Genomic DNA, 56,769 nt, shown 5'->3' on the forward strand with positions numbered 1-56,769 from the left:
GGGCGTGACGCGAGCTACTCGTGGGCGCACGGTGACAGCCAGGACGGCACCCCGCCACTACCGATTCTTTCTGGAGCCCCCGAGTGAGCAAGCGCACCTTCCAGCCGAACAACCGTCGTCGCGCGAAGACCCACGGCTTCCGCCTGCGGATGCGTACCCGTGCCGGCCGCGCGATTCTCGCGAACCGCCGTAGCAAGGGTCGCGCGAGCCTGTCCGCCTGATCCTGATCAGGTCATGACGTCGTGCTGCCTACCGAGCATCGGCTGAGGCGGCGCGAGGACTTCGCGACCGCGGTACGACGGGGGCGTCGGGCAGGCCGCCCGACCCTCGTCGTCCACCTTCGTAGCGGTGCCACGGACCCGCACGCGCCTGGGGAGAGCGCTCCCCCGACGCGTGCGGGTTTCGTCGTGAGCAAGGCTGTGGGTGGAGCGGTCGTGCGCAACACAGTGAAGCGCAGACTGCGTCATCTGATGCGTGACCGAGTCGCCCTGTTTCCTCCCGGTAGCCTGGTAGTCGTACGAGCGCTGCCCGGAGCGGGCGACGCAGACCACGCACAGCTGGCCCGAGACCTGGATGCCGCCCTGGAGCGGCTACTGGGAGGGGGCGCGCGATGAAGTACCCGCTGCTGGCTCTGATCAAGCTGTACCAGTGGACGATCAGTCCGTTGCTGGGGCCGGTGTGCAAGTACTACCCGTCGTGCTCCCACTACGGCTACACGGCCATCGACCGGCACGGTGCGATCAAGGGCACGGCACTCACCGCCTGGCGCATCCTCCGGTGCAATCCGTGGTCGCTCGGCGGTGTGGACCATGTTCCGCCGCGCAAGCGCCCGCGGTGGCACGAAATGCTGCGCAACGCTTGGCGCGCACGCAAGGGCGGGCCCTCCGCCGCCGAACCGGCCACCGAGGAGAGGACTCGTCACGAGCTTCCTTCGAGCCCGGCCGCAGAGACTTCGTCCCATGCCCAAGGAGCATGATTAGTGGACACGATTGCCAGCCTGTTCAGCTTCATCACGACACCTGTCTCCTGGGTCATCGTCCAGTTCCACACGGTGTACGGCGCCATCTTCGGCCCCGACACCGGGTGGGCCTGGGGCCTGTCGATCGTGTCCCTCGTGATTCTGATCCGCATCTGCCTGATCCCGCTCTTCGTGAAGCAGATCAAGGCGACCCGGGCCATGCAGACGCTCCAGCCCGAGATGAAGAAGATCCAGGAGCGCTACAAGAACGACAAGCAGCGTCAGTCCGAAGAGATGATGAAGCTGTACAAGGAGTCGGGCACCAACCCGCTCTCCTCGTGCCTTCCCATCCTGGCGCAGTCCCCGTTCTTCTTCGCCCTGTACCACGTGCTCAACGGCATCGCGTCGGGCCAGACCATCGGCGTCATCAACGCGTCGCTGCTGGAGAGCGCCCGTAAGGCGCACATCTTCGGGGCCCCGCTCGCCGCGAAGTTCAAGGACAGCGCCAGCACCATCGATGCGCTGGGCGCCTCGGTCACCGACGTGCGGGTCGTGACCGTGGTCATGATCGTCATGATGTCGGCGTCGCAGTTCTACACGCAGCGTCAGCTGATGACGAAGAACGTCGACACCACGGTGAAGACGCCGTTCATGCAGCAGCAGAAGATGCTGATGTACGTCTTCCCCATCATGTTCGCCGTCTTCGGTATCAACTTCCCGGTCGGTGTCCTCATCTACTGGCTGACCACCAACGTGTGGACCATGGGCCAGCAGATGTACGTCATCCACAACAACCCGACCCCGGGTTCCAAGGCTCAGGCCGCCTACCTGGAGCGTCTCACCAAGCACGTCACGCACCACGGCAAGGTCCGTCGCCGGAGCGAGAAGACCATCGTCAAGGCGATCGTCGCCAAGGGCCGTGACCGCAACGAGTTCGAGCGCAAGTTCATCAACGGACTGAACAAGGCGGGCCTCGTGGCCCAGGCCGACGGCACCGTGGTGACGGGCGAGAGCCAGGCCGTGTCGCAGACCGAGGACGGTACGACGACGTCCACGGCGGCCGCGGCCCGGCGCCAGCAGCCCAAGCGCCAGAGCAAGGCCCAGCGCCAGTCCGGCGGGACCAAGCAGGCGGGCGAGGACACGCCGGCGGCCACCTCGCTGGAGAAGTCCGACGAGCCGCAGGACGACAAGCCCGCCGCTGCCAAGCAGCCCCAGAAGCCCGGCTCCGGCACCCGCAGCAAGGCCCAGTCAGGCCAGCGCAAGGGTGGCCCGCAGCGGCCCAAGTCCCCGTCCAAGAAGTAAGAAGGAGCCCATCCCGTGACGGAAGGCACCACCTCCGCCGCTGCCGAGGGTGCAGACACCCTGACTCGCCTTGAGCAGGAGGGCGAGATCGCGGCGGACTACCTGGAGGGTCTGCTCGACATCGCCGACCTGGACGGCGACATCGACATGGACGTCGAGGCCGACCGAGCCTCTGTGTCGATCATCAGCGACAGCGGCACCCGCGACCTCCAGAAGCTGGTCGGCCGGGACGGCGAGGTGCTGGAGGCGCTTCAGGAGCTGACCCGCCTGGCCGTGCACCGGGAGACCGGCGATCGCAGCCGGCTGATGCTGGACATCGCTGACTACCGGGCCAAGAAGCGGACGGAGCTGTCCGAGCTGGGGGCCAAGGCCGCCGCCGAGGTCAAGAGCAGCGGTGAGGCCGTGAAGCTCAAGCCGATGACCCCCTTCGAGCGCAAGGTCGTGCACGACGCGGTCAAGGCCGCAGGACTGCGCAGCGAGTCCGAGGGCGAGGAGCCGCAGCGGTTCGTCGTTGTGCTTCCCGCCTGATCGGCACCTGCGTTTCACCGGCCCCGTCTGCCTGCAGACGGGGCCGAACTTTGTCAGCCTGGTAGTTCTGGTGGCCGGTGCGCGAAGCGCCGGCACCCTACGGAAGGACGGTCCCCGTGACGGAGGCAGCGGAACTTCCCCCCGCGCCCGAGCAGGCGCGGGAAGTGTTTGGTGATCGCTTCGCCGATGCGGTCCGGTATGCGGAGCTGCTTGCCGAGGCGGGCGTGCAGCGTGGCCTGATCGGTCCCCGCGAGGTGCCTCGCCTGTGGGAGCGGCACCTGCTGAACTGTGCGGTGCTCTCGGAGGCGGTCCCCGAGGGGGTGACGGTGTGCGATGTCGGCTCGGGCGCCGGCCTGCCGGGTATTCCGCTGGCCCTGGTCCGGCCGGACCTGAACATCACTCTGCTGGAGCCGCTGCTGCGGCGCACCACGTTCCTGACCGAGGTCGTCGAGCTGCTGGGCCTGGACCACGTGACGGTGGTGCGGGGCCGGGCCGAGGAGGTCATGGGCAAGCTGCCACCCGTCCATGTGGTGACGGCCCGTGCCGTGGCTCCACTGGATCGTCTGGCCACCTGGGGGATTCCCCTGCTGCGCCCGTACGGTGAGATGCTCGCTCTGAAGGGCGACACAGCCGAGGAGGAGCTGAAGGCGGCGGCCACCGCGCTCACCAAGCTCGGGGCGGTGTCGACGTCCGTCCTGCATGTGGGAGAGGGCGTGGTGGATCCTCTGTCCACGGTCGTGCGGGTCGAGGTGGGTGAGAGCCCGGGTGGTGTGCGGTTCGCCGCCAAGCGGGCCAAGGCGGCGCGAACGGGTCGGGTACGCCGCCGTCGCTGAGGAAGGACGGGGGCGTCTCTGATCCGTCCCGGCGAAGAGACGTACTCCACACAAGCTGCCAAACCTATGCGAGTCGGAGTGTCGCGAGGACCCGGTCGCCGCGGCTGTGCATCGTGTTTCACGTGAAACGTCGCTCACTGCTGCACGGCATCATCAGTCGCGGCCGCGCTGCGGCCGAACCCCGGGACCGGAAGCCTCTTGGTTCACTCGGAGAGGTACCGGAGTTGTCCACAGAGGTGGATTTCTCCACAGAACACCAGGCCTCACTGGTTCACGACCCCGAAGGCATGGGAGGCTCTGTTCATTGCGAGCCTGAAGTCGAGGAGAGTGAATCCTTGCGGTCCGACGCCAACATCGCGGGACCGATGACCGATCCGGTCCCCGGTCCCCGTACCGAGTCAATGGGGGCGGATGTTTCACGTGAAACACCACCCCCGATGGACGACACTCCCATCGGTCGTGCTGCCCAACTGGCGGTAGAGGCTCTGGGGCGCGCCGGCGAAGGCCTGCCGCGTCCGGAGCAGACCCGAGTCATCGTGGTCGCCAACCAGAAGGGCGGTGTGGGCAAGACGACGACGACCGTCAATCTTGCCGCTTCGCTGGCTCTGCACGGTGGTCGTGTCCTGGTGATCGATCTGGATCCGCAGGGCAATGCCTCCACGGCTCTGGGGATCGATCACCACGCCGAGGTTCCCTCCATCTACGACGTCCTGGTCGAGAGCAAGCCTCTGGCGGAGGTCGTCCAGCCGGTCCCGGATGTCGAGGGGCTCTTCTGCGCTCCTGCCACGATCGATCTCGCCGGTGCAGAGATCGAGCTGGTCTCCCTGGTGGCCCGTGAGAGTCGGCTGGAGCGGGCGATCCAGGCGTACGAGCAGCCGCTGGACTACGTCCTCATCGACTGCCCGCCGTCGCTGGGCCTCTTGACGGTCAATGCGCTCGTCGCGGGCCAGGAGGTCCTCATTCCGATCCAGTGCGAGTACTACGCGCTGGAGGGCCTGGGCCAACTGCTCCGCAATGTCGACCTGGTGCGGGGGCACCTCAATCCCACCCTGCATGTGTCGACCATCCTGCTCACCATGTACGACGGCCGGACCCGCTTGGCGTCCCAGGTCGCGGACGAGGTGCGCACTCACTTCGGCGACGAGGTGCTGCGGACGAGCATTCCCCGCTCGGTCCGTATCTCCGAGGCGCCGAGCTATGGGCAGACGGTGCTGACCTACGATCCTGGATCGAGCGGTGCCCTCTCCTACCTTGAGGCCGCACGAGAAATTGCCTTGAGGGGCGTCGGTATCAGCTATGACCCGACTCAGCCCCACATCGGCGCACAGAGCAACCCGAGCATGGTGGAGGGGATCCAGTGAGCGAGCGACGGAGAGTAGGACTGGGCCGTGGTCTCGGCGCACTGATCCCTGCTGCCCCGACGGAGAAGAACCCGGCTTCGGCCGCGGTGGGGAGCGCGACGTCCACGTCCCCCGCAGCGGTGCCGGTTCTGGTGTCCGACCGAGGTGTGGCCGCCGCGAAGGTGACCAGCCTGCCGCCTGCTGCCCAGGACGTCGAGGAGGCGTCGGCGAGCGGGGTTGGGGAGGTGCCCGCGCCTCCGATGGGCGCCCACTTCGCCGAGATCCCCCTCGACTCCATCACGCCGAACCCCCGCCAGCCGCGTGAGGTCTTCGACGAGGACGCGCTGCAGGAACTGGTCACCTCCATCAAGGAGGTCGGTCTCCTCCAGCCGGTCGTCGTCCGACAGCTGGGTCCGGCCCGGTACGAGCTGATCATGGGCGAGCGCCGCTGGCGTGCCTGCCGTGAGGCCGGCCTCGAAGCCATTCCGGCGATCGTCCGGGCCACGGACGACGAGAAGCTTCTCCTCGATGCGCTGCTGGAGAACCTGCACCGCGCGCAGCTGAACCCGCTGGAAGAGGCAGCCGCCTACGACCAGCTGCTCAAGGACTTCAACTGCACGCACGACCAGCTGGCCGACCGGATCGGGCGATCCCGCCCTCAGGTCTCCAACACCCTGCGTCTGTTGAGGCTCTCGCCGGCTGTCCAGAAGCGGGTCGCCGCCGGTGTCCTGTCTGCCGGTCACGCCCGGGCCCTGCTGTCCATCGACGACTCGGAGGAGCAGGACCGGCTGGCTCACCGCATCGTGGCCGAGGGGCTCTCGGTCCGGGCCGTCGAGGAGATCGTGACCCTGATGGGTTCGCGGCCCCAGACTCCTCAGCGCTCCAAGGGCCCGCGGGCCGGCGCCCTGGTCTCCCCGGCGCTGACCGATCTGGCGAGCCGTCTGTCGGATCGTTTCGAGACCCGTGTGAAGGTCGACCTGGGACAGAAGAAGGGCAAGATCACCGTCGAGTTCGCCTCTGTGGAGGATCTTGAGCGGATCCTCGGCACGCTCGCTCCGGGTGAGGGGCCGATTCTGCAGAAGAGTGTGCAGGACGGCGAGCCCGAGCAGGACGACGTCTGATCCTCGCGTGGTTCCGCCCTGCGGGCGTCAGGGAGCGGATCGTGTCCGGTGTGTACCGGATCGCGGTCCGCTCTTTGCTTTGAGGCAGTATCAACGGAATCGCATCGTGGATACGATGCCCACGGGTATGGCGCATCCACCTGGCGGATCTCTGAGTGGGGAGACGGGGCCATGCGATCGATGAGCCGGACCGGACTGGTGAGCGCGGGCCTGGGCCTCGGAGCGGTCGGCGGTTTCGTCGGCAGTCTTCTCAGGGAACGGAGCGCTCTGGCAGCCGCTCGCGGAGCCGCGGGCGAAGGAAGCGAGGAACAGCCTTCATGGGGCGCCGGCTCGTACCGCTCACGCTGGACAACCTTCAGGACCTTCCCCAGCGCTGTCGCTCGTGTGTCTTCTGGGAGCTCGACCCCGTCAGCGGCGAGGCAGCGGTAAGGGCGGGCACGTCCTCGGTCGAGAAGGAGTCGTGGATCTCGGCCGTCCTGCTCGACTGGGGATCGTGCGGCCGGGTGGTCTACGTCGATGATGTGCCGGTGGGCTTTGTGCTCTACGCGCCGCCTGCCTATGTCCCCCGCTCGACGGCATTTCCCACGAGCCCGGTCTCGCCGGATGCCGTCCAGCTCATGACGTCGTTCATCATGCCCGGCTATCAGGGGCAGGGGTTGGGACGAGCGATGGTTCAGACCGTCGCCAAGGATCTGCTGCGCCGAGGCTTCAAGGCGATCGAGGCGTTCGGTGACGCCCGCTGGAAGGAGCCGGCCTGTCTGCTGCCGGCCGACCATCTCCTGGCTGTGGGCTTCAAGACGGTCCGGCAGCACCCCACACATCCCCGTCTGCGTCTGGAACTGCGCTCGACGCTGTCCTGGAAGGAAGACGTGGAGCTGGCCCTCGACAGGCTCCTGGGAGCCGTTCAGAAGGAGCCGGCGCTACGGCCGCTCTAGCGGCCCCGAGTCAAGCCGTGAGCCCTCATGCAAATGGGCCAACCCGGAGGGGTTGGCCCATTCGTGTTTCACGTGAAACGTCACTCGGCGATGAAGTCCGCGAGGTCGCGCTCGATGGCAGCCTTCGGCTTGGCGCCGACGATGGTCTTGGCGACCTCGCCGTTCTGGTAGACGTTCAGGGTCGGGATGGACATGACGCCGTACTTGGCCGCCGTACCCGGGTTCTCGTCGATGTTGAGCTTGACGACCTCGATCTTGTCGCCGTGCTCCTTGGCGATGGCCTCGAGCGAGGGAGCGATCTGGCGGCACGGGCCGCACCAGGCAGCCCAGAAGTCCACCAGGACGGGCTTGTCGCTCTTGAGGACCTCTTCCTCGAAGGAGGCGTCGGTCACGGTCTTCAGGTCGGCCACGGCGGGGCTCCTAACTAGGTATGCGGTGGGGGCGGAGAAGGGAATGTCGGACAGCGGCGGCCTGTGCGGCCTAGGCCTTGTCCTCGTCCGCGAGGGCGGCGAGGAAGCGCTCCGCGTCCAGAGCCGCGGAGCAACCGGTGCCGGCCGCGGTGATCGCCTGCCGGTAGGTGTGGTCGACCACATCGCCGGCCGCGAAGACACCAGTCAGGTTGGTGCGGGTGGAGGGGGAGGCGACCTTCAGGTAGCCCTCCTCGTCCAGGTCCAGCTGGCCCTTGAACAGCTCGGTGCGCGGGTCGTGGCCGATCGCGATGAACAGGCCCGTCACCGGCAGGTCCGAGAGCTCGCCGGTCTTGACGTTGCGCAGCTTCAGGCCGGAGAGCTTCTGGTCGCCCTGGACCTCGGCGACCTCACTGTCCCAGACGAACTTGATCTTCGGGTCGTTGAAGGCCCGCTCCTGCATCGCCTTGGAGGCGCGCAGGCTGTCACGGCGGTGGACGATGGCCACGGACTTGGCGAACCGGGAGAGGAAGGTGGCTTCCTCCATCGCGGTGTCGCCGCCGCCGATCACGGCGATGTCCTGGTCCTTGAAGAAGAAACCGTCACAGGTGGCACACCAGGAGACACCGCGGCCGGAAAGGGCGTCCTCGTTCGGGAGGCCGAGCTTGCGGTGCTGGGAGCCGGTGGTGACGATGACGGCCTTCGCCTGGTGTACGGTGCCCGCGGTGTCCGTGACGGTCTTGATCTCACCGGTCAGGTCGACGGAGACGATGTCGTCCGGGATCAGCTCGGCGCCGAAGCGCTCGGCCTGCGCCCGCATGTTGTCCATCAGGTCGGGGCCCATGATGCCGTCGCGGAAGCCCGGGAAGTTCTCCACCTCGGTGGTGTTCATCAGCGCGCCACCGGCGGTGACGGCACCCTCGAACACCAGGGGCTTCAGCGATGCGCGGGCGGTGTACAGCGCCGCCGTGTAGCCCGCGGGCCCCGAGCCGATGATGATCACGTTACGGACGTCGCTCACGGCTTGATTCCTCGTCTCTGGTCTGTCTCAGTCGACCGGGGGGAGCCCCTTTCGGGACTCTCACCCCACCCAACGGATCCTACGGGGCGTGCATTCCCGGTGTGTCTGGGCACACGGGGATAGCCCACGGTTCGGATGGCCGAACGGACCGAGGCGACGACCGTCCCGTCTCAGGGACGCGTGAGGGACTGCTTCAGCAGCACCTTGCCCGGCGAGGAGGGGTCCCGACCGAGGCAGGCCGCGTCGACGACATAGGCCGTGACCCGCGTGCTGTCGTCGGCGTCGCGCAGTACGACGAGATAGGCGATCTTCCCGGCGTACGTTCCCGTCTTGGCGCCGAGAACATCACCGCTGGGGGAGATCGCGTTCCGGACGCACTCGGGGACGGCGGGCTGGGTCTGGATGAACGTGTGGGCGCTCTGGCTCGACCCCGGGGTGTTCTGCTCCGAATCGACACCCGACCGCGGCCGCCCGCTGTCGGAGCCCGTGCTCCTGCCGGTGGAGAGTAGACCCTTCACCTGATTCTGGACGCTGTCCCCGGAGAAGGCGGCGACGGACGGGCTCGGTTTGCCCTGAGCCGTCGTATCGGGGCCACCGCTGCCGAGCGACTGCAGGACCAGAGATCCGGCCCCCAGTACGGCGGCGGTGAGAACGGCTCCGAGGACGACCGTCCTGCGGCGTCGGCCGCGCCCGCGCCCCTTGCGCCCCGGGCCCGTCGCCCCGTGGGGGCGTCCGACGGGACGATCCGCGGAGGGCGATGTTTCACGTGAAACACCACCGGCGGCGACCTGATCATCCGAGTCCGCGGCCCCGGAGACCGGGACTGCCGTTTCCTGGGCCATGGGCGGGGCGGCGCTCAGCAGTGCCTCGGCCGCGAGGGCGGCATCAATACGCCCGACGACGTCCGCCGGCATGCGCAGCGGGGCCGGCACGGTGCCCAGCAGCGCCTGGATCTCCTCCAGTGAGGCATGGACGTCCGCGCACAGCTCGCAGCCGTCCAGATGCCGCTGTACCTCCGTGGTCCGGTCCGGTGGGAGAAGGCCTTCGGTGAGGTCGGAGATCTCCGTGACGTCCGGGTGCCCGGCCGTGTCGGTCGTGGAAGTCACGCTCGCCCACCTCCGCCCTTCACTGCGGTTGAATCGCTCGGACCCGTGCCTCCGGGACCTCGGTGGTGCGGCCCCGTCGCTGGTGGGACGGATGTCCCGTGCACCCGGTTCCGTCCCGGCGCGGGTTCTTTTTCGACATCCGGGTTTCCTGGCCGCAGATGGGTGAGCAGGGGCAGGAGTCGCGCTCTGCCCCGGGCGCACCGGCTCTTCACCGTTCCCGTGGGCACATCGAGGATCCGAGCGGCCTCGGCCACGGGGTAGCCCTGCATGTCCACGAGCACCAGAGCGGCACGCTGCTCGTGCGGAAGCGTGCCGAGTGCTTCGATGAGCTGCCGGTGCAGATCATTGCGCTCGGCGGGAGCGGAAGCCGACTCGTGCGGCTCCAGCAGCTGCTCCAGCCGCTCGGTGTCGTCGACAGGAGAGGTCTTGCGGGTGTCGGCCTTGCGAGCCCGGTCCAGACAGGCGTTCACCGTGATCCGGTGCAGCCAGGTCGTGACGGCCGACTGTCCCCGGAAGGTATGCGCAGCCCGATAGGCCGACACCAACGCGTCCTGGACCGCGTCAGCGGCCTCCTCGCGGTCCCCGAGCGTCCGCAGAGCCACCGCCCACAGCCGGTCCCGATGCCGCCGCACAATCTCGCCGAAGGCATCGGGGTCGCCCTCTACATGGCGGGCGAGCAGATCGCGGTCGCTCACCCCGTCATGTACGGCGCCCTCTGCCATATGCCCCTCCACGGGGGGAACTTAGCTGGTCACCTTGATGTCTGCCACCCTGCCTCGCCAGTGGCCCGGATTGTCGGGGTCCGGAGGCAGCTGGGTCAGCCACACCAGCAGGTACCGCGTCTTGACCGACTTGCCGGGCTGGAGCGTCACCGTCGTGCCCGAACCTGCGGCGACCTTGCTGAAGTCGGTGAACGATGCCGGCTCCGACGCTGCGTTCTCGTCGGCGGCGCGGAGTTCGACCGAGGTCTCCCCCACGAAGGTGATTCTTGCCTTGCTGACCTGCTGGACCTTGCCGAGGTCGAGGATGACACCGACGCCTGGCTTCAGGTTGCCGAACCGCGCACCGAGGTAGAAGTCCGTCTGCCAGTAGCTGGACGGGTCGTTGTCGTAGGCCTTGCTTATGTCGGCGGGCTTCTCGGACTGGTCGCCGAACGGGTCGAAGTCCCGGGCGCTCTCAATGGGGATGGGTTTGCCCGCCGTCGGCGCCTTCGGGCCCTTGCCGCCGCCGTCCTGCGTCTGCGTGTTGTTGGTGTCGTTCGACTTGTCGCTCTGGCCCATCAGTGCGTCCGCCAGCTGCCAGCTGCCCAGGCCGAGGGCGGCGATGAGGAGGGCCGACACCGTCCACTTCAGCACCTTGCCGGTCCGGCTCTGGAGCGGGGGCGGCGGGGTGGCGACGGGCTGCGTGGCACCGGGACGCGGCGCGGTGCGGCCGTAGGTGCCCTGCTGGTACGTCGTGCGCTGGTACTCCGGCGGAGCCGTGAAAGTCGGCTCCGGCGGGCGGATGCGGGGCATCTCGCCGATCGCCTTCACCAGCTCCTCGGGCGTGGTGCACGGAGCCTCATGACGGGACGCCGTGGCCCCGTCGTTGACGAGGGCTCGCATGGCGAGTTCGGACAGGCCACGGTGGACACCGGCGCGCACCTGGTCCGGTGCGATCAGGCCGATGGTCTTGGGCAGGCCGGACAGACCGTAGGCGTCGTTCTCGTACGGCCAGCGCTGGGTCAGCGCCGCGTACAGCAGCGCACCGATCGACTCGGTGTCCGTGCGCTGGGGGGTGTCGGAGCTGATGCCGCGCAGCGCCGCGTTCACGGCCAGGCCGCGGATGCGCCACTGGCCGGTGGAGGCCCGCAGTACGGCGTTCGGGTTCAGCCGCAGATGGGCGAGGCCCTCGCGGTGTGCGGCGGCCATGGCCGAGGCGACCTGACTGACCATCTGGTAGGCGTCGTGCGGCTCCAGCGGGCCCGTCGCGAGCAGCGTGGTCAGCTCGGTGGCATCGGGCAGCCACTCGTGTACGACGTAGACGAGGTCGTTCTCCTCGACGGCGTCGAGGACCTGGACGAAGCGCGGATCGCCGAGCAGCGCCGAGGAACGGGAGGCTGCCAGCACGGAACGGGCCCGCGCATGGTCCGCGGGGAGGATGTGGACACCGACGGCGCGCCGCAGTTTCTCGTCGACCGCACGCCAGCTGCTGAATCCGTCCAGACGGGTGACGCACTCCTCCAGACGGTAACGTCTGGCGAGTTTGTGTCCGCTGTGCAGTTCGGGAGGCGAGGTCTTCATTCCGGGACCCTCCATCCCACCGCTCCCCTGGGCCTCGCTGTCCGTGTCCCGTTCCGAGTTGTTGGCCACCCCGTCGGCCGTGGCCTGGTCCGCCTTGGCGGTCAGCGGCTGCTCGCCGCTGTTGTCTGCCACGTCGACGGCAGCCGTGCTCCGTTCCGCCACCGTCGTCCCTGCCTCCCCATCCGTTGCACGCTGTCCGACGCCGAAACCAATTGTGCCCACAGTCCGCCGCTATGCACGACACGCGGCGGCGGACGATGGTTGTGCGCCTACCCCCGCCTCAGCGCCCCAGACGCCCGCGGACCATTCCCACGAGCGAGTTGAGCTCGTCGATCCGCATCCGGCGCGCGGCGACGAAGAAGACGCCGAGCAGCACCGCACCGCCGACGACGAGCGCGGCGAAGGAACCGACGACGCCCTGGCCGAGAGTGTGCCCGATTCCGTAGCAGGCCGCGCCGCTGAGCAGGGCGGCAGGCACCGAGGCGATGCCGAGCCGGGCATAGGTCCGCAGCACCCGGGTGCCGTCCAGATCGCCGCCCAGCCGCTTGGACAGCCGCTGCCAGGCGACGCCCACCCCGATCGCGTACGCGAGCCCGTACGCGGCGGCCATGCCGGCCACCGCCCAGCGGGTCGGCAGCAGGAAGTAACAGAGAGCGGAGGCCCCCGCGTTGACCGCCGCCACGATGACGGTGTTGTAGAAGGGCGTACGGGTGTCCTCGTAGGCGTAGAAGGCGCGCAGGACGACGTACTGCACCGAGTACGGGATCAGGCCGAGGCCGAAGGCCATCAGCATGTAGCCCATGTTGGTCGCCTCGCTGGTGCCCGAGGAGCCGAAGATCAGCGTGCACATCGGGATGCCCAGTGCCACGAAGCCGAAGGCGATGGGGACGATGGCGACGGCCGTCGTCCGCAGACCCTGGGAGATGTCGTCCCGCACGGCACCGCTGTCGCCCTCGGCGGCCGAGCGCGAGATGCGCGGCAGCAGCGCTGCCATCAGCGACACCGTGATGATGGCCTGCGGCAGGCCCCAGATCAGCTGGGCGTTGGCGTAGGCGGCGAAGCCGGTGCCGTCGACGTGGGAATGCTTGCCGGCGGCGGTGGACAGCTGGGTGACGACGATGGCGCCGGCCTGGTTGGCGAGCACGAAGAGGATGGTCCACTTGGCGAGCGTCGCCGCCTTGCCGAGGCCGTGGCCCTTCCAGTCGAAGCGCAGCCGCAGCCGGAATCCGGTCTCGCGCAGGTAGGGGATCATCGCCAGAGCCTGGACGACAAGACCGAGGAGGATGCCGACGCCGAGGAGGCGCTGGGCCTCCGGCGGGATGTTCGTGACCTTCATCCCGGAGTCGGCCGCGGTGCCGTACACGTAGATGAACATGCCGAGCGTCACGATGATGACGATGTTGTTCAGGACCGGGGTCCACATCATCGCGCCGAATTTCCCGCGCGCGTTGAGCACCTGCCCCATCACCACGTGGATGCCCATGAAGAAGATCGAGGGCAGGAAGTAGCGGACGAAGGTGATGCCGACCTGGTTGGCCGCCGGATCGGCCGCCACCGACGGGGACAGTGCGTGGATCAGGAGCGGCGCGGTCAGGACACCGAGCACGGTGAGCAGGCCGAGCGCCACCATCACGAGGGTCAGAAGACGGTTGGCGTAGGCCTCGCCCCCGTCCTCGTCCTCCTTCATGGAGCGCACCAGCTGCGGCACGAAGACCGAGTTGAGGCCGCCGCCGACGGTGAGGATGTAGATCATCGTCGGCAGTTGGTAGGCGACCTGGAAGGTGTCGCCGAGCACACCGACGCCCAGTGCCGAGACGATCAGCGCGGAACGGACGAAGCCGGTGAGCCGGGAGACCATCGTGCCCGCCGCCATGACGGCGCTGGACTTGAGCAGCCCGGAGGCGCGTCCGCCCTTCTTCGCGGCCGGAGCCGCGGGCGCGGCGGCCTGCGAGGGGCCGACGGGCCCGGGAGCCGCGGCCGGGACCGGCACGGGAGCCTGGGCCGCGTTTCCGGCTGCGGGGGCACCGGCCTGGTAGGGGGACTGCGCGTACTGGTTCGCGTACGGAGGGTTCGGGGCCTGGGGCGACGCCGGGTACGGGGCCGTGGGGCCCTGTCCGGCGCCCGGTGCGGCAGCGGGCCCGGGGACGGCTGGGGGACCCATCGGCGCGGGCCCACCGCCCTGCTGCTGGTCCCGGAAGAGGTGCGCGAAGGCGTCCGGCTGGTGGTACTCCTCGCCGGAGTGCGTGACCAGGTCGTCCACGCCCACGAACTGGGTCGTACGGGGGTTGTCGCCGTACGGCAGGTGGTGGCTCGATCCGTCCGGCTCAGGCGCTGGGGTCTGCGCCCACACGTGCGGATCGGGCGCGTACGGCGACTGGGCGGGCGGGGCGTAGAGCGGCTGCTGATGCTCGTACGTGCCCGGGGGCGGCGGAGGGTGCGCGGCACGGTCGTAGAGCGCCTCGGCGACCGGGTCCTGGGCGGTCAGGTCGTGCGCCCGGTAGGGGTCCTGGTCGTAGGCGTCCTGGAGGTACATGTCCGCCGGGGGCTGCGGCGGCGCCTGGCCGGGCTCGGGCGGCGGCTCGGGGTAGCCCGAGTCGGCCGCGCCCTGGCCGCGTTCACCGTCGTACGGCGCGTTCATGGTTACCCCACCTCATCGTCCCGGGCCACACCGGCCACGACATCGCTCAACGGTCCACTCTCTCACCCGTCCCGGACGGGTCGGCGCTTTCCGGTGCGGTGTCCGGTGAAGGGTCACTCTGCTGCTCCGGGGCGTCTGCCCCGGAGGAGGCATCGGACTCCTCGGGGAGACGGCCCCCGGGGCTGCCGGGGTTACCGGGCTCCTCGGGGGTGTCCTCCCCTGCCGTGTCGGGGCCGTCGTCCTCGGCCTGGCGGGCGGCCGCCCGCTTGCGCTGGGTGTACATCCGGAACCCGGCGAGGACCAGCAGGAGTACGCCGCCGCCGATGACCAGCATGACCGTGGGCGTGACCTCGGTGACCTTCACGTCGAAGGTGACGGCGTCGCCGTATTCCTGGCCGTCCTCGGTGTAGAGCTGGGCGATCACCGTGACCCGGCCGTTGGCGTTGGCCGCGGTGGTGAACTTCACGGACTGGCTGTGTCCGCCGGAGATCTCGACGGGCTGCTCTTCGTAGGCCTTGCCGCCGATCTTCAGACGGGTCGGCATGGTCGAGGTGAGCCGCAGGACCAGATGGCCGACGGGCTGGACCAGGTTGTTCTGGACGGTCACCGGGATGGTGGCGCTGCGCCCGGAGAGCTTCGTCTCGGACTTGTCGATCAGCTTGACCTGGTGGGCGAGCTCGTCGAGCCAGTCCTCGACACCGGTGCGGAAGTTGTCCGCCTCCATGCTCCGGCCCCGCCACGACGTGGACATCTCGCGGTTTATGGCTCGCCCGAACGGGGTGACCACGCGGGACTGGTCGCTGAGGACCACCTTGAAGTTGTCGAGCTTGTCCTCGGTGCGCGCGATCTGCTCGAAGGCCGTCCCCGGCAGCTCCTGCTTGCGCAGCGAGGAGGGGTACACGGACGTCGACGGGATGCGCGTGGTGGCGTCCGGGTCGGGCTTGGCCTTGGTGGCCGCGGTCAGATCCTGTGGCTGGGACCAGGTCCCGCCCTGGAGCGCCTTCAGCGCGGCTGCCATCGCCTGGGCCTGGCTGGCCGACGGCGTGCGCTGCGGGGCGACGACGATGCTGCGCTGCCCGTCCGTCTGCGCGGTCACCTCGAGGCTCTGGGCCAGGAACTGCTGCACGGCGAGCGTGGCCGAGTCCGCCTTGGTCAGATCCCCCTCGAAGGACGTGGACAGCCGGGCGTCGGCGACCACCGCGGTGGTACCGCCACCGATGGGCCGGGCGGCGGAAGGCGTGTAGGACAGCCCGCCGGTCTCCTGGAGGCTGTCGCTGCGGGCGATCACCCGGTCGGCGCCGGCGGAGGTGGCGACCTTGATGATCGACGGATCGACCGCGCCGTCCACGGGCCAGGCGAAGTCGGTGCTCGGTGTGACGTGGAGCACGGTCTTCACGGTGGTGGCGGCGACGTCGGTGGCGTCCTTGAGGTGGCTGAGCGAGCCGGTGACACGGGTGCCGTTGTGCGCCAGGGAGGCCAGGTCCGGGTCGGCGTAGGGCAGCGCGACGACCTCCTTGCCCGCCACGGCCTTCTGTAGGCTCGCCAGCCACTGCTTGGCCACCGCCTGATGGGTGCCGGCCGAGGTGGTGTCGTCGTCGTTCTGAACGCGGTAGTTGCCCGCCATCGCGTCCACCGAGGCCAGCAGGTCCGGGTCGATCACCCAGGTGACATCGAGGTCCTTGCCCAGTTCCAGCATCTGTGCCAGCCGGCCTCCGGGCGCGATCTCCTTGGCCAGGTCGTCGTTGAGGAAGACCGGCGTCTGCAGTTCACCGGCGCCCGTCCTGGCCGTCATGTGGGAAGCGGAGATCAGCGGCCACAGGAAGGTGGTCTTCGTCTTCGTGTCGGCTTCGGACGGCTGCCAGGGCAGGAACGTCCGCTGGATGCCGAGGAGCTGGTCCCAGGGCTGCGCGGACGTCTTGCCGGACAGGGAGACACCGAACTCGTAGACGCCGTCCTCGCCGAGGTCGAGCTTGTCCACGGGCACGGAGATGCTGAAGTGCTCGGCGACGCCGGGAGCCAGCGTGGGGAACTTCTCCACGTACTTGCCGCCGACCTCGGCGCCGGTGCCGCCCTGGAGACCGTCGGAGTGCCGGGCGACGCTGTCGATCGCCGAGCGAGTGGTCAGTGGGGGGCCCACACGCAGACCCACGTGGGCGCCGGTGACGGTCTGCTTGCCGTTGTTGGTCACCGTGCCGGACACCGTCACCGTGTCCCCGTCCGTGGGGGCACTGGGGGTGAGTGAGTCCAGGGCGACGGAGACGGTGTCCGAGCCTGCGGCCTGTGCGGGCCCTGCGGCGGGCAGCTGGAGCAGCCCGGCCAGCAGGGGCGCGCCGGCGAGCAGTGCTCCCGTGCGCCGGACCCACCGGCGGGCAGGTGAGGCACTGGTCCTCTGGAAGTCTGCCGCCTCGGCCACGCGCTCGTCCGTCCCTCGTCGTCAGTGGTCGTCGGAATGTGCGTCCACGCATGGTAACGATGCCCGCGGAGGGGAAGTGCCGCGGTCTGCGTCACAAGATCGGGAAGCGGCGACTGTGTGTCCCCTATATCCAGTATCAAGACGAGAGGGGATGTACGTCACAAGAGCAGCGCTTGTACAGGTATGGCGGGAAGCCTCTGCGCTCGCCTAATCGAGGCGCCTCCGGCGGCCCGGGGCACGTACCCTCTTCTGTTGTGCCGAATCCCAACGAAGACACTCCCTCTGCCCTGAGCCAGGCGCAGCAGCGCGCAGTGAGCGAGCTGCTGCGGGTGGCGCCCGTCGCCGATGACCTCGCCCGCCGATTCCAGGAGGCCGGGTTCTCGCTCGCCCTGGTCGGCGGCTCGGTCCGGGACGCGCTGCTCGGCCGGCTCGGCAACGACCTGGACTTCACCACCGACGCGCGCCCCGAGGACGTACTGAAGATCGTGCGGCCGTGGGCGGACGCCGTCTGGGAGGTCGGGATCGCCTTCGGTACGGTCGGCGCGCACAAGGGCGGCTACCAGATCGAGATCACCACGTACCGGTCGGAGGCCTACGACCGCACCTCGCGCAAGCCCGAGGTGTCCTACGGCGACTCCATCGAGGAGGACCTGGTCCGGCGTGACTTCACGGTCAACGCCATGGCCGTGGCGCTGCCGGAGAAGGAGTTCATCGACCCGCACGGCGGCCTTGAGGACCTCGCGGTCCAGGTACTGCGCACCCCCGGCACACCTGAGGAGTCGTTCTCGGACGACCCGCTGCGGATGATGCGTGCCGCCCGGTTCGCCGCCCAGCTCGACTTCACGGTCGCCCCCGAGGTTGTGGCCGCGATGTCGGACATGGCCGGGCGGATCGAGATCGTCTCGGCAGAGCGGGTCCGGGACGAGCTGAACAAGCTGGTCCTGTCCGCCCACCCGCGCAAGGGACTGACCCTGCTGGTCGACACCGGGCTCGCCGACCATGTGCTGGCCGAGCTGCCGGCCCTGCGCCTGGAACGTGACGAGCACCACCGGCACAAGGACGTCTACGAGCACACGCTGATCGTGTTGGAGCAGGCGATCGCTCTGGAGCAGGACGGCCCCGACCTCACCCTGCGTCTGGCCGCGCTGCTGCACGACATCGGCAAGCCGCGCACGCGCCGCTTCGAGAAGGACGGTCGGGTCTCGTTCCACCACCACGAGGTGGTCGGCGCGAAGATGACCAAGAAGCGTATGACCGCTTTGAAGTACTCCAACGAGCTGGTGAAGGACGTCTCACAGCTGGTGGAACTCCACCTCCGCTTCCATGGATATGGCACCGGGGAGTGGACGGACTCAGCCGTGCGCCGCTACGTGCGCGACGCGGGCCCGCTTCTGGACCGCCTCCACAAGCTGACTCGTTCCGACTGCACCACCCGGAACAAGCGCAGGGCGGCCGCGCTGTCCCGGGCCTACGACGGCCTGGAGGAGCGCATTGCCCAGCTTCAGGAGCAGGAGGAGCTGGATGCCATCCGCCCCGACCTCGACGGCAACCAGATCATGGAGATCCTGGGTGTCGGCCCCGGCCCCGTGATCGGCAAGGCGTACAAGCACCTGCTGGAGCTGCGCCTGGAGAACGGCCCGATGGAGCACGACGCTGCGGTGACGGCCCTCAAGGAGTGGTGGGCCGAACAAGGCTGAGCCCGTCGGCAGGGTCGTGTTTCACGTGAAACATGAGTCGGCAGGACGGTGACGAGGGGCGATGTTTCACGTGAAACATCGCCCCTCGTCCTGTCTCGGCTTCCGCAGGAAGCGCGCCAGTGCCACGGTGATCCCGGCATAGATCAGAGCGACGAGCAGCACGAGCACCGGCGAGCGGCCGTCCGGCGGCAGCATCAGCGCGGCCACACCGGCGGCGCTGACGAAGGCGACGTTGAAGAGGACGTCGTAGACGGAGAAGATCCGGCCGCGGAAGCCGTCCTCGACGGACGCCTGGACGATCGTGTCCGTGGCGATCTTGGCTCCCTGGGTGGTCAGACCCAGTACGAAAGCCGCTACCAGGAGGGGGCCGGTGGCGAAGGGAAGGCCGAGTGCCGGTTCCAGGACGGCGGCCGAGCCGGAGCACACCACGATCCAGTAGCCGGGCCCGAGCCGGCCCACCGCCCAGGGAGTCACCACGGCCGCCGCGAAGAATCCCGCGCCGGATGCGGCGAGCGCCAGCCCCAGCAACCGGAGCCCCTCATTGGGGCTCGTGGAGAGGGTGTACCGGCACAGCATGAGCAGCAGAACGAGGAGCGCGCCGTAGCAGAAGCGCATCAGTGTCATCGCGGCCAGCGCCCAGGCCGCTGTCCGGCGCCGGGGTGCGGCCAGATGCCGGACAGCGGCCAGAAGATCGTGCGCGGTGTCGGTGAGCGCGGTCCGCAGCCGGGGCTGTGACGGCGTCCGGTCGGGTCCGAGCAGGGCGGGCGCCATGCGGAGGGAGGCGAGCCCTGCACACAGATAGAGGAAGGCGCCGAGCAGCACCACCGCAGCATCGGATCCCGACGCCGCGAGCCGCACGGCGAAGGCGAGGCCACCGCCGGCGGTCGCCGCGAGCGTCCCGGCCGTAGGGGACAGTGCATTGGCTAGCACCAGCCGCTCGGTGTCGACCACGCGCGGCAGGGCGGCGGACAGCCCCGCGAGGACGAACCGATTGACGGCCGTGACGCACAGCGCCGAGACGTAGAACAGCCAGTCCGGAACGTGGCTGACCATCAGCGCGGCCGTGGCCGCCGCCAGCAGTGCGCGCAGCAGATTGCCGTACACGAAGACCTGACGGCGACGCCAGCGGTCCAGCAGGACGCCCGCGAAGGGGCCGACCAGCGAGTAGGGGAGCAGCAGGACGGCCATCGCCGAGGCGATTGCCGTGGCCGAGGTCTGTTTCTCCGGGGAGAAGACGACGTACGCGGCGAGCGCGACCTGGTAGACACCGTCGGCCCCCTGGGAGAGAAGCCGGACGGACAGCAGACGTCGGAAGTCCCGCAGGCGCAGCAGGACGCGCAGGTCACGGACGACGGGCATGGGGCACAGCCTCACACATGCAGAGGGTCCCCGGGCCGGAACCCGGGGACCCTCACAGCCCTGGCAGGAGCGTTCTCAGCGGCGCGCTCGGCGCACCGCATCGTGCCGCGCTAGCGCACGGCGCGTGCACCGGGTCGGCGCACGCGTCGTGTCGGCTTAGCGCTCGACGTCGCCGCGGATGAACTTCTCGACGTTCTCGCGGGCCTCGTCGTCGAAGTACTGAACCGGCGGGGACTTCATGAAGTACGAGGACGCCGACAGGATCGGGCCGCCGATGCCGCGGTCCTTGGCGATCTTGGCAGCGCGCAGGGCGTCGATGATGACACCGGCCGAGTTCGGGGAGTCCCACACCTCGAGCTTGTACTCCAGGTTCAGCGGGACGTCACCGAAGGCGCGGCCCTCGAGACGGACGTAGGCCCACTTGCGGTCGTCCAGCCAGGCCACGTAGTCGGACGGGCCGATGTGGACGTTCTTCTCACCGAGGTCCCGGTCCGGGATCTGGGAGGTGACGGCCTGCGTCTTGGAGATCTTCTTGGACTCCAGGCGCTCGCGCTCGAGCATGTTCTTGAAGTCCATGTTGCCGCCGACGTTCAGCTGCATCGTGCGGTCCAGGATGACACCCCGGTCCTCGAACAGCTTCGCCATGACGCGGTGCGTGATGGTGGCGCCGACCTGCGACTTGATGTCGTCACCGACGATCGGCACACCGGCCTCGGTGAACTTGTCCGCCCACTCCTTGGTGCCGGCGATGAAGACCGGGAGGGCGTTGACGAAGCCGACCTTGGCGTCGATGGCGCACTGGGCGTAGAACTTCGCCGCGTCCTCGGAACCGACGGGCAGGTAGCAGACCAGGACGTCGACCTGCTTGTCCTTGAGGACCTGGACGACGTCGACCGGCTCGGCCTCGGACTCCTCGATGGTCTGGCGGTAGTACTTGCCGAGGCCGTCGAGGGTGTGACCGCGCTGGACGGTGACCCCGGTGCTGGGCACGTCGCAGATCTTGATGGTGTTGTTCTCGGAGGCGCCGATGGCGTCCGCGAGGTCCAGGCCGACCTTCTTCGCGTCCACGTCGAACGCGGCGACGAACTCGACGTCACGGACGTGGTAGTCGCCGAACTGCACGTGCATCAGGCCCGGGACCTTGGACGCCGGGTCGGCGTCCTTGTAGTACTCGACGCCCTGCACCAGCGACGCGGCGCAGTTGCCCACGCCGACGATGGCTACGCGAACCGAACCCATGTGGGTTGCTCCCTGTGTGTACGAGTGAGGCCCTGAGACGGGTCTCACGTGGCGGTGTCGCCGGGCGTATCCGTCCGGGGGGTGTCCCCGGGACGGGGCAGGCCGCCCGTCGCTCCAGATGTGGTGTCCTGCTGAGCGGACCCCCCGGATGCGGAACCTCTCAGGTCCCGACCGGCCCGCTCGCTCTCGATGAGCTCGTTCAGCCAGCGCACTTCGCGCTCCACGGACTCCATCCCGTGGCGCTGGAGCTCAAGCGTGTAGTCGTCGAGGCGCTCCCGGGTGCGCGCCAGAGAGGAGCGCATCTTCTCCAGGCGCTCCTCCAGGCGGCTGCGCCGGCCCTCCAGCACGCGCATGCGCACATCGCGCGACGTCTGCCCGAAGAAGGCGAACCGTGCCGCGAAGTGCTCGTCCTCGTACGCATCGGGACCGGTCTGGGAAAGAAGCTCCTCGAAGTGCTCCTTACCTTCTGCCGTCAATCGGTACACGATCTTCGCGCGGCGTCCGGCAAGGGGAGCGGCGAGGGCGTCCTCGTGGGTGCTGCCCGGCTCCTCGATCAACCAGCCGTTGGTGACCAGCGTCTTGAGGCAGGGATACAGGGTTCCGTAGCTGAACGCCCGGAACACACCCAGTGACGTGTTGAGTCGTTTGCGCAGCTCATAGCCGTGCATCGGGGACTCGCGCAGCAGCCCGAGTACGGCGAACTCAAGGATGCCGGAACGTCGGCTCATGCTCGCCTCCTCTCGGTCCGCAGCGTCTTTATCTCGCGCTGATGTATCGACTCGATACATCACGACGATAGAACGGCCTTCCGTACGCGACAAGAGGAAGGACGGTGAACGGGATCACATCACCGATTCGTGGGAGGCGGCTTGCCTGTTTTGGGGTGAACTTCGAGCCTCGGCAGGTTTTGGTGGTGCGTAGTCTGTGCGGCATGCAGTCCACCGGGAACCAAGTGACGTCTGGGGAGCGTCATCGTCCCCGGTGCAGTACGGGTGAATGCGAAACCGACCACATCCGTACTTCGGGGGGACCGGAAACCAGCCGCCGTTCCAGGCGCGCAAGGGTGCGCCTGCCCGAGGAGTAATCGTTCGATGAGCGAGCACCGTCGCAAACCGCCGCCGCCGCAGGGAGGCGGACGTGCCGCGGCCCGACGCGGCCAGTCCGGCTCGTCCTCCGGCCGCCGTGCGGCACCGCGAGGCGCCACCGGGTCTTCAGCCGACTCCTATGGTTCCAGTTCCCATGGGTCGGACTCCTACGGCTCCGGGGGTGAAGGGCGCCCCTACAGCAGCCGTGCCGAGGCCCGCCGGGCGGCGCAGAGAGGCAACGGCCGGCGCCGGGGCCCCGACAGCGCAGGCCCGGGCGGGCCGACCGGACCCGGGCGCGGCAGAGGCCGCGCCACGACAGCACCCGACAAGAAGCGATTCATCGACTACCCCCGGGCGGGCAAGTACGGGTGGCACCGCTGGGTGCCTTCCTGGAAGCTCGTGACGGGCCTGTTCGTAGGGTTCCTCGGCAGCCTGGTCGCCATGGTCGGCATCGGCTTCGCGATGGTCCAGGTCCCCAACGAGAACATCGCCGCCCAGTCGCAGAACAACGTCTACTACTGGGCCGACAAGTCGCAGATGGTGGCCACCGGCACCGGTGTGAACCGCCAGAACGTCACCATCGACAAGATTCCCACGGCCATGCAGGACGCGGTGATCTCGGCCGAGAACAAGAGCTTCTACAAGGACTCGGGCGTCGACCCCATGGGTATCGCACGAGCCCTGGCCAACATGGCGCGAGGCGGTCAGACGCAGGGTGGTTCGACCATCACCCAGCAGTTCGTCAAGAACACGTACCTCAGCCAGGACCAGACGGTCACCCGTAAGTTCAAGGAGATGTTCATCTCCATCAAGGTGGGCACGAAGTTCAGCAAGCCCCAGATCCTGCAGGGCTACCTGAACACTTCGTACTACGGTCGTGGCGCCTACGGCATCCAGGCCGCGGCGCAGACCTACTTCGGCGTCGATGCGGTCAAGCTCCAGCCCAGCCAGTGCGCCTTCCTCGCGGCTCTGCTGAAGGGTCCGACGTACTACGACCCGGCCGGCAACGCCGATCTCGACCCGGCGGCGGACGCCAAGTCCAACCGCAAGCGGTCGGAGGAGCGCTGGCGCTGGATCCTCGGCGAGATGCACAAGGACCAGCACCTCACGGACGCCCAGTACACGGAAGCCGTCAAGAAGTACCCCGACGTCCAGGGCCGCAAGGCGACCAAGGGCATGACCGGCCAGATCAGCTACCTGGTGGACACGGCGAAGAAGTACGTCATCGCCCACTCCGACATCACGGAGGCCGAGTTCGACAAGGGCGGCTACCAGATCTACACGACCTTCGACAAGAACAAGGTCAACGCCCTGAGCACGGCCGTGAAGAAGATCCAGAAGGAGCGCCTCAACCCGAAGCGGGAGCTGGACAAGTACGTCCAGTTCGGCGCAGCGTCCGTGAAGCCGAACGACGGTGCCATCGAAGCCCTCTACGGCGGTGACGGCTACGAGAACGGCCACTTCACCAACAACGCCGACACCTCCGGTGTCCCCGTCGGTTCGACCTGGAAGCCGTTCGTACTGGCCGCGGCCATGGAGTACGGCACCTACAAGCACCCCGGCACGCCGGTCTCGCCGCTGAGCAAGTACAACGGCAACGACCATCTCAAGGTCCTGAACTCCGACGGGACGCCCTATCTCAACAAGGACAACTCGTTCTTCTTCCAGAACAACGAGAGTCCCCACAAATGGGGCTACATCACGCTGCGCAAGGCGATGGAGCAGTCCATCAACACGCCGTTCGTGCAGCTCGGCATGGACGTCGGGATGACGCATGTGCGGGACGTCGCCAAGTCGGCCGGCATACTCCCCGCCAGCATGTCGGTGAACCTCAATCCGTCGTTCGCCATCGGTACGTCCACTCCGAGCGCGATCCGCATGGCCGACGCCTACGCGACCTTCGCGGCGTCGGGCAAGCAGGCGGACCCGTACTCGGTGACCGAGGTGAAGAAGGACGGCACGGACCAGTCCGGTTTCGAGAAGCCCACGGTCAAGCGGGCCATGGACCCGGACATCGCCAACAACGTCACGGACGTCCTGCAGAACGTCATCCAGAACGGTACGGGTACGAACGCCAAGGCCCTGGGCCGTACGGCGGCGGGCAAGACCGGTACCACCGACGCGAACAAGTCGGCCTGGTTCGTCGGCTACACCCAGCAGCTGTCGACCTCGGTGGCGATGTTCCGTGAGAACCCCAAGGACCACGAGCTGCTCTCGATGAACGGCACGGCGGGCAAGGACTCGATCCACGGTGGTGACATCCCGACGCTCGTGTGGACCGAGTACATGAAGGACGCGCTGAAGAACTCGAACGACCTCGGGTTCCCGGAGGCCGCCAAGATCGGTGAGGTCCAGGACGAGGCGGGTGCGCCTTCTCCGACCCCGTCGGTCACCATCACGCCCAGCCAGAAGCCGAGCAACACGCCGAGCCCGACGCCCAGCACCTCGGCCCCGTCCTCCCCGACTCCGACGCCGAGTGACTCCTGCCAGTTCGGCTGGGGGAACAACTGCAACGACATCGGAGGCACGGACAACGGAGGTACGGGCAACGGGGGCACGGACGGTGGGACGACGCCCACGCCGACAGCCACCGACACCACCGGCCCCGGCACCACCAGAGGCAATGGCAACGGAGGCATCTTCGCAGGCCAGAACGGTTAGCAAGTCGATCTGACCGGTTTGCGGTCAGATCGCCCGCCAAGGCTGTTTCACGTGAAACATGGGCCGCCGCACCCGCGAGGTGCGGCGGCCCTCGGCGTATTCCTAGACAGGTACGGCAGGATGTGGCCCATGCCCAGTGCAGAGATGACGCCCGCGAGCAAGCACGAGCCCGAGCCCGTGCGGTCCGCCCCGGCGGAACCGGTGCGGCCGACTCGGGAGGACGAGATCGCCGCGGTCGGCAGTGAGCTGATCGGTGGCCCCATCGGGCGCCAGGCCCTGCTCGGGACGTCCTGGTGGACTCCCGTCCGGGTGATCGCGCTCGTCGCGATCGGCATGTTCGCCCTCGGCCTGATCCAGAAGGCGCCCTGCTACCACAGCGCCTGGTTCTTCGGAGCGAGCTCGCAGTACACCCACGCCTGCTACTCGGACATCCCGCACCTGTACCAGGGGCGAGGCTTCGCCGACGGGCTGGTGCCGTACTTCGACAAGCTGCCGGGCGACATGGACTACCTCGAGTACCCGGTACTGACCGGCGTGTTCATGGAGGTGGCCGCCTGGCTCACGCCCGGCAGCGGCAGCATCCAGCACCAGGAGCAGTGGTACTGGTTCGTCAACGCCGGAATGCTGATGGTGTGCGCGGCCGTCATCGCCGTCTGTGTGACCCGCACCCACCGCCGCCGCCCCTGGGACGGCCTGCTGGTCGCCCTGGCGCCCGCCCTCGCGCTCACCGCCACGATCAACTGGGATCTGCTCGCAGTGGCCCTGACGGCCGCCGCGATGCTCATGTGGTCGCGCGGACGTGCCCTGGCCTTCGGAGTCCTGCTGGGGCTCGCCACGGCCGCCAAGCTTTACCCGGTCTTTCTGCTCGGTCCGCTGCTCGTGCTGTGCTGGAGGGCCGGCAAATGGCGCGAGTTCTTCCAGGCAGCCGGCGGCGCAGTGGTCGCATGGCTGGTCGTGAACCTGCCGGTGATGCTGTTCGCCTTCCAAGGCTGGTCGAAGTTCTACACGTTCAGCCATGACCGGGGCGTCGATTTCGGATCCTTCTGGCTGATCTGGGCACAGAACTCCACCAACCCGCCCACCACCGACTTCGTGAACACCACGGCCACCGCGCTGGTGGTGCTCTGCTTCCTCGGTATCGCGGCACTCACGCTCACCGCCCCGCGCCGGCCGCGCTTCGCCCAGCTCGCCTTCCTGATGGTGGCGGCCTTCATCCTCACCAACAAGGTCTACTCCCCGCAGTACGTGCTGTGGCTGGTGCCGCTCGCGGTCCTCGCCCGGCCCAAGTGGCGGGACTTCCTGATCTGGCAGGCGTGCGAGGTGGCGTACTTCCTGGGCATCTGGATGTACCTCGCCTACACGACCAGCGGAGACGCGCACAAGGGACTGCCGACGCAGGGGTATCACTGGGCGATCGCGATGCATCTGCTCGGCACCCTGTACCTGTGCGCCGTCGTGGTCCGGGACATCCTCATGCCCGAGCGGGACGTGGTGCGCCGGTCGGGGGACGACGATCCGTCCGGCGGGGTGCTCGACGGCGCGGAGGACGCCTTCGTCCTCGGCGCGGCGGGCCATCCCCCCCGGCACGCCGCCCACCTCGACGGGCCTCAGGTGGACTGGGGAAAGCCGGAGCCGTCACCGCACGGGGAGCGTTCGCTCTGAGCGAACAGCCTTTCGGCGGGCCCCTGTCGGCGCATGAAGAAGGCCGTACACGAGCGATGCGTGTACGGCCTTCGCGCTTCAGCAGCCCGGACGGGCCCTAGCGGTCGACGATCCGGTCGAACTGCGTGGTGGTGTGCCGCAGATGGGCGACCAGCTCGTCGCCGACCTTCGGCTCGGGCGCGTCCGAGGGGACGAACAGGATCGACACCTGCATGTGCGGCGGCTCGGCGAACCAGCGCTGCTTGCCGCCCCAGACGAACGGAGAAAGGTTCCGGTTGACGGTGGCGAGGCCGGCCCGTGCGACGCCCTTGGCGCGCGGCATGACCCCGTGCAGGGCCTTCGGGGCCTCCAGGCCCACCCCGTGCGACGTACCGCCCGCCACGACCACCAGGAAGCCGTCGGAGGCCGCCTTCTGCTGCCGGTAGCCGAAACGGTCGCCCTTGGTCACGCGTGTGACGTCCAGGACGGCGCCGTGGTACTCGGTGGCCTCGTGGTCCCCCAGCCACAGCCGCGTGCCGATGCGGGCGCGGAAGCGGGTCTGCGGGAACTGCTGCTGGAGCCGGACGAGTTCCTCGGCCTTGAGGTGGCTGACGAACATGGTGTGCAGCGGCAGCCGGGCCGCGCGCAGCCGGTCCATCCAGCCGATGACCTCCTCGACGGCGTCCGAGCCGTCGGTGCGGTCCAGCGGCAGATGGATGGCGAAGCCCTCCAGCCGGACGTTCTCGATGGCGGCGTGCAGCTGCGGCAGGTCCTGCTCGCTGATGCCGTGCCGCTTCATCGAGGACATCACCTCGATGACGACACGGGCGCCCACGAGGCCGTACACGCCGTCGATCGACGACACCGAGCGGATCACCCGGTCCGGCAGCGGGACGGGTTCCTCACCGCGCCGGTACGGCGTCAGCACCAGCAGGTCCCCGCCGAAGTAGTCCTTGATGCGCGCCGCCTCGTACGTGGTGCCGACGGCGAGGACGTCCGCGCCCAGACGCGTGGCCTCTTCCGCCAGCCGTTCGTGTCCGAAGCCGTAGCCGTTGCCCTTGCAGACCGGGACGAGGCCCGGGAACTGCTCCTGCACGTGCTTGTGATGCGCCCGCCAGCGCGCGGTGTCGACGTAGAGCGTGAGCGCCATGGCCGGACCTGGAACCTTTCTGGTGGCTGCCGTGTGTCAGAGGTGTGAAGGCTGCAAAGCCTATGGAATCAAACGCCCGCGGCTCAGCGGCGCGACATGTAGATGTCGAGCGCCTTGTGGAGCAGCTTGTTCAGCGGGAAGTCCCACTCGCCCAGGTACTCGGCGGCCTGCCCGCCCGTGCCGACCTTGAACTGGATCAGGCCGAACAGGTGATCCGTCTCGTCCAGCGAGTCGGAGATGCCGCGCAGGTCGTAGACGGTGCCGCCGAGCGCATACGCGTCGCGCAGCATCCGCCACTGCATCGCGTTCGAGGGCCGCACCTCGCGGCCGATGTTGTCGGAGGCGCCGTAGGAGTACCAGACGTGGCCGCCGACGATCAGCATGGTGGCGGCCGACAGGTTCACGCCGTTGTGGCGGGCGAAGTACAGCCGCATGCGGTTGGGGTCCTCGGTGTTGAGGGCCGTCCACATGCGCTGGAAGTACGACAGCGGGCGGGGCCGGAAGTGGTCGCGCACGGCCGTGATCTCGTACAGCCGCTGCCACTCGGCGAGGTCCTGGTAGCCGCCCTGGACGACCTCGACACCGGCCTTCTCGGCCTTCTTGATGTTGCGGCGCCACAGCTGGTTGAAGTTCTTGTGGACCTCTTCCAGGGAGCGGTTGGCCAGCGGCACCTGGAAGACATAGCGGGGCTGCACGTCGCCGAAGCCGGCGCCGCCGTCCTCGCCCTGCTGCCAGCCCATGCGGCGCAGCTTGTCGGCGACCTCGAAGGCGCGCGGCTCGATGAAGTCGGCCTCCATGTCGCGCAGGCGCTTCACATCGGGGCTCTGGATGCCCCGCTTGATCGTCTCTGCACTCCAGCGGCGGATGATCACCGGAGGGCCCATCTTCACCGAGAAGGCGCCCTGCTGCTTGAGGTGCGCCAGCATCGGCTGGATCCAGTCGTCCAGGTTCGGCGCGAACCAGTTGATGACCGGGCCCTCGGGCAGGTAGGCGAGGTAGCGCTTGATCTTGGGCAACTGGCGGTAGAGGACCAGGCCCGCGCCGACCATCTCGCCCGTGCGCTCGTCGAACCAGCCGAGGCTCTCGGAGCGCCACTCCGCCTTCACGTCGGCCCAGGCCGGGACCTGCATGTGGCTCGCCGCCGGCAGGCTCTGGATGTAGGCCAGATGCTGCTCGCGGCTGATGGTCCTCAGGGTCAGGCTCATGTCGGGGCGCTCCTCGGGCTGGTGTGTCCCCATGGGTACAGGGGCTCCGGCTCTCGCGCCGAAGCCTACTGCGCCTGGCAAGCGCCCCGACTGGGCGTACGGCACCCACGTCCCGGCCGTGGGCTGCCGGGGCGCTTTCGCGGTGTCCGGGAAAGGTGCCGGACACCGGGCGTCCGGGAGGTGCCGGACCGCCGTACGGGAGGGTCAGCCGATGAGCCCGCCGAAGAGCCCGCCGTGCGCCATGCCGAGCATGAAGCCGACTCCGGAGGCACCGAGACCCAGGATCAGACCGAAGCGCTGGCGCGTGGTCACCGAGATCCACTGTCCGTACATGCCGGTGAGGATCCCGAGCAGCCCGGCCCAGGACGTGAGCAGATGAAGGCCGTGGAAGAAGGATGTGGCGAAGGCCAGCACCCCGAGGACGAGCGTGGCGACCGCCAGGGTGTCCTGGAGGGGATGGGGTTTGCCGTCGGTGGCGAAGAGGGATCCGGCGGTGTTGGGTCGCAATGCCTGCTGTTGTGCCATGAGGCACCTCCTGCGGATCGCGGCGCACTGTAGCGCCTTACACACCCGATGTGTACAGATTGGCGGCCCCCACCGCCGGATTTCAACCGGAAGCCGGTGTGCAGGTAGTCTGTACCGTCTGCACCGGTGTCTGCCCAGGCCTTTCCAGGTCACTGCGGGGATTCCCAGCGGAGCCCCCCCGATTGTCAGTGGTGGCCGATACCGTTGCGTACGCATCACAACCCTCCTGCCACGGAACGACCGTGGCCGCTGAGTCCAAAGGAGGTGGGTTCCACATGCGTCACTACGAGGTGATGGTCATCCTCGACCCCGATCTGGAGGAGCGCGCTGTCGCCCCCCTGATCGAGAACTTCCTCTCCGTCGTCCGTGAGGGCAACGGCAAGGTCGAGAAGGTCGACACCTGGGGCCGTCGTCGTCTCTCGTACGAGATCAAGAAGAAGCCCGAGGGCATCTACTCGGTCATCGACCTGCAGGCCGAGCCTGCGGTCGTGAAGGAGCTCGACCGCCAGATGAACCTGAACGAGTCGGTCCTCCGGACCAAGGTCCTCCGCCCCGAGACCCACTGAGCTCTCCCGCTCAGCTGATCTCGGGTTTCGAGTAGCAGCAAGCAGCCAGCAGCAAACCCGCCGAGAGGTTCCCCCATGGCAGGCGAGACCGTCATCACGGTCGTCGGCAATCTTGTCGACGACCCCGAGCTGCGCTTCACCCCGTCCGGTGCGGCGGTCGCGAAGTTCCGCGTCGCGTCCACTCCCCGCACCTTCGACCGTCAGACCAACGAGTGGAAGGACGGCGAAAGCCTCTTCCTGACCTGCTCGGTCTGGCGTCAGGCGGCGGAGAACGTCGCCGAGTCGCTCCAGCGAGGCATGCGCGTCATCGTGCAGGGCCGGCTGAAGCAGCGGTCCTACGAGGACCGTGAGGGTGTCAAGCGCACGGTCTACGAGCTGGACGTCGAGGAAGTCGGCGCCAGCCTCCGCAACGCCACGGCCAAGGTCACCAAGACCGCCGGTGGCGCCCGCGGTGGCCAGGGTGGTTACGGCGGCGGTGGCGGCCAGGGTGGCGGCGGCTGGGGCGGCGGCTCCGGTGGCGGCCAGCAGGGCGGCGGCGCTCCGGCTGACGACCCGTGGGCCTCCGGCGCTCCCGCCGGCGGAAACCAGGGTGGCGGCGGCTGGGGTGGAAACTCCGGCGGCGGCAGCGGCGGTGGCGGCGGCTACTCGGACGAGCCCCCCTTCTAGGTCTTCGGACCGAGGGCGGGTCGTACCCACACTTCTTGATCACACAGGAGAAACCCCATGGCGAAGCCGCCTGTGCGCAAGCCTAAGAAGAAGGTCTGCGCTTTCTGCAAGGACAAGGTCACGTACGTGGACTACAAGGACACGAACATGCTGCGGAAGTTCATTTCCGACCGCGGCAAGATCCGTGCCCGCCGCGTGACCGGCAACTGCACGCAGCACCAGCGTGACGTCGCCACGGCCGTGAAGAACAGCCGTGAGATGGCGCTGCTGCCCTACACCTCCACTGCGCGCTAAGGGAAGGGTGACAGACACATGAAGATCATCCTCACCCACGAGGTCTCCGGCCTCGGTGCCGCTGGCGACGTCATCGACGTCAAGGACGGTTACGCTCGCAACTACCTCATCCCGCGGAAGTTCGCTATCCGCTGGACCAAGGGTGGCGAGAAGGACGTCGAGCAGATCCGCCGCGCCCGTAAGATCCACGAGATCCAGACCATCGAGCAGGCCAACCAGATCAAGGCCCAGCTCGAGGGCGTGAAGGTCCGCCTGGCCGTCCGCTCCGGCGACTCCGGCCGTCTCTTCGGTTCCGTCACCCCGGCCGACATCGCTTCCGCGATCAAGGCTTCCGGTGGCCCCGAGGTCGACAAGCGCCGCGTCGAGCTGTCCGCTCCGATCAAGACCCTGGGCGCCCACGAGACGTCCGTGCGTCTGCACCCCGAGGTTGCCGCCAAGGTCAACATCGAGGTCGTCGCGGGCTGATCGCCGCGTGATTGCTGCGCTCGCTTGAGCCAGTGAAAGGGGCCGCACCCTTGAGGGGTGCGGCCCCTTTCCCATCCCTGAGATGAACGCCTCCGATGCCCGAGGCGCACACCGCTCCGACGCCGTAGGCGGCGCTCCGCTCATGTTTCACGTGAAACGGTCACCGTGTCGCACCCGTCACGATCCAGCGGCCCGATCGGGCGCGCAGCCACAGGGTTGCCCACCTCACCGTCATCATGAGTGTCATGGCTGCCCACAGTGCGGTGAGGCCTCCGCCCAGCGCGGGGACGAGCAGTGCCACAGGGGCGAACACCGCCAAGGTGATCACCATGGCCCGGGCCAGGTACGGTCCGTCGCCGGCGCCCATCAGTACACCGTCCAGGACGAAGACGATCCCGCAGACGGGCTGCGAGAGGGCCACCATCAGCAGAGCAGGCAACGCGGTGTCCTTGACCGCGGAGTCGCCGGTGAACAGTGGGAGGAACAGCGGCCGGGCCGCCACCACGAGCAGGCCGAGTACGACACCGGTCGCGATGCCCCACTGGACCATGCGGCGGCAGGCCTCACGGGCGCCTTGGGTATCGTCGGCGCCCAGATAGCGGCCGATGATGGCCTGCCCGGCGATGGCGATCGCGTCGAGCGCGAAGGCCAGCAGGCTCCACAGGGACAGGATGATCTGGTGAGCGGCGATGTCGGCGTCGCCGAGACGTGCCGCGACAGCCGTGGCGATCACAAGGATCGCCCGCAGGGACAGCGTGCGCACAAGCAGGGGGACTCCGGCCTGCGCCGAGGCTCGGATGCCTGCGGCGTCAGGGCGCAGGGAGGCGCCGTGGCGCCGGGCTCCACGGACGACCACGGTCAGGTAGACGGCTGCCATGCCGCACTGGGCGATCACGGTGCCCCAGGCGGAGCCGGCGATGCCGAGTCCGGCACCATAGACGAGTCCCACATTGAGCGCGGCGTTGGCGACGAAGCCGGCGACGGCGACGTACAGCGGGGTCCTGGTGTCCTGCAGGCCGCGGAGCACACCGGTGGCGGCGAGGACCACCAGCATGGCCGGGATACCGAGTGCGGAGATGCGCAGATACGTCGTGGCGTAGGGAGCCGCTGTGGCGGATGCGCCGAAGAGTTCCATGATGCCCGGGGCCAGTGGGAGGACGAGGGCGATGACCGCCCCGCCGAGGAGGAGGGCCAGCCAGATGCCGTCCACGCCCTGGCGGATGGCCGCTTGAAGGTCACCGGCGCCGACCCGTCGGGCCACGGCGGCCGTGGTGGCGTAGGCGAGGAAGACGAAGACGCTCACGGCCGTGGTGAGAAGCGCTGAAGCCACACCGAGACCGGCGAGCTGGGCGGTCCCGAGGTGGCCGATGATTGCACTGTCCGCCATGACGAACAGAGGCTCGGCGACGAGTGCGCCGAAGGCCGGAACGGCAAGCGTGACGATCTCTCGGTCGTGCCGCCGTCGGGTGGCCTGGGGTATCGCGGGAGCCTGTGTCATGAGCACCAATCTAATCGTCCACAGGTAAGAGATGCAATGAGGATGTGACCCTTACGTCCAGTCTCGACCCGTGCGCTTTCGCGCACCGTTCGAAGGGATCTTGGGCCGACTGGGGAAGTTTTTCTTCTGCACAGCCGGTGGATGGCAAAGATGCAGGTCAGTAGGGTCTTCTTGGTGAGATGGAGGGCTTGTTCACAGCGCTGTCCACCGAGTCGTGCACAGGTTTCGGCAGGTTCTCCACAGCATCGGGGCCGTCGTCCACATGGCCTGTGGATAACCAGATTGGCTGACGGTGCCGAGGGGCCTAACGTGGTCCGGCGCCCGCTCCCGCCCTCGACCCGGGAAACGTCACAAAACCGACGCGTCAGAACCGGAGTTGGGCCTCTCGAATTGTCAGTGTCGTGCCGTACAAAAGAGGGCACGGCGAGGTCCGCCGTGCGGACGGGAGGAGGTGGCTTGGTGAGCATTTCCGAGCCCTTGGACGATCCGTGGGCGGACAGTGGGCCCAGCGATCGTCTGCCGACCGCCCGTCGGAGGAGTGATGGCGGCCGGGGTCGTGACGAGCAGCACGACCGGGGCCGGGAGAACGGCGACTGGGACGGCTCAGGCTCTTCCTTCGAGCGGGTGCCCCCCCAGGACCTGGACGCTGAGCAGTCCGTTCTGGGCGGCATGCTGCTGTCCAAGGACGCCATCGCCGACGTGGTCGAGATCCTCAAGGGCCACGACTTCTACAAGCCCGCGCACGAGACGATCTACCAGGCGATCCTGGACATCTACGCGAAGGGAGAGCCGGCCGACCCCATCACCATCGCCGCCGAACTCACCAAGCGCGGAGAGATCAACAAGGTCGGCGGCGCGTCGTACCTGCACACCCTCGTCCAGACGGTGCCCACGGCGGCGAACGCCGAGTACTACGCGGAGATCGTCCACGAACGAGCCGTCCTGCGCCGCCTGGTCGAGGCCGGCACCCGCATCACGCAGATGGGATACGCGGCCGACGACGACGTCGACGAGATCGTCAACCGAGCCCAGGCCGAGATCTACGCCGTCACGGAGCAGCGCACCAGCGAGGACTACCTGCCGCTCGGCGACATCATGGAGGGCGCCCTCGACGAGATCGAGGCGATCGGCTCGCGCAGCGGCGAGATGACCGGTGTGCCCACCGGATTCACGGACTTCGACTCGTTGACGAACGGCCTGCACCCCGGCCAGATGATCGTCATCGCGGCCCGTCCCGCCATGGGTAAGTCGACCCTCGCGCTGGACTTCACGCGGGCGGCCTCGATCAAGCACAACCTCCCCAGCGTCATCTTCTCCCTGGAAATGGGCCGCAACGAGATCGCCATGCGTCTGCTGTCGGCGGAGGCCCGCGTCGCCCTGCACCACATGCGGTCCGGCACGATGACCGACGACGACTGGACCCGGCTCGCCCGTCGCATGCCGGACGTCTCCGCCGCCCCCCTCTACATCGACGACTCCCCGAACCTGTCGATGATGGAGATCCGGGCCAAGTGCCGGCGTCTGAAGCAGCGCAACGACCTGAGGCTGGTCGTCATCGACTACCTCCAGCTGATGCAGTCCGGCGGCTCCAAGCGTGCCGAGAGCCGCCAGCAGGAGGTCTCGGACATGTCCCGTAACCTCAAGCTGCTCGCCAAGGAGCTGGAGCTCCCGGTCATCGCGCTCTCCCAGCTGAACCGTGGTCCCGAGCAGCGCACCGACAAGAAGCCGATGGTCTCCGACCTGCGTGAGTCCGGCTCCATCGAGCAGGACGCCGACATGGTCATCCTGCTGCACCGCGAGGACGCCTACGAGAAGGAGTCACCGCGCGCCGGCGAGGCCGACCTGATCGTCGCCAAGCACCGAAACGGTCCGACGGCGACGATCACGGTCGCCTTCCAGGGCCACTACTCCCGTTTCGTGGACATGGCACAGACCTGACCCGGCAGGTTGTGGGATCTCGGGCTCCGTGTCATTTTCGCCGCGGTCGTGTCATGACGACGGCAGACCTGACACTCTGGCTCACTCCGCCAGGGGCAGGCACTCGGCGAGCAGGCCGACGATGTCGCGCCAGGCTCGCTGCATGCGGGCCGCCTCGCCCGGTCGGCCCGTGGTCAGTGCGTTGACCGTCCCGATCGCCCGCAGGTCGACGCCGTCGCGCCCGAGTTCCAGCACGATTGCGCCCCCGGTGCCATAGCCGACGGCAGCGATCCGGGCGGGGTCGGTCCGCGGTTCGGCACGCAGCACATCGAGTGCCGCATGGCCGATACCCCGCATCCGGTCGGGGTCGGCGAGCAGCGGGGTCACGCGCGCCAGCATCTCCTGCGGGTCGGTGAACCAGCGCCCGCCACGGAGGTCGAAGGCCAGCGCCACGTACCCCAGTTCGGCGAGGGCGTCGGCCCGGCGGCGCTGGAAGTCGTTCAGGCCCGGCCCTTCGGGCCCGATCAGGACTGCGGGCCGGCGGTCGACGCCGGCGGCAGTGTGAGGTGCCCGATCATCATCAGGCCGTCAGCCGGGTATTCGACCGTGCGTGTGGTGACCGTCGTCATGAGACGGGACCGTAGTGACGGTCCCGCCCGGGCGGGCCGTTCTTCACCGTCGGCGGAACAGCGCGGGTGCGGGCCAGTGGGTGGGCCCCGTGGAAGGCTCTGGCTTCTGGTGGAGCAGGTCGACGCCGCTGCGCACAGGCCGCTGCCGTCGCCATGTCATTGCGGGAGCCCTGTCCGACCACAGCCACTCCGCCTGAGGCGGCCCTGCCGGCCGCAGGTGCAGGAGCTCCCTGTGACAGCTTGGCGGCACGACCTGAGGCAACGAGAAGAACGGCAGGTCACTGCACCGTCACCTGAAGGTGGAGCCTCAGAACCTCTAGCCGGGGAGCCGGTGAAATGAACTCGACGCAGGGGCCGTCAGCGGATGGACTGGGCTCATGACGACATATGAGGAAGAGCTGCTCCCGGGGACCCGCCGGGCGCTGCTGCACCGGATCGCTGTCGCCCAGGCCGAAGGGCGGGCGCCGTCGCTGGTCGCTGCGGTAGTACGCGGAGGGAAGACCGTCTGGCAGGGCGCCCGGAGTTCGGTGGACGGGCATGCCCCCGACGACACCGTGCAGTACCGGATCGGGTCGATCACCAAGACGTTCACCGCCGTGCTGGTGCTGCGGCTGCGTGACGAGGGCCTGCTCGATCTCGGTGATCCCCTGGAGAAGCATCTGCCGGGCACCGGGGCCGGTGAGGCGACGATCGCCGAACTGCTCGCGCACACCGGCGGCCTGGCGGCGGAGTCCCCCGGGCCCTGGTGGGAGCGGACTCCGGGCTCGTTGCGTCCTGAGCTGAGCGATGTCCTCGGCGAGCAGCCCCTCCTGCACCCCGTGGGCCGGCGCCACCACTACTCCAATCCGGGCTACACGTTGCTCGGCGCGCTGGTCGAGGAGGTCCGGGGCGCACCCTGGGACGAGGTGCTGCGCCGTGAAGTACTCGAACCGCTGGGCCTCCACCGCACCAGCGCCCAGCCGCAGGCACCGCACGCGGGTGGCTGGGCCGTGCACCCCTGGGCGGATGCGCTGCTGCCCGAGCCGCTGGAGGATCTCGGCCGGATGGCGCCCGCCGGTCAGCTGTGGTCCACCACCGGCGACCTCGCGCGGTTCGCCGTCTTTCTGGCCGGGGGAGACGACCGGGTGCTGAGCGCGGAATCGGTGCGTGAGATGCGGACACCGGCAGCGCCCGCCGAAACCGCCGATGTGGCGGACGGGGCCACCTACGGGCTCGGGATGCAGCTTCAGCACCGTGACGGCAGGCTCCTCGTGGGCCACTCCGGCTCGCTCCCGGGCTTCCTGGCGAACCTCACCATCAGCGTGGACGACGACGTGGCGGCGGTGGTGCTGGCCAACTGCACCAGCGGCCCGCTGCTGGCAACGGTGGGGGCTGACCTGGTTCGTATCGTCGCCGAGGCGGAACCGCGCATCCCCGAGCCCTGGCGTCCGCTGCGTGCAGTGGATTCGGCGGTACTGGAGCTGGCCGGGCAGTGGTACTGGGGGACCCATTCCTTCGCCCTGCGGGTGGGGGCCGACGGGCTGCTCGCCCTGGGACCGCTGGCCGGTGGCGGTCGCCGGGCGCGTTTGCGCTCGAACGGAGACGGGACATGGACGGGCCTGGAGGGCTACTACGCCGGTGAACTGCTCCGTCCCGTACGCCGCGCGGACGGGTCCCTGAGCCATCTCGACCTCGGGTCGTTCGTCTTCACCCGGCAGCCCTATGAAGAGGGCGCCGGGGTGCCCGGCGGCGTGGACCCGGAGGGCTGGCGAGGGATCGCGGACTAGCCGGTCGGGCGGGGCGGGTGTTTCACGTGAAACACCCGCCCCGCCCATCGTCAGAGCTGAAACTTGAATCCCACATGCGAGGCGGTGAAGCCGAGCCGCTCGTAGAAACGATGGGCGTCCGTGCGGCTGTGGTCCGAGGTGAGCTGCACCAACTGGCAGCCCTGGCGCCGGGATTCCTCGATCGCCCACTCGATGAGCTGTGTGCCCAGGCCACTGCCGCGCTCGTCGGCATGGATGCGGACGGCTTCGATGATCGAGCGGGTCGCTCCCTTGCGAGAGAGCCCTGGGATGATCGTGAGCTGGAGAGTGCCGATCACTCGGCCTTCGCGGACGGCGACCACAACATGCTGATGCGGATCCGCGTTCAGCCGCTCCAGCGCTGCCAGGTACGGCGTCAGGTCGTCGAGCGACTCGCGCTGGGCGCCCAGGTGATCGTCGGCCAGCATGGCGACGATCACCGGCAGGTCGTCCGCAGTCGCACGGCGTATTTCGAGATCTCCCATGGTGGCACCCTATGCGGGCACGTTGAGGGACTCCACGACCCGCACCAGCGGGGCCAGCTCGGGGGTACGGGCCGCCTCGTCCAGGGCCTCGCGCAGCGCGGCGTCATTGGTGGGCCGTGCCTCTTCCAGCAGATGCAGGCCCGCAGCGGTGACGTTGGTGTAGATGCCGCGACGGTCGGTGGGGCACAGATAGCGCTCCAGCAGTCCGCGGTCCTCCAGCCGGGTCACCAGCCGGGTGGTGGCGCTCTGGCTGAGGACGACCGCATCGGCGACCTGCTTCATCTGGAGATGGCCGCCCTCACCGTCGTGCTGCCGGCTGAGCACGTCGAGCAGGGAGTACTCGCGCACGCTCAGGTCGTGCCTGGCCTGCAGGGCGCGTTCGATGTGCGCCTCGATCCTCCCGTGCAGCAGTGAGAGGGCGCACCAGCCCTGGGCGAGGGCGGTGAGCGCGGGGTTCGTCGCTGTCATTGTCGTTTTCCTCCGTCCCGGGGCGGCTGCATCCAGGGTAGAGCACCTCCGCAATAGTCCGCGCTTGCAATTAACCCGCGTCTGCAACTATTGTGAACGCACGCAAAGCGCTCCTGCAATCGTCTGGGAAGGTGTACCCCTCCATGCCTCTCGCGCTTCTGGCCCTCGCGATCGGGGCCTTCGGAATCGGAACGACGGAGTTCGTGATCATGGGCCTGCTGCCCGAGGTGGCGGGTGACTTCGGGGTCTCCATCCCCGCGGCGGGCCTGCTCGTGACCGGATACGCCCTCGGAGTGGTGATCGGCGCCCCGCTGATGACCGTGCTCGGCACCAAGGTCCCGCGCAAGCGCATGCTGATGCTGCTGATGGGTCTGTTCATCGCCGGAAACCTGCTCTCCGCCGTGGCTCCCACCTTCGCGGTCATGCTGATCGGACGGGTGGTCGCCTCCCTCGCCCACGGAGCCTTCTTCGGCATCGGTTCCGTCGTCGCGGCCGAGCTGGTGGCTCCCGAGAAGAAGGCTGGCGCCATCGCCATGATGTTCACGGGCCTGACCGTCGCCAATGTCGTCGGTGTCCCGCTGGGCACACTCATCGGGCAGAACATCGGCTGGCGGGTCACCTTCGGCATCGTCGCCGCACTCGGTGTCGTGGGGCTGGCCGGCATCGCCAAGCTGGTGCCCGAGATGCCGAGGCCGCAGGGTGTGCACGTGCGTCACGAACTCGCTGCCTTCAAGAACGCCCAGGTGCTGCTCGCCATGGCGATGACCGTCCTCGGCTTCGGCGGTGTCTTCGCGGCCATCACCTACATCGCCCCGATGATGACCCACATCGCCGGCTTCACCGACGGATCGGTCACCTGGCTGCTGGTCCTGTTCGGCCTCGGCATGGTCGGCGGCAATCTCATCGGCGGCAAGTTCGCCGACCGCGCGCTGATGCCGATGCTGTACGTCTCGCTGGGCGGCCTGGCCGTCGTCCTCGCGCTCTTCACGCTCACCGCCCACAACAAGATCGCCGCTGCCGTGACCATCGCCCTGATCGGCGCCCTCGGCTTCGCCACCGTCCCGCCGCTGCAGAAGCGCGTCCTCGACCAGGCGCACGGCGCCCCGACGCTGGCGTCGGCCGTGAACATCGGCGCCTTCAACCTGGGCAACGCCCTGTCCGCCTGGCTCGGCGGCATCGTGATCGCGGCCGGCTTCGGCTACACGGCCCCCAACTGGGTCGGCGCGGCCCTCGCCGCGGCCGCCCTGGTCCTCGCCGTCCTCTCGGCCGCCCTGGAGCGCCGCGACGGCACAGGCAGCGCTGTGGTGGCCGCCGCAACGCCCACTGCGCAGAGGACCCCCGTCCACCACTGAGCACGTCCGGTCCGGCCATGGGACGCGCCCCGCCCCGGCCCCTGCGGCACGACCCCACCACACGCACCACCGTACCGAGGAGAACGCTCCATGAGCACCACCACCGTCGCCCCGCTCACCATCGAGGACGCCGAACGGCTCGTCGTCGCCGCCCGGCAAGCGGCCGAGGAGGCCGGGGTCACCGTCAGCGTCACCGTCCTGGACGCCGGCGGTCACCTGCTCGCCTTCCGCCGGGACGACCGGGCCGTACTCATCTCCGGCGAGACCAGCACCCGCAAGGCCTACACGGCCCTCCAGCTGAACGCGGCCACCGCCGACCTGGTCGATGCCGTACAGCCCGGTGGCCTCTTCCACACCCTGCCCACGGCCCTCGACCGGCCCCTGCTGTTCATCGCGGGCGGTATCCCCGTGCACCGGGACGGCCGTCTGATCGGCGCGATCGGCGTCGGCGGCGGGGCGCCGGACCAGGACCACGGCTTCGCCACCGCGGCCGTCCGGGCGCTCGCCTGATCGGACTCCCCGAGCGCGACGACGCCGGCCCCCCCGCTCCGCAGCGGTGTGCCGGCGTCTGCCGTGCGTGCCCTCAGCCCGCGGCCACCGTCAGCGGTGCGAACCGTCGCGTCCAGTCCCCCGGAAGGTCCGTGATGCCGTAGGCCATGACGGCGTTGAAGGCCACCGACGCGAGCCCGCGTGCCTTCGCCCAGTCCAGGAGCTCCTCGTGGCGTACGTCGATGTCGGTGCGCAGCGGGCGGTCCGTGTGGGCCGCGAGCGAGGTGATGAGGGCCTGGGCCGTACGGGTGTCCCGGGCGATCAGCGGACCGACGACATGGGTGTCCATGTTGGGCCAGGCGGCCGTGTAGCCGATGATCCGGCCGCCGTCCTCGGCCACGCGCAACTGATTGGCGAAGGCGGGCAGGCGCGTGATGAGGGGAGTGCGGTCGGCACCGAACACCTCCTCGTCGAGCCGGACGAGTGACGGCAGGTCCTCCGCGGTGGCAGCACGTGTCGTCACCCCGGATTCCGGTCCGCCGGGGGTGAAGCGGCCGCACAGCATCTCTGCCCGGCCGATGACCTTGAACCCCAGCTCTTCGTAGAGCGGGCGCCCGTTGGGGGTGGCGTGCAGAGTCAGCGGCGTGGTGCCCATGGCCGACACGACATGCCGCATCAGGCGGCGTCCGACGCCCCGCCGCGCATGGCGCTCGGCCACCAGGACCATGCCGATGGCGCCCAGTTCCGATCGCTTCCAGGAGCCGTACTCCGTGACGACGCAGGCAGCGACGAGTCCGCCCTCGGGGTCGTCGATGCCGTAGCCCGTGCCGGCCGTGAGGAGGAAGCCCCACTTGTGCTCCTCGCGTGGCCACCCCCGGTCCTCGGACAAGTCGGCGCAGGCGGGGAGATCCCGGAGCGTCAGTCGGCGGATGGGAAGAGCGGGGAGGGAAGGAGTCGCCACGCAGGTCAGGCTGTCCGACGGGCACCCCTGACGTCCACCTGTTTCGATGGAGACGCAGGCGCTTTTGGCCATGTCGTGGCCAATCCCACAGGCCGTGGACCTGCGTGAGCGTTTCACGTGAAACAACGGCAGCCCGTTAGCCTCGGGCTCCATGCCGAGACTTCATCTCTTCGACCTTGACGGCACTTTGCTGCACGGCACCACCGCGCCGGTGGAGATTTCACGCCAGGTGGGCAGGGAGGCAGAGACGGTGGCGCTGGACCGCGCGATCGCCGAGGGGAGGATCGGCCCGCCGGAGTATGCCGCCCGGGTCTACGACCTCTGGCTAGACCTCACCGAGGCGCATGTGAGCGCGGCTTTCGCGGCAGCTCCTTGGCTGACCCGGATCCGCGAGGTCTGGGCGGAGATCAGGGGCGTGGGCGACTACTGCGCCGTTGTGTCGCTCTCGCCGTCCTTCTTCGTGGAACGGCTCCTCGGCTGGGGTGTGCACGCGGCCCATGGATCGCGCTTCCCCGCCGTGCCGTTCACCGAGCCCGTCGACCCGGCCGGAGCGCTCAGCGCCGCGGCCAAGGTGACCGTGGCCGAGCGGCTCTGCAAGCAGTTCGGGGTGTCGCGTGCGGACTGTGTCGCGTACGGCGATTCGCTCTCGGACAGGGATCTCTTTGCTTCTGTACCGGTTTCCGTGGCGGTCAATGCCGACGGCCACCTGGCCGGGCTCGCCACGCACTCGTACACGGGGCGCGACCTGTGGGATGCCTATGAATTGGTTCGGTCCATGCCCTAGTTGAAGGACGTAACGGTGCGCGCCTCGTGCGCGCCTCGTTCGTCTCGTGAGCGCCGAAGACGGGACTTGTCTGCGTGGCCACGGCCGGTAGGGTCGACTCCGGTTCACGTCCGGGATGGAGTGCACGCATCCCGTGCGGGCCGAGAGCAGGGCAGGCAGCCTAGCGGGACGAAGAGATCGAGCACCCGCGTTTTGAGGTGTACGGCCGCGGTATCCGCTCGGGACGGGATGCTGCGGAACGAGTGCTAAGGCTGGCCGCCCGCCGGGGGAAAGCATGCACCTTCCCGGAGGAGGTGCGCAGACCGACCGAAAGATGTTCGAGGCGAGGGCACACCATGGACGCGCCGACCACCACATCGGGGGAGAACGGCATAGCGGGCGGTGGCGGCTGGTTCACGCCGCGCACGACGCCGGCGGACCTGCCGCCGGACGGTGATCAGGAAACGGCCGAAGGTCACGGACCCACCGTGATACCCCCCGCAGGCCGACCGCCCGCAGCAGGCGCTGCCCACCCCGCGACCGGCGTCCCCGGGGCATCTGCCCCACCGCTCGCCGGGCCCCTCCCGCCGGGTGCACCCGCACCCCAACGCGTGCCCGTCCAGCGCGCCGCCCCGCCCTCCGGCGAGGCCTCCCCGGACGCGCTCGTCATCCGGCGCACGATGGCCGAGATCGCTCCCGTGGCCGACAAGGTCACCTCCTATTTCTACGCCCTTCTCTTCATCCGTCACCCCGAGGTACGGCCGCTCTTCCCGGCCGCCATGGACGTCCAGCGGGAGCGGCTGCTGAGGGCGCTGCTCACCGCGGCCGAGCACATCGACGACACACCCGTCCTCGTCGACTACCTGCAGAACCTGGGCCGCGGGCACCGTAAGTACGGCACCCGGCCCGAGCACTACCCGGCCGTGGGCGAATGCCTGATCGGTGCCCTGAGCCAGTACGCCGCCGTCTGGAACCCGGAGACCGAGGCGGCCTGGGTACGGGCCTACACGACGATCTCCCAGGTGATGATCGACGCCGCCGCGGCGGACGGACTCCGTTCCCCCGCCTGGTGGCACGCCGAGGTCGTCACCCATGACCTCAGGACCTCCGACGTCGCGGTCCTCACCGTCCGCCCCGACCAGCCCTATCCGTTCCTCGCCGGGCAGTACACCAGCGTGGAGACGCCCTGGTGGCCCCGGGTCTGGCGGCACTACTCCTTTGCCTCGGCGCCCCGCTCGGACGGCCTGCTGACCTTCCATGTGAAGGCGGTTCCGGCAGGCTGGGTCTCCAACGCGCTGGTCCACCGCGCCCGGCCCGGGGACGTCATACGTCTCGGCCCGCCGACCGGCTCGATGACAGTCGACCACACCACCGCCGACGGGCTGCTGTGCCTGGGCGGCGGCACGGGCATAGCGCCCATCAAGGCTCTGGTCGAGGATGTCGCCGAGCACGGCGAGCGCCGTCCGGTCGAGGTGTTCTACGGCGCCCGGTCCGACCATGACCTCTACGACATCGACACCATGCTCAGGCTCCGGCAGAGCCATCCGTGGCTCTCGGTCCACGCCGTCGTCGACCAGCGGCCCCACCCCCAGCTTCCCGACGCCATACGGGAGTACGGCCCCTGGAACGAATACGACGCCTATCTCTCGGGCCCGCCCGGAATGATCCGCAGCGGGGTCGACGCCCTGCGCCACAGCGGGATCCCCTCGGACCGCATACGGCACGACTCTGTCGACGAACTGGTCGTCGTCGGCTACTGAGCGGCTGCCCGTCTATCCGAGGTCGGGGGCGTGCATGGCACGGACCCCCTCGATGTTGCCGTCGAGATAGTGCCGCAGCGACAGCGGGACGAGGTGGACGGAAGCGATGCCGACCCGGGTGAACGGCACACGGACGATCTCGTACTCACCGGTCGGCTCCTCCACTTCAGGGCCGTGACGCAACGAGGGGTCCATGGACCCCAGCCGGCAGACGAAGAAGTGCTGCACCTTCACACCGGTCGCGCCGCCGTCCTCGCCGATGTGCTCCACGGTGTCCACGAAGCAGGGCACGACATCGGTGATCTTGGCGCCGAGTTCCTCGTACACCTCACGGTGCAGGGCGTCGACGACGGTCGGGTCGCCGGGTTCGACCCCGCCACCGGGAGTGACCCAGTAGGGATCGACACCGGGCTTGGTGCGCTTGATCAGGATCAGGTCGTCGCCGTCCAGGAGAACGGCACGCGCGGTGCGCTTGACCACGGGTCGGACGGTCATGGGAGAAATGTGGCCCGGCTGGTTCCACGTGAAACATCGCACGGCGCCACCGGCCGAGCGCACCACGTGAACTCCCCGGGGGAGAAGCTCAGCACCAGCTCGTGGCCGCCCTCTGGAGCCACTCGTAGGCACGTGCGACATGGGGCATGGCGAGCGTGCCGGTCCGCACAACCAGGAAATACGTGCGCAGCGGTGGCACCGCCGGGTCGTGCAGGGTGACGACCTCGCCGCGGTCGAGGCTTGTCGCGCACAGATAGCGGGGCAGCACCGCCAGCCCGGCGCCCGCGATCGCGCAGGCGAGGACCGCGCGCAGATCGGGGACGATGACCGCGCCCGAGGCGGCGGGGCGCGAGTCGAAGACGGAGGCCCAGTAGCGGGAGACGAAGGGCAGCGACTCGTGGACCTCGACGACGGGCAGGTTCTCCAGGGCGGGCGCCCCCTTGCGGCGCAGCGCTCCCGGCCCGATCCGGTCGGCCCAGCGCGGAGCCGCGACCAGCACATGCTCCTCGTCGCAGAGCGGTGTGGCGGTCAGCAGGGCGCCGCGGGGCCTGGCTGTACTGATGGCCAGGTCATGGTGTCCGGCGGCCAGCCCTTCCAGTGTTTCTTCCGCGGTGCCGAAGGAGGTGCGCAGCGCGAAGCCCTGGCCGTCGTCGCCGGTCAGTTCCGTCAGGGCGGGAAGGGCGCGTTCGGCGGTGAACTCAGGGGGACCGGCCAGGTGCAGCGTCCGCAGCGAGGACTCGTCGTCCAGCCCGCTCTCGGCTATCTCCACCAGGGCATCGAGGTGGGGCGCCGCCTTGTGGGCCAGTTCGTCGCCGATGGTCGTGGGGGTCACCCCGCGGGCCTGCCGCAGGAACAGGGGGCGGCCCAGCTGGCGTTCGAGGGTGCGGATCTGCGAGGTCACCGCCGGTTGGGAGAGGCCCAGCAGGGCGGCGGCGCGGGTGAAGGAACCGGCCCGGTGCACGGTGACGAAGGTGCGCAGCAAGGCCAGATCCATGGCGTGCTCTCCCCTTTTCCCTGCCCTCCTCCGGCCCCCAGGCAGGCACCAACTATAAATAAGTCGATAGGTCTCTGTCGCTACCGTGATTGGACTCTGACAGAGAGTCAACTAGCCTTGTTCGCGCGGTTCTTCGCGCGCGGAACCGCAGGCGGTCCGAGCCACGAGGGGGGAGGCTCGGACCGCCCAGGAAGGCTCACCGGCAGGTCCCCGGTCACTCCGCGGACGCGTCCAGGGCACGCAGGACGTCCGCCACCAGGTCCTCGGGGTCCTCGGCGCCGACGGACATGCGGATGAAGCCCTCCGGGACCGCGTCTCCGCCCCAGCGGCCGCGGCGTTCGGCGGTGGAGCGGACGCCGCCGAAGCTCGTTGCGTCCTCGACCAGCCGCAGCGCCGCCAGGAAGCGCTCGGCCCGTGCTCGCGTGGGCAGCGTGAAGGAGACCACGCAGCCGTAGCGGCGCATCTGCTGCGAGGCGACCTTGTGCGAGGGGTCGTCGGGCAGCCCCGGATAGCGCAGCCCCGAGATCTCGGGCCGCTGCCGCAGGGCCTCGGCGAGCGTGAGCGCGGTGGCGTTCTGCCGGTCCACACGCAGCGGCAGCGTGGCGATGGAGCGGTGCGCGAGCCAGGCCTCCATGGGCCCCAGGATCGCGCCGACGATCTTGCGCCAGCGGCGCACGGCGGCCATCGCATCGCCGTCGCGCCCGGTGACGTAGCCCAGCAGGAGGTCACCGTGCCCGGTCAGCTGTTTGGTGCCGCTGGCCACGGAGAAGTCGGCACCCAGGTCCAGCGGGCGCTGCCCGAGCGGGGTGGCAAGGGTGTTGTCGACGGCCACGAGGGCGCCCCGCGCATGTGCCGCCTCCACCAGCCTCCGGATGTCGCACACGTCGAGCCCCGGGTTCGACGGCGACTCGATCCACAGCAGGCGTGCGCCGTCGAGGACCTCCAGCTGGGCGTCACCGCCGGTGGGCGCGGTGCGCACCTCGATGCCGTACGCCTCCAGCTGGGTGCGGACCAGGGGCAGCACCTGGTAGCCGTCGGAGGGCAGCACGACCGCGTCACCGGCGCGCAGCTGGGAGAACAGCACCGCGGAGATCGCCGCCATGCCCGAGGCGAACACCAGCGTCTCGGCGTCGTCCCGCCCCGGTGCCTCCAGTTCGCCGATGGCACGCTCCAGCAGTGTCCAGGTGGGGTTGTCGTCACGGCCGTAGGAGTACGGTCCCGTCACCTCGCCCGGCAGATGGAAGTGCGCGGCGAACACCGGTCCGGGCAGGGTCGGCTCGTGCTTGACCGCCTCGGGCAGTCCTGCCCGGACCGCGCGCGTGCCGTCGCCCGTCTGGTCCGCGTCGTGGGTGGCCTCGCTCATGCGGCCCGTCCCTCCAGTCGTTCCCGTACGGCAGCGAGCAGACCGGTGCTCGCCGCCTCCACCATCTCAAGGCACTCCTCGAAGCCGTCCCGGCCGCCGTAGTACGGGTCGGGCACGTCGAGGTCGTCGCCGGCCGCGGGGTCGTACGAACGCAGCAGACGCACTTTGTGCGCGTCCTCCTCGGTGGGCGCGAGACGGCGCAGGGCCTTGAGATGACCGGCGTCGAGGGCGATCACGAGGTCGAGGCGGGCGAACCGGGAAGCCTCGAAGCGGCGTGCCGTGTGGTCGGTCCCGTAGCCGTGTTCCTCCAGGACCGACACGGTGCGCGGGTCGGCGGCCTCCCCCTCGTGCCAGCCGCCGGTGCCGGCGCTGTCGATCTCCACCCGGCCGTCGAGACCGGCCTCCTCCACGCGCGCGCGGAAGACGGATTCGGCCATCGGGGAGCGGCAGATGTTGCCCGTGCACACGAAACAGACGCGGTACGTCATGGCCTGCTCAGTCCTCGTCGGGCAGGACGACATGCAGCGCCCAGGAGACGACGGAGATGATCAGGCCGCCGAGCACGGCCGTCCAGAAGCCCTCCACGTGGAAGCTCAGGTCGAGCTTGCCGCACACCCACGACGTCAGCAGCAGCATCAGCGCGTTGACGATCAGGGTGATCAGCCCGAGGGTCAGAATGAACAGCGGGAAAGTGAGCACCTTCACGATCGGCTTGACCAGGAAGTTCACCAGGCCGAAGATCAGCGCGACGACGATCAGCGTGCCGATCTTCTTGCCCGTGCTGTCACCGGTCAGGGTGATCTTGTCGAGCAGCCACACGGCCACTGCCAGGGCGCCTGCGTTTGCGATCGTCTTGACTACGAAATTCTTCATGTGTCTGATCGTGGCAGACCAGATCTACGGTGAGCAGTGGGGCGAGGGCGGACGACGAAGATGAAGGCATTCCGACTGGATGAACTGGATGCGCAGCGCGCCGCCAACGAGGGGGCCTACCTTCAGTTTCTGCGGGAGCGGAACATGTCGGTCGGCCTCTACGCCCTGAACGCCGGCGAGCACGACCCGCAGCAGCCGCACCACCAGGACGAGGTGTACTTCGTCGTCAGCGGCCGGGCGTCGATCACGGTCGGCCTGGAGACGACCCAGGTGGCGAGGGGCAGCGTGGTGTACGTGCCGGCCGGGGTCGCCCACAAGTTCCACCACATCAGCGAGGACCTGAGGGTTCTGGTCGTCTTCTCTCCGCCTGAGGCCTGAGTCCGGACCCCGGGATTCCCTAGGGGGCGGGTCAGGGGAGGACAAGGGACGCGAGGCCCCCGCGGCACCCCCTGGTGGCCCTAGCATCGAGTGCAGACATCGAGAACTGCTTCCACGAGAGCGTGCAGCACGCCGTGGACGCACCGGAACGCAAAGGACGAGGGCAATGCGAGAGATCTTCGCTGGGCTGCCGTGGTGGGTGAAGTGGGTCGCGGTGCCGGTCATCGCCCTGGTCGTGTTCGGCGGCCTGATAGCGAGCGTGGTGGGCTTCGTGATCGGCCTGCTCTTCAAGGCGCTGGTCTTCGTCGCCCTGGTCGGCGGACTGATCTACATCGTGCGGAAGTTCATGTCGAACTCCTCGTCGCGCAGCGACTGGTGAGGGTCGCGGGAGCCGGTGAGCGGTAACGGAAGTCACCGGTTCCCTCGGGGGAGGGAAGTTTCCCCGGCGGGCCGTCTGCATGCGGTGGCGGGCGGTTAGAGTCCGGAACCCCACGCGGGGCCCGGGCCTCGCAGGGCGGCGTACACCCCCACCCGTGTGCCCCCGCACGGGCTGTCCCACCCTCGCGCTTCGGGAGTGCCCCTTGGCCACGGTCGACACCGCACCGGCAGAACCACACGCCCCCCTCACCCGGCCGCGTTCCTGCACCCCTCCCGTGCAGCGGCCCCCTTCTGCGGCTGTCCCCGGACAACCGGACTCCGGCGACGCACCGGGACAAGCGTCGGCCGCGACGCTGATCGGATCCGTCCAGCGCGCGATGCGCCTGCTGGAGACCGTCGCGGCACACGAGTACGGCGCTCCCGCCAAACAACTGGCGCGCGAGACCGGCCTCGCCCTGCCCACGACCTATCACCTGCTGCGCACCCTTGTGCACGAGGGCTATCTGCGCCGTGAGAAAGGGCTGTTCTTCCTCGGTGACGCGGCCGAGCGGCTGAGTAGCAGCGGAGCGCAGCAGAAACGTCGCAGCACGGTGGCCGACACCCTCGCGCACTGGCGCGATTCCATCGGAGTACCGGTGTACTACGCGATGTACCGGGACGGCGAGATCGAGGTCATCTGTGTCTCCGACTCGCCGGAGACACCGGCGGTCGAGGAGTGGGCCGACTTCCGTGAGACCGGGCATGCGCACGCGATCGGGCAGTGCCTGCTCTCCCAGCTGGACGAGGAGGCCCGCCGCGACCACCTGGCCCGCTATCCCGTGCAGTCCCTCACCCCGTACACCGTGCGTGACAACCACGCCCTGCTGCGCCGCCTCGCCAGAATCTCGCGGATGGAGCCGGTGGTCGAGCGTCAGGAGTACGCGCTCGGGACGGTCTGCGCGGCGATCCCGGTCACCATCGGCACCACGGCGGCCACGGTGGCCCTTTCGCTCCCCTTCCACCAGAGCGACCGGCTGCTGCCCGCCGCCCACCGGCTCCAGGCCGACATCGGGCGCCATCTGGGCTCGCTGGCGCTCTCTATCAGTATCTGAAAACTCACTCCTTGTGATCTGTCGTGTACGTTGAGCAAGATTTGACCACGGTCGAAGGGTTTTAATCCCGGCCAATCGATGTCATACGACGGGGTAGGCGATGCGTGAATCCGTACAGGCAGAGGTCATGATGAGCTTTCTTGTGTCCGAAGAGCTCTCCTTCCGCATTCCGGTGGAGCTGCGGTACGAGACCTGTGATCCCTATGCCGTGCGGCTGACCTTCCATCTGCCCGGTGACGCCCCGGTGACCTGGGCCTTCGGCCGTGAGCTGCTGATCGACGGGGTCGGGCGGCCGTGCGGCGAGGGGGACGTGCACATCGCGCCCGCCGACTCCGAGCTGCTGGGCGAGGTGCTGATCCGGCTTCAGGTCGGCGGCGACCAGGCCCTGTTCCGCTCCTCGGCGCCGCCCCTCGTGGCCTTCCTCGACCGTACGGACAAGCTGGTGCCGCTCGGCCAGGAGGGTGCACTGGCCGACTTCGACGCGCACCTCGACGAGGCCTTGGACAGGATCCTGGCCGAGGAGCAGAGCGCAGGCTGAAAGGTCACGGCAACGGGGCGCCGGTCGCTCCGCCGCGCCGCACGAGATTGTGCAGTAACGCTTCTCCTGTCGGTTCCCGGGCCTGTGGGGCCCAGGTCACCGCTTCCGGCGCCGGCCCCTGCCGCCGCGCGCCGGAGCGAGCTGGGCCCCCGCGGGGTCCGCGCCCGGTCCTGGCCGGTCCGCCGAGACCACCAGGGCGGCGAGCGCGGTGGTGACCGGGACCGAGGCCACCAGGCCGATGGACCCGACCAGCGTGCGCACGATCTCCTCGGCGACCAGCTCGCTGTTGGCGACCGTGCCCACGCTGCTCTGCGCGATCGAGAACAGCAGCAGCAGCGGCAGCGCGGCTCCGGCGTAGGCGAGGACGAGGGTGTTGACCACGGAGGCGATGTGGTCGCGGCCGATGCGGATGCCTGCCCGGTACAGCCCGCGCCAGCCCATCGCGGGGTTGGCCTCGTGCAGCTCCCAGACCGCCGACGTCTGGGTCACCGTCACATCGTCCAGGACGCCCAGCGAACCGATGATGACGCCGGCCAGCAGCAGACCGCTCATGTCGATCGACGGATACAGGCCGTGGATCAGACCGGTGTTGTCGTCCGTGTTGCCGGTGAGCGCGGCCCAGTCGATGAACTCCGAGCCGAGAATGCCGATCAGCAGCAGGGACACCAGGGTGCCGAGCACTGCGACCGACGTACGGGCCGACAGCCCATGGCACATGTACAGCGCGATGAGCATGATCGCGCTCGCCCCGACGACGGCCACCAGCAGCGGGTTCGAGCCCTGCAGGATCGCGGGCAGGATGAAGAGCGTCAGCACCCCGAAGCTCACGGCCAGGGCGACCAGCGCCATGACACCGCGCATCCGGCCCACCACCACGACCGCGAGCGCGAAGATCCCCGCCAGCAGCGCCATCGGGAACTTCCGGTCCACATCCGTGACGGAGTACTGCAGGTCCTTCGGCGCCGAGGGCTCGTAGGCGACCACGACCTTCTCGCCCTGGCGCAGCTGCCGCGACTGGTCCGGCTGCACGATCTCGGTGAAGGTACGGCCCTTGTCCTTGCCCGTGTCGACCCGGACCGTCGCCTTTTTGCAGGTGCCCTTCGGCTCCTGCTGCGCCGGGTTGCCCTCGGCGCTGGAGGTGTCACCGGTCGAGGTGCCCCCCGAGGCGTTCACCGACTTGCAGCTCACCTCGACCACCTGGGAGACCGTGGCCCGCTGCGTCTGACGGTCGAAGCCGACGCCGGTGCGCTCGTGCGGAGGTGCTCCCCCGGGCCAGAGCACCACCAGGCCGACGACGACCGCCGCGGTGAACGGGATCAGGATCGCCGCGATGACCTTGCGCAGATGCTTGGAGACGGGTGCGGCGGGTCCGTGGCTGTGACTGTGCCCGTGCGAGTGGCCGTGGCCGCCGCTCGGTGCCGGGGCATCCGGGTGCTCATGTCCGTGCCCATGTCCGTGCCCGGCCCTGGCCTCTTGGCGCTGTCCGTCGCCGGTCGCGTGGCCGTCATGGCTGTGTCCGCCGCCCTCTCCGGAGCCGCCTCGATGCGGCGGCTCCGGAGGCGGATACGGGTACTGCTCCATCGTGGTCACCGACCGATCATCGCAAGAACGACAGGGGCCCTCTGTTCACCGCGCCCGAATTGACGCTAGCGTGGAGGCACCTTTGCACACGCGGGAGCTCGGAGCACCGGGCTGAGAGGGCGCTGACCTCCGTATTCGCGATGTTTCACGTGGAACGAGCTTTCACGGGACACATCGACAGACGGAAACCGCTGCGTCGACCGCCGAACCTGTTACCGGGTAATGCCGGCGTAGGGAGTAGGTCTCATGACCAACAAGGACGCACGCACGCCTGCCTCCGTCCAGGACGAGAAGTCCCAGGAGGCCGGGAAGTCCATCGGCTGGCACAAGGCGTATGTCGAGGGCACCCGCCCCGACCTGCGCGTGCCGGTCCGCCAGGTGCACCTCACCAACGGGAAGTCGGTCACGCTCTACGACACATCGGGCCCGTACACCGATCCACTCGTCGACACCGACGTCCGCAGGGGCCTGCCGCCCCTGCGGGAGAACTGGATCATCGGCCGCGGCGACACCGAGGAGTACGCGGGCCGTCCCGTCCGCCCCGAGGACGACGGGATCAAGCACACCTCGCCGCGCGGCGGGCTGCGCAACCTGGATGCGGTCTTCCCGGGACGTCCGCGCCAGCCGCGCCGCGGCCGGGACGGCAAGGCGGTCACGCAGCTCGCGTACGCCCGCCGGGGTGAGATCACGCCGGAGATGGAGTACGTGGCCCTCCGGGAGAACGTGTCGCCCGAGGTGGTTCGTGAGGAGATCGCGGCAGGCCGCGCGGTCCTGCCGGCCAACGTCAACCACCCGGAGATCGAGCCGATGATCATCGGCAAGCGGTTCCTGGTGAAGGTCAACGCCAACATCGGCAACTCCGCCGTGACGTCCTCCATCGAGGAGGAGGTGGAGAAGATGACCTGGGCGACCCGCTGGGGCGCCGACACGGTCATGGACCTCTCCACCGGCCGCAACATCCACACCACCCGCGAATGGGTACTGCGCAACTCCCCCGTCCCCATCGGCACCGTGCCGCTCTACCAGGCACTGGAGAAGGTCGACGGCAGGGCCGAGGACCTGACCTGGGAGATCTACAAGGACACGGTCATCGAGCAGGCCGAGCAGGGCGTGGACTACATGACCGTCCACGCGGGCGTACGCCTGCCGTACGTCCCGCTCACCGCCAACCGCAAGACCGGCATCGTCTCGCGCGGCGGCTCGATCATGGCGGCCTGGTGCCTGGCGCACCACAAGGAGTCGTTCCTGTACGAGAACTTCGAGGAACTCTGCGAGATCCTCGCCGCCTACGACGTCACGTACTCGCTGGGCGACGGCCTGAGGCCGGGTTCGATCGCGGACGCCAACGACGAGGCGCAGTTCGCGGAGTTGCGCACCCTCGGGGAACTCAACCGGATCGCCAAGCGTTTCCACGTACAGACGATGATCGAGGGCCCCGGGCACGTCCCGATGCACAAGATCAAGGAGAACATCGACCTTCAGCAGGAGATCTGCGATGAAGCTCCGTTCTATACGCTCGGCCCGCTGACCACGGACGTCGCACCGGCGTACGACCACATCACCTCCGGTATCGGCGCCGCGATGATCGCCTGGTGGGGCACGGCGATGCTCTGCTACGTCACGCCCAAGGAGCACTTGGGCCTGCCCAACCGTGACGACGTCAAGACCGGCGTCATCACCTACAAGATCGCGGCGCACGCGGCCGACCTCGCCAAGGGGCACCCGGGTGCTCAGGAGTGGGACGACGCGCTGTCCGACGCCCGCTTCGAGTTCCGGTGGGAGGACCAGTTCAACCTCGCGCTGGACCCCGACACGGCACGGGAGTTCCACGACGAGACGCTGCCGGCCGAGCCTGCCAAGACGGCCCACTTCTGCTCCATGTGCGGGCCGAAGTTCTGCAGCATGAAGATCTCGCAGGACATCCGGCGCGAACACGGTGGCAGCCGGGCCGAGATCGAGGAGGGCATGGCCCAGAAGTCGAAGGAGTTCGCCGAGGCGGGGAACCGGGTGTACCTGCCGATCGCGGACTGACGCATCCGGACCGGCGCTGCTCCTTGGCGCCCACGGCCTCGGGAGCAGCGCCATCAGTGACCGGCGATGAGGGGGGGCGGGCCGTGGGTCCCGTGGTGTTGCAAGCGGTGTCGGCTCCGGTCCGGTCCCTTGTCTGGCAGGGCGACGATCTGGTTGATCCCGTGGGAGGTCGCGCCTGGAATCCAGCCGGCGTGGAGCGCCGGATCTCTTCCGGTCACGGTCCCGGGTTCGACACATGCATGGTCTCTCCCTCCGGCCGCTACAGCGTTGTCCGCGCCGAGCGCGGGACGAAGGCTCTGCTGCTGGAGGGAAAGCGCGTCGTCCGGGAGCTCACGCGCAGCCCGCACCACGCCGAGGACTTCGACTACCCCGTGGCACTGGGAGCGTTGCGGGACGGCCGGGAGATCCTGGTTCACTGCCCGGAGGACTATGCCGTCCTCCAGGTCGAGGACGTCGCGTCGGGACAGCGACTCACCACAGGACACGTCAGGCCAAGGATGTCCTTCATTCCCGGTTGTCGGTGAGCCGGGACTGGATGCCGAAGTGGTGTCGGCGTGCTGGCTCGACCAGGACCGCCTGGCTGTGGCGACCGGTGACTACGTCCTCGATGACGAGGAGGTGCCCACTATGGGCCCTCAGCAACTCGGCGTGTGGTCCCTCTCCCGGCGCCGGTGGCTGCACCGGAATCGCACCACTTTCGAGGTCGGCACCCTGATGGCAGAGGGCAGCCGAGTCGTCTCCTTGCACGGGCACCCCCGACTGATCGACGTCACGACCGGTTCGGTTCTGGCGGAGTGGCCCGAGCTGGACGTATCGAGGCGAGACGGGGCCTACGGCGTCACCCATGTCCGGGGCCCGGTTGCGGCGTTGCACCCCGACGGTACGCGCCTGGCGGTTGCTCAGGCCGAGGGCATCGCGCTCGTCGAACTGCCCGCTCTCGACGCGTGACCACGAGTGACTCCGGCTCGAACGTGCCGTCTGCACGGGCAATCGGGTCCGTTCGCCGATCGCAGGCGCAGGCGCGTGCGCGTGTGGTGCATTGCGCCGCGGGGTGCGGCCCGCCGCGGGCACTCGGCGGTCGGCCGCACGTCCGGCCCCGTTCGGCGGTGTCCCTCGGCGGGCGCGGGCCGTGGGCTATTCCGGCTGGTGCTCCGGGCCGCCGAAGTCGGGGCTCGTGTAGTCCGGGCTGGAGAAGCTCGGGCGGCCGGAGGCCGAGCCGTCGTCGGGGCTGCTGAACCCGGGCCGGTCGTAGCCGAGGCGTGGCATGCGGCCGGTGGAGGCGGGCGGGACCGTGGGGTGCAGGGCCGCCGTGTCGGGCTGGGCGAGTGCGTCCCGCAGGAACGGCACCATGCCGTGCTCCAGCAGGGCGTCCCGCCAGGCCTCTCTGGCTCTGGCCACCGCCTCGCTCGCCGCGTCGTGGCCTTGGGCGTCCGCCGCGGCGCTGTTGCGCAGGGCGGTGAGCAGCAGCCCGATCGCGGCGACCAGGATCGCGGCCGCGGCCACGCCACCGAAGACCCAGCCCGCGGTGAGCATGGTCTGGGCAAAGCCCTGGCCCGGGTCCAGCATCTTCAGGATGTAGCCGACGAGCAGGAAGATCGCGGCGGCGGTTCCGGCGAGGACGGGGGCCAGCACCGCGATCACGGCGACGGCGCCCGCTCCGGCGCTCTCGGCGGCCTCGCCGAGCGTGGTGGCGAGGCCTGTCGTGCCCGAAGCCGCGTCCGGATCCGCGTGAGCGGAGTCGCGGGCGGCCGAGGGGGCGGACGGTGCCGGGTGACGCAGGTCCTCGCGGACCCTCACGTAGTGCTGGTACTCGCTCGCCGCGGCCGCCGCTATGAGTGCGGTGGCGTTGAGCGCCATGGTGCGCAGCTGCTCGGGGTTGAGCCGCTGTCCGACAGCGGCCAGCTCCGGCCGGTGTGCTGCGGAGCGCAGCGCCTCATCGAGGATCCGCTCGAATTCCTGGCGGTCCTCGCTCAGCAGGTGCTGCGGAACGCTGTTCATGTGCATCCCCCGGTGCTCCGTAGGGCTTGGGGCTCGCACACCGGCGAGCCGTCGGGCAGAAACGGAGGGGAGCCTGCTACGGATAAGCCGATGGTAGAGCCGTGACGGCACGCGGTGACAGGGGGTTGCCGGAATTCGCGTGCCTGGCTGGGCGCATCCGTTCGTGGGCGCGCCCGACGGGCGGATGCCCCGGAAACGCTCAGGTCTCCAGAGGAAGTTGCTGGACCAGCAGTTTTCCGGCCATGGTCACGCCACCATCCATGGCGATGGCGAGCCCGTCGGCGTAGACGTGGGGGCCCTCGACCACCGGCCCGCCGTCCTCTTCGCCGTCCTCCGAGCCGACCTCGCCCAGCAGGTAGGGAATGGGGCTGTGGCCGTGAACGACGCGGGTGCCGCCGTACATGTCGAGGAGGGAGCGCACGGCGTCGGCGCCGCCCTCGTCGCGGAAGGAGAAGCGCTTGGTGAACTTGCGGAACAGGTCCCAGCACTCGTCCGCGTCGTTACGGGTGAGCGTTTCGCGGACGGTGTCGTTGACCGCCTCGATCGAGTCGCCGTAGTCGAGGTAGGCGGTGGTGTCGGAGTGGAGGAGGAGATACCCGTCGACCTCCTCGACCGCGTCGAGGCGGGCCATCCACTGCAGGTGGTGGTCCTGGAGGCGGTCCATGTCGGTCTTCTGCCCGCCGTTGAGCAGCCAGGCCGCCTGGAAGGTGGCGGTGCCCGCACCGGAGTTGACGGGGGTGTCGGCGAACCGCTTGGCGCCGAGCAGCAGCAGCTCGTGGTTGCCCATGAGGGCCTTGCAGTAGCCGCCGGCCGCAGCGGCCTCGGCGGAGAGCCGCATCACCAGGTCGATGACGCCGATGCCGTCCGGGCCGCGGTCGGTGAAGTCGCCGAGGAACCACAGCCGGGCGGTGCCCGCGCACCACTGGCCGGCGGTGTCGATCAGGCCCTTCTCCTGCAGGGCGGCCACCAGTTCGTCGAGGTAGCCGTGGACGTCGCCGACGACGTACAGCGGTCCGGGGCCCGCCGCAGGCCGGGGCGCCGGTGCGGCGGGGGCAGGGAGTGGGTCGACGGAGACCTGGAGTGTGTCGCCGCGGTTGATGACGGGCAGGTCGCGCTGGGTGGGCGTGTACCCCTCGGGGTAGCCCTCGGCCGCGGACGGGACGGTGTCGGCGGGGTGGCTGGCGACGTACGGACCGGTCTCGTTGACGTACGCGGGTACCCGGAAGTCGCGCAGCGTCGCCGTACGCTCCACTTCGGGTCCCTGACCGGCCCCCTGAGTCATCCGACCCCTCCACCATCGCGCCGCATCTGCACCGCTTCGGACTGCCTGGTCGCAGCGGCCCGCGGTGTCGTGGGCCCATCATAGGAATGCCCGTCGCGCCGTGTGATGACCCAGGGGTGGTGAATCGGAGCAAGACTCCAGTTCACCGCGGCTTTCGCCCCGTTTGGGCAGGGCTTCGCCCGGCCGTGGGTCACCTTGCGGCTGCCCGGCGGGTCGCTCGGTCG

At 69.0% G+C, this 56,769-nt stretch carries 54 protein-coding genes, 1 pseudogene and 1 riboswitch; of the genes and pseudogenes, 29 read left to right on the plus strand and 26 right to left on the minus strand.

Translation table 11 applies throughout. The features are described from left to right. Positions 1-83 precede the first annotated feature (83 nt). From rpmH to ACFZCP_RS23620, 9 genes are all read left to right on the plus strand, one after another. Entirely contained in the window at positions 84-221 is a 138-nt protein-coding gene (rpmH, locus tag ACFZCP_RS23580; protein ID WP_005482975.1) for a 50S ribosomal protein L34, read from the plus strand. A 21-nt stretch (positions 222-242) separates the two neighbouring features. After that, the gene (gene rnpA / locus ACFZCP_RS23585) at positions 243-614 is read left to right on the plus strand and encodes a ribonuclease P protein component (RefSeq protein ID WP_361117256.1); all 372 of its coding nucleotides are present in this window, start codon (positions 243-245) and stop codon (positions 612-614) included. Then, positions 611-976, plus strand: a complete 366-nt coding sequence (yidD, locus tag ACFZCP_RS23590) for a membrane protein insertion efficiency factor YidD (protein ID WP_362688690.1) — start codon at positions 611-613, stop codon at positions 974-976. The genes rnpA and yidD overlap by 4 nt, the downstream gene beginning before the upstream one ends. Positions 977-979: 3 nt before the next feature. Further along, complete coding sequence (gene yidC / locus ACFZCP_RS23595) at positions 980-2,260, plus strand: membrane protein insertase YidC (protein ID WP_362688687.1); 1,281 nt, start codon at positions 980-982, stop codon at positions 2,258-2,260. A gap of 15 nt (positions 2,261-2,275) precedes the next feature. Beyond that, complete coding sequence (locus tag ACFZCP_RS23600; RefSeq protein ID WP_391429666.1) at positions 2,276-2,788, plus strand: R3H domain-containing nucleic acid-binding protein; 513 nt, start codon at positions 2,276-2,278, stop codon at positions 2,786-2,788. Positions 2,789-2,904: 116 nt separating this feature from the next. Beyond that, entirely contained in the window at positions 2,905-3,621 is a 717-nt protein-coding gene (rsmG, locus tag ACFZCP_RS23605; RefSeq protein ID WP_391429668.1) for a 16S rRNA (guanine(527)-N(7))-methyltransferase RsmG, read from the plus strand. Between the two features lie 287 nt (positions 3,622-3,908). Next, positions 3,909-4,982 carry an AAA family ATPase gene (locus ACFZCP_RS23610; protein ID WP_391430066.1) on the plus strand — a complete coding sequence of 358 codons (1,074 nt, stop codon included), beginning with the start codon at positions 3,909-3,911 and terminating at the stop codon, positions 4,980-4,982. Next, on the plus strand, positions 4,979-6,082 hold the full coding sequence (locus tag ACFZCP_RS23615) for a ParB/RepB/Spo0J family partition protein (protein ID WP_391429670.1): 1,104 nt from the start codon (positions 4,979-4,981) through the stop codon (positions 6,080-6,082). The genes ACFZCP_RS23610 and ACFZCP_RS23615 overlap by 4 nt, the downstream gene beginning before the upstream one ends. Positions 6,083-6,399: 317 nt before the next feature. Further along, a complete protein-coding gene (locus ACFZCP_RS23620) occupies positions 6,400-7,017 on the plus strand; it encodes a GNAT family N-acetyltransferase (RefSeq protein ID WP_362688675.1) in 618 nt (205 codons plus the stop codon). 80 nt (positions 7,018-7,097) lie between these two features. Here the strand turns inward: ACFZCP_RS23620 and trxA are convergent, their stop codons facing one another. The 7 genes from trxA to ACFZCP_RS23655 form a co-directional block, all read right to left on the minus strand. Further along, a complete protein-coding gene (trxA, locus tag ACFZCP_RS23625) occupies positions 7,098-7,427 on the minus strand; it encodes a thioredoxin (protein ID WP_362688672.1) in 330 nt (109 codons plus the stop codon). A 70-nt stretch (positions 7,428-7,497) separates the two neighbouring features. After that, complete coding sequence (gene trxB, locus ACFZCP_RS23630) at positions 7,498-8,445, minus strand: thioredoxin-disulfide reductase (RefSeq protein WP_391429673.1); 948 nt, start codon at positions 8,443-8,445, stop codon at positions 7,498-7,500. A gap of 170 nt (positions 8,446-8,615) precedes the next feature. Further along, positions 8,616-9,551: an anti-sigma factor family protein gene (locus tag ACFZCP_RS23635; protein ID WP_391429675.1), complete on the minus strand. Its 936-nt coding sequence runs from the start codon at positions 9,549-9,551 to the stop codon at positions 8,616-8,618. Continuing rightward, on the minus strand, positions 9,548-10,273 hold the full coding sequence (gene sigM / locus ACFZCP_RS23640) for an RNA polymerase sigma factor SigM (protein WP_391429677.1): 726 nt from the start codon (positions 10,271-10,273) through the stop codon (positions 9,548-9,550). Before sigM ends, ACFZCP_RS23635 begins: the two co-directional genes overlap by 4 nt. A gap of 21 nt (positions 10,274-10,294) precedes the next feature. After that, entirely contained in the window at positions 10,295-11,995 is a 1,701-nt protein-coding gene (locus ACFZCP_RS23645) for a serine/threonine protein kinase (protein WP_391429679.1), read from the minus strand. A 118-nt stretch (positions 11,996-12,113) separates the two neighbouring features. Beyond that, positions 12,114-14,471, minus strand: coding sequence for a murein biosynthesis integral membrane protein MurJ (murJ, locus tag ACFZCP_RS23650; protein WP_391429681.1), 2,358 nt, complete (start codon positions 14,469-14,471; stop codon positions 12,114-12,116). A 46-nt stretch (positions 14,472-14,517) separates the two neighbouring features. Then, positions 14,518-16,884, minus strand: coding sequence for a DUF6049 family protein (locus tag ACFZCP_RS23655; protein ID WP_391429683.1), 2,367 nt, complete (start codon positions 16,882-16,884; stop codon positions 14,518-14,520). Between the two features lie 254 nt (positions 16,885-17,138). Here ACFZCP_RS23655 and ACFZCP_RS23660 point away from each other — a divergent pair, with 254 nt between their 5' ends. Then, a complete protein-coding gene (locus tag ACFZCP_RS23660; protein WP_391429685.1) occupies positions 17,139-18,581 on the plus strand; it encodes a CCA tRNA nucleotidyltransferase in 1,443 nt (480 codons plus the stop codon). Positions 18,582-18,647: 66 nt separating this feature from the next. Here the strand turns inward: ACFZCP_RS23660 and ACFZCP_RS23665 are convergent, their stop codons facing one another. From ACFZCP_RS23665 to ACFZCP_RS23675, 3 genes are all read right to left on the minus strand, one after another. After that, a complete protein-coding gene (locus ACFZCP_RS23665; RefSeq protein ID WP_391429687.1) occupies positions 18,648-19,940 on the minus strand; it encodes an MFS transporter in 1,293 nt (430 codons plus the stop codon). A gap of 156 nt (positions 19,941-20,096) precedes the next feature. Then, positions 20,097-21,179, minus strand: coding sequence for an inositol-3-phosphate synthase (locus ACFZCP_RS23670; RefSeq protein WP_362688644.1), 1,083 nt, complete (start codon positions 21,177-21,179; stop codon positions 20,097-20,099). A gap of 44 nt (positions 21,180-21,223) precedes the next feature. After that, complete coding sequence (locus ACFZCP_RS23675; RefSeq protein ID WP_391429690.1) at positions 21,224-21,907, minus strand: helix-turn-helix transcriptional regulator; 684 nt, start codon at positions 21,905-21,907, stop codon at positions 21,224-21,226. A 738-nt stretch (positions 21,908-22,645) separates the two neighbouring features. On the opposite strand from ACFZCP_RS23675, the gene ACFZCP_RS23680 reads away from it, so the two are divergent. Further along, a complete protein-coding gene (locus tag ACFZCP_RS23680; protein WP_391429692.1) occupies positions 22,646-24,925 on the plus strand; it encodes a transglycosylase domain-containing protein in 2,280 nt (759 codons plus the stop codon). Positions 24,926-25,054: 129 nt separating this feature from the next. Next, a complete protein-coding gene (locus ACFZCP_RS23685) occupies positions 25,055-26,587 on the plus strand; it encodes a glycosyltransferase 87 family protein (protein WP_391429694.1) in 1,533 nt (510 codons plus the stop codon). A 97-nt stretch (positions 26,588-26,684) separates the two neighbouring features. Here ACFZCP_RS23685 and ACFZCP_RS23690 read toward each other — a convergent pair whose 3' ends face one another. The 3 genes from ACFZCP_RS23690 to ACFZCP_RS23700 all read right to left on the minus strand — a co-directional run bounded on the left by ACFZCP_RS23690 (position 26,685) and on the right by ACFZCP_RS23700 (position 29,446). Beyond that, positions 26,685-27,716, minus strand: a complete 1,032-nt coding sequence (locus ACFZCP_RS23690; RefSeq protein ID WP_391429696.1) for an alanine racemase — start codon at positions 27,714-27,716, stop codon at positions 26,685-26,687. 83 nt (positions 27,717-27,799) lie between these two features. After that, positions 27,800-28,921: a peptidoglycan bridge formation glycyltransferase FemX gene (gene femX / locus ACFZCP_RS23695; RefSeq protein ID WP_362688630.1), complete on the minus strand. Its 1,122-nt coding sequence runs from the start codon at positions 28,919-28,921 to the stop codon at positions 27,800-27,802. 204 nt (positions 28,922-29,125) lie between these two features. After that, positions 29,126-29,446, minus strand: a complete 321-nt coding sequence (locus ACFZCP_RS23700) for a hypothetical protein (protein ID WP_391429699.1) — start codon at positions 29,444-29,446, stop codon at positions 29,126-29,128. A gap of 275 nt (positions 29,447-29,721) precedes the next feature. Between ACFZCP_RS23700 and rpsF the strand changes: the two genes are divergently transcribed. From rpsF to rplI, 4 genes are all read left to right on the plus strand, one after another. Continuing rightward, a complete protein-coding gene (gene rpsF / locus ACFZCP_RS23705; RefSeq protein WP_005482942.1) occupies positions 29,722-30,012 on the plus strand; it encodes a 30S ribosomal protein S6 in 291 nt (96 codons plus the stop codon). A 75-nt stretch (positions 30,013-30,087) separates the two neighbouring features. Next, positions 30,088-30,678: a single-stranded DNA-binding protein gene (locus tag ACFZCP_RS23710; RefSeq protein WP_391429701.1), complete on the plus strand. Its 591-nt coding sequence runs from the start codon at positions 30,088-30,090 to the stop codon at positions 30,676-30,678. Positions 30,679-30,735: 57 nt separating this feature from the next. Next, positions 30,736-30,972 carry a 30S ribosomal protein S18 gene (gene rpsR, locus ACFZCP_RS23715; RefSeq protein WP_003949403.1) on the plus strand — a complete coding sequence of 79 codons (237 nt, stop codon included), beginning with the start codon at positions 30,736-30,738 and terminating at the stop codon, positions 30,970-30,972. Positions 30,973-30,990: 18 nt separating this feature from the next. Then, positions 30,991-31,437 (plus strand): 50S ribosomal protein L9, encoded by a 447-nt coding sequence (rplI, locus tag ACFZCP_RS23720; RefSeq protein WP_362688621.1) that lies wholly within the window; start codon positions 30,991-30,993, stop codon positions 31,435-31,437. Positions 31,438-31,597: 160 nt separating this feature from the next. On the opposite strand, the gene ACFZCP_RS23725 is transcribed toward rplI, so the two are convergent. Beyond that, complete coding sequence (locus ACFZCP_RS23725) at positions 31,598-32,935, minus strand: MATE family efflux transporter (RefSeq protein WP_391429704.1); 1,338 nt, start codon at positions 32,933-32,935, stop codon at positions 31,598-31,600. A gap of 459 nt (positions 32,936-33,394) precedes the next feature. Between ACFZCP_RS23725 and dnaB the strand changes: the two genes are divergently transcribed. Further along, positions 33,395-34,873, plus strand: coding sequence for a replicative DNA helicase (gene dnaB, locus ACFZCP_RS23730; protein ID WP_362688615.1), 1,479 nt, complete (start codon positions 33,395-33,397; stop codon positions 34,871-34,873). An 81-nt stretch (positions 34,874-34,954) separates the two neighbouring features. Here dnaB and ACFZCP_RS23735 read toward each other — a convergent pair. Then, positions 34,955-35,481: pseudogene (locus tag ACFZCP_RS23735) on the minus strand (dienelactone hydrolase family protein). Positions 35,482-35,858: 377 nt separating this feature from the next. On the opposite strand from ACFZCP_RS23735, the gene ACFZCP_RS23740 reads away from it, so the two are divergent. Next, a complete protein-coding gene (locus ACFZCP_RS23740; protein ID WP_391429706.1) occupies positions 35,859-37,247 on the plus strand; it encodes a serine hydrolase in 1,389 nt (462 codons plus the stop codon). A 50-nt stretch (positions 37,248-37,297) separates the two neighbouring features. On the opposite strand, the gene ACFZCP_RS23745 is transcribed toward ACFZCP_RS23740, so the two are convergent. Both ACFZCP_RS23745 and ACFZCP_RS23750 read right to left on the minus strand, forming a co-directional pair. Then, complete coding sequence (locus ACFZCP_RS23745; protein ID WP_362694221.1) at positions 37,298-37,750, minus strand: GNAT family N-acetyltransferase; 453 nt, start codon at positions 37,748-37,750, stop codon at positions 37,298-37,300. A 9-nt stretch (positions 37,751-37,759) separates the two neighbouring features. Beyond that, positions 37,760-38,218 (minus strand): MarR family transcriptional regulator, encoded by a 459-nt coding sequence (locus ACFZCP_RS23750; protein ID WP_391429709.1) that lies wholly within the window; start codon positions 38,216-38,218, stop codon positions 37,760-37,762. Positions 38,219-38,361: 143 nt separating this feature from the next. On the opposite strand from ACFZCP_RS23750, the gene ACFZCP_RS23755 reads away from it, so the two are divergent. Then, on the plus strand, positions 38,362-39,570 hold the full coding sequence (locus tag ACFZCP_RS23755; RefSeq protein ID WP_391429711.1) for an MFS transporter: 1,209 nt from the start codon (positions 38,362-38,364) through the stop codon (positions 39,568-39,570). Between the two features lie 90 nt (positions 39,571-39,660). Further along, positions 39,661-40,080 carry a heme-binding protein gene (locus tag ACFZCP_RS23760; RefSeq protein ID WP_391429713.1) on the plus strand — a complete coding sequence of 140 codons (420 nt, stop codon included), beginning with the start codon at positions 39,661-39,663 and terminating at the stop codon, positions 40,078-40,080. A gap of 73 nt (positions 40,081-40,153) precedes the next feature. Here the strand turns inward: ACFZCP_RS23760 and ACFZCP_RS23765 are convergent, their stop codons facing one another. Then, complete coding sequence (locus ACFZCP_RS23765) at positions 40,154-41,020, minus strand: GNAT family N-acetyltransferase (RefSeq protein WP_391429716.1); 867 nt, start codon at positions 41,018-41,020, stop codon at positions 40,154-40,156. 151 nt (positions 41,021-41,171) lie between these two features. On the opposite strand from ACFZCP_RS23765, the gene ACFZCP_RS23770 reads away from it, so the two are divergent. After that, positions 41,172-41,804, plus strand: coding sequence for an HAD-IB family phosphatase (locus ACFZCP_RS23770; RefSeq protein WP_391429718.1), 633 nt, complete (start codon positions 41,172-41,174; stop codon positions 41,802-41,804). Positions 41,805-42,139: 335 nt separating this feature from the next. Further along, complete coding sequence (locus ACFZCP_RS23775) at positions 42,140-43,543, plus strand: globin domain-containing protein (protein ID WP_391429719.1); 1,404 nt, start codon at positions 42,140-42,142, stop codon at positions 43,541-43,543. Positions 43,544-43,555: 12 nt separating this feature from the next. Here the strand turns inward: ACFZCP_RS23775 and ACFZCP_RS23780 are convergent, their stop codons facing one another. The 5 genes from ACFZCP_RS23780 to ACFZCP_RS23800 all read right to left on the minus strand — a co-directional run bounded on the left by ACFZCP_RS23780 (position 43,556) and on the right by ACFZCP_RS23800 (position 47,268). Continuing rightward, positions 43,556-44,038, minus strand: coding sequence for an NUDIX hydrolase (locus ACFZCP_RS23780; protein WP_362694243.1), 483 nt, complete (start codon positions 44,036-44,038; stop codon positions 43,556-43,558). Between the two features lie 88 nt (positions 44,039-44,126). Then, positions 44,127-45,032: a LysR substrate-binding domain-containing protein gene (locus ACFZCP_RS23785; RefSeq protein WP_391429722.1), complete on the minus strand. Its 906-nt coding sequence runs from the start codon at positions 45,030-45,032 to the stop codon at positions 44,127-44,129. A gap of 214 nt (positions 45,033-45,246) precedes the next feature. After that, positions 45,247-46,395 (minus strand): cystathionine gamma-lyase, encoded by a 1,149-nt coding sequence (locus ACFZCP_RS23790; RefSeq protein WP_391429724.1) that lies wholly within the window; start codon positions 46,393-46,395, stop codon positions 45,247-45,249. Beyond that, entirely contained in the window at positions 46,392-46,883 is a 492-nt protein-coding gene (locus ACFZCP_RS23795) for a low molecular weight protein-tyrosine-phosphatase (RefSeq protein ID WP_391429727.1), read from the minus strand. Before ACFZCP_RS23795 ends, ACFZCP_RS23790 begins: the two co-directional genes overlap by 4 nt. 7 nt (positions 46,884-46,890) lie before the next feature. Then, the gene (locus tag ACFZCP_RS23800) at positions 46,891-47,268 is read right to left on the minus strand and encodes a phage holin family protein (protein WP_362694255.1); all 378 of its coding nucleotides are present in this window, start codon (positions 47,266-47,268) and stop codon (positions 46,891-46,893) included. Between the two features lie 60 nt (positions 47,269-47,328). On the opposite strand from ACFZCP_RS23800, the gene ACFZCP_RS23805 reads away from it, so the two are divergent. The 4 genes from ACFZCP_RS23805 to ACFZCP_RS23820 all read left to right on the plus strand — a co-directional run bounded on the left by ACFZCP_RS23805 (position 47,329) and on the right by ACFZCP_RS23820 (position 49,653). Further along, positions 47,329-47,646: a cupin domain-containing protein gene (locus ACFZCP_RS23805; protein WP_391429729.1), complete on the plus strand. Its 318-nt coding sequence runs from the start codon at positions 47,329-47,331 to the stop codon at positions 47,644-47,646. 166 nt (positions 47,647-47,812) lie between these two features. After that, the gene (locus ACFZCP_RS23810) at positions 47,813-48,025 is read left to right on the plus strand and encodes a DUF5326 family protein (RefSeq protein ID WP_362694261.1); all 213 of its coding nucleotides are present in this window, start codon (positions 47,813-47,815) and stop codon (positions 48,023-48,025) included. Between the two features lie 202 nt (positions 48,026-48,227). Next, the gene (locus tag ACFZCP_RS23815) at positions 48,228-49,115 is read left to right on the plus strand and encodes an IclR family transcriptional regulator C-terminal domain-containing protein (RefSeq protein ID WP_391429732.1); all 888 of its coding nucleotides are present in this window, start codon (positions 48,228-48,230) and stop codon (positions 49,113-49,115) included. A gap of 100 nt (positions 49,116-49,215) precedes the next feature. Further along, a complete protein-coding gene (locus ACFZCP_RS23820; protein ID WP_067000511.1) occupies positions 49,216-49,653 on the plus strand; it encodes an SsgA family sporulation/cell division regulator in 438 nt (145 codons plus the stop codon). Between the two features lie 96 nt (positions 49,654-49,749). Here ACFZCP_RS23820 and ACFZCP_RS23825 read toward each other — a convergent pair whose 3' ends face one another. Further along, complete coding sequence (locus tag ACFZCP_RS23825) at positions 49,750-51,234, minus strand: YibE/F family protein (protein ID WP_391430068.1); 1,485 nt, start codon at positions 51,232-51,234, stop codon at positions 49,750-49,752. A gap of 80 nt (positions 51,235-51,314) precedes the next feature. Next, positions 51,315-51,488: riboswitch (TPP riboswitch) on the plus strand. On the opposite strand from ACFZCP_RS23825, the gene thiC reads away from it, so the two are divergent. The 3 genes from thiC to ACFZCP_RS23840 all read left to right on the plus strand — a co-directional run bounded on the left by thiC (position 51,481) and on the right by ACFZCP_RS23840 (position 54,213). After that, entirely contained in the window at positions 51,481-53,265 is a 1,785-nt protein-coding gene (gene thiC / locus ACFZCP_RS23830) for a phosphomethylpyrimidine synthase ThiC (protein ID WP_362694264.1), read from the plus strand. It overlaps the preceding riboswitch by 8 nt. A gap of 56 nt (positions 53,266-53,321) precedes the next feature. Beyond that, the gene (locus ACFZCP_RS23835) at positions 53,322-53,789 is read left to right on the plus strand and encodes a hypothetical protein (protein ID WP_391429735.1); all 468 of its coding nucleotides are present in this window, start codon (positions 53,322-53,324) and stop codon (positions 53,787-53,789) included. Between the two features lie 22 nt (positions 53,790-53,811). After that, positions 53,812-54,213 carry a hypothetical protein gene (locus tag ACFZCP_RS23840; protein WP_391429737.1) on the plus strand — a complete coding sequence of 134 codons (402 nt, stop codon included), beginning with the start codon at positions 53,812-53,814 and terminating at the stop codon, positions 54,211-54,213. 186 nt (positions 54,214-54,399) lie between these two features. On the opposite strand, the gene ACFZCP_RS23845 is transcribed toward ACFZCP_RS23840, so the two are convergent. Both ACFZCP_RS23845 and ACFZCP_RS23850 read right to left on the minus strand, forming a co-directional pair. Beyond that, positions 54,400-55,269 (minus strand): hypothetical protein, encoded by an 870-nt coding sequence (locus ACFZCP_RS23845; protein ID WP_391429739.1) that lies wholly within the window; start codon positions 55,267-55,269, stop codon positions 54,400-54,402. Between the two features lie 193 nt (positions 55,270-55,462). After that, on the minus strand, positions 55,463-56,545 hold the full coding sequence (locus ACFZCP_RS23850) for a metallophosphoesterase (protein WP_391429741.1): 1,083 nt from the start codon (positions 56,543-56,545) through the stop codon (positions 55,463-55,465). Between the last annotated feature and the right edge of the window lie 224 nt (positions 56,546-56,769).

The sequence above is a fragment of the Streptomyces sp. NPDC007971 genome, from assembly GCF_042958635.1.
GTDB lineage: Bacteria > Actinomycetota > Actinomycetes > Streptomycetales > Streptomycetaceae > Streptomyces.

Coding starts and splice junctions, on each gene's coding strand:
- yidD (WP_362688690.1), top strand. CDS start 611: ATGAAGTACCCGCTGCTGGCTCTGATCAAGCTGTACCAGTGGACGATC.
- ACFZCP_RS23610 (WP_391430066.1), top strand. CDS start 3,909: ATGGGAGGCTCTGTTCATTGCGAGCCTGAAGTCGAGGAGAGTGAATCC.
- ACFZCP_RS23620 (WP_362688675.1), top strand. CDS start 6,400: ATGGGGCGCCGGCTCGTACCGCTCACGCTGGACAACCTTCAGGACCTT.
- sigM (WP_391429677.1), bottom strand. CDS start 10,273: ATGGCAGAGGGCGCCGTACATGACGGGGTGAGCGACCGCGATCTGCTC.
- murJ (WP_391429681.1), bottom strand. CDS start 14,471: ATGAACGCGCCGTACGACGGTGAACGCGGCCAGGGCGCGGCCGACTCG.
- ACFZCP_RS23665 (WP_391429687.1), bottom strand. CDS start 19,940: ATGCCCGTCGTCCGTGACCTGCGCGTCCTGCTGCGCCTGCGGGACTTC.
- ACFZCP_RS23670 (WP_362688644.1), bottom strand. CDS start 21,179: ATGGGTTCGGTTCGCGTAGCCATCGTCGGCGTGGGCAACTGCGCCGCG.
- ACFZCP_RS23675 (WP_391429690.1), bottom strand. CDS start 21,907: ATGAGCCGACGTTCCGGCATCCTTGAGTTCGCCGTACTCGGGCTGCTG.
- ACFZCP_RS23685 (WP_391429694.1), top strand. CDS start 25,055: ATGCCCAGTGCAGAGATGACGCCCGCGAGCAAGCACGAGCCCGAGCCC.
- ACFZCP_RS23690 (WP_391429696.1), bottom strand. CDS start 27,716: ATGGCGCTCACGCTCTACGTCGACACCGCGCGCTGGCGGGCGCATCAC.
- femX (WP_362688630.1), bottom strand. CDS start 28,921: ATGAGCCTGACCCTGAGGACCATCAGCCGCGAGCAGCATCTGGCCTAC.
- ACFZCP_RS23700 (WP_391429699.1), bottom strand. CDS start 29,446: ATGGCACAACAGCAGGCATTGCGACCCAACACCGCCGGATCCCTCTTC.
- rpsF (WP_005482942.1), top strand. CDS start 29,722: ATGCGTCACTACGAGGTGATGGTCATCCTCGACCCCGATCTGGAGGAG.
- ACFZCP_RS23710 (WP_391429701.1), top strand. CDS start 30,088: ATGGCAGGCGAGACCGTCATCACGGTCGTCGGCAATCTTGTCGACGAC.
- rpsR (WP_003949403.1), top strand. CDS start 30,736: ATGGCGAAGCCGCCTGTGCGCAAGCCTAAGAAGAAGGTCTGCGCTTTC.
- rplI (WP_362688621.1), top strand. CDS start 30,991: ATGAAGATCATCCTCACCCACGAGGTCTCCGGCCTCGGTGCCGCTGGC.
- ACFZCP_RS23725 (WP_391429704.1), bottom strand. CDS start 32,935: ATGACACAGGCTCCCGCGATACCCCAGGCCACCCGACGGCGGCACGAC.
- ACFZCP_RS23740 (WP_391429706.1), top strand. CDS start 35,859: ATGACGACATATGAGGAAGAGCTGCTCCCGGGGACCCGCCGGGCGCTG.
- ACFZCP_RS23745 (WP_362694221.1), bottom strand. CDS start 37,750: ATGGGAGATCTCGAAATACGCCGTGCGACTGCGGACGACCTGCCGGTG.
- ACFZCP_RS23750 (WP_391429709.1), bottom strand. CDS start 38,218: ATGACAGCGACGAACCCCGCGCTCACCGCCCTCGCCCAGGGCTGGTGC.
- ACFZCP_RS23755 (WP_391429711.1), top strand. CDS start 38,362: ATGCCTCTCGCGCTTCTGGCCCTCGCGATCGGGGCCTTCGGAATCGGA.
- ACFZCP_RS23760 (WP_391429713.1), top strand. CDS start 39,661: ATGAGCACCACCACCGTCGCCCCGCTCACCATCGAGGACGCCGAACGG.
- ACFZCP_RS23770 (WP_391429718.1), top strand. CDS start 41,172: ATGCCGAGACTTCATCTCTTCGACCTTGACGGCACTTTGCTGCACGGC.
- ACFZCP_RS23775 (WP_391429719.1), top strand. CDS start 42,140: ATGGACGCGCCGACCACCACATCGGGGGAGAACGGCATAGCGGGCGGT.
- ACFZCP_RS23780 (WP_362694243.1), bottom strand. CDS start 44,038: ATGACCGTCCGACCCGTGGTCAAGCGCACCGCGCGTGCCGTTCTCCTG.
- ACFZCP_RS23785 (WP_391429722.1), bottom strand. CDS start 45,032: ATGGATCTGGCCTTGCTGCGCACCTTCGTCACCGTGCACCGGGCCGGT.
- ACFZCP_RS23790 (WP_391429724.1), bottom strand. CDS start 46,395: ATGAGCGAGGCCACCCACGACGCGGACCAGACGGGCGACGGCACGCGC.
- ACFZCP_RS23795 (WP_391429727.1), bottom strand. CDS start 46,883: ATGACGTACCGCGTCTGTTTCGTGTGCACGGGCAACATCTGCCGCTCC.
- ACFZCP_RS23800 (WP_362694255.1), bottom strand. CDS start 47,268: ATGAAGAATTTCGTAGTCAAGACGATCGCAAACGCAGGCGCCCTGGCA.
- ACFZCP_RS23805 (WP_391429729.1), top strand. CDS start 47,329: ATGAAGGCATTCCGACTGGATGAACTGGATGCGCAGCGCGCCGCCAAC.
- ACFZCP_RS23810 (WP_362694261.1), top strand. CDS start 47,813: ATGCGAGAGATCTTCGCTGGGCTGCCGTGGTGGGTGAAGTGGGTCGCG.
- ACFZCP_RS23820 (WP_067000511.1), top strand. CDS start 49,216: ATGCGTGAATCCGTACAGGCAGAGGTCATGATGAGCTTTCTTGTGTCC.
- ACFZCP_RS23825 (WP_391430068.1), bottom strand. CDS start 51,234: ATGGAGCAGTACCCGTATCCGCCTCCGGAGCCGCCGCATCGAGGCGGC.
- thiC (WP_362694264.1), top strand. CDS start 51,481: ATGACCAACAAGGACGCACGCACGCCTGCCTCCGTCCAGGACGAGAAG.
- ACFZCP_RS23845 (WP_391429739.1), bottom strand. CDS start 55,269: ATGCACATGAACAGCGTTCCGCAGCACCTGCTGAGCGAGGACCGCCAG.
- ACFZCP_RS23850 (WP_391429741.1), bottom strand. CDS start 56,545: ATGACTCAGGGGGCCGGTCAGGGACCCGAAGTGGAGCGTACGGCGACG.